Genomic DNA, 57,098 nt, shown 5'->3' with positions numbered 1-57,098 from the left:
GATACTTTTTATTTATTTAATAATACATTATGAAGATATTGTCTTATACCGTTTATTCCATAAAGTATAGAATTTAGAAGCATACTTGCAATCTTTTTACACCCAATTCTATAATCGGACTTGTTACATTGCCAAGCTTATTGACAATATTTCCGTAGCTAGTAATTAATTGCACCGCTTCAGCCAAATGCAATCTTTCTATAATACCTATCTGTGCACTTACTTCTACATCCCTATGAGCATCTACTCCCTTTCTAACACGAGTTAATTCGGCTGTGTTTTCCTCTCTAAACTTGGTAAGCTCTTTTCTTGCAGCAGTAAATGCTCCATAGTCATAACTTGGGAAACAATCCTTAATAAATTTAATAATATCACCAGTAGTATCAACTAACTTTTTTGAAGTTTCATATATAGCTGTATATGCCGACTTAATAACAGTTCGTTGCTCCCATTCGTCAACATCTTCAACAGACAAGCGCTTCAAATATTCCTTCATTTCAATACTTGTCATTTGAATATGTCCCATCGTATTCCATATAGTTAGATTGTCTTTGAATGCAAATTTCTTAGCTTCATAGATAGACAAAGACGCCATACTACATTTTTTAATTTGCTCTTCACAGACAGCAATATTATTTTTACAATGATTTATGCTTAGATGTATTTGCTCTAGACAATTTTGCTCCATTTGCAATGTTTCATTAAGAGTATTCTTTAGCTCTTTTGCATTGTCACTTATCCGTTGTTGTAAGAAATAGTCTAAAGGACTTTTTTTGTATTTCATATTTATCTTTCTTTTTTGTTATTTCGTTACTCTCTGCCTAATCACTGGTCGGTGCGCCTGTCTCTATACGAGCTACGGTCAACGGAGAACAGGTACAGGTAGCCCGTTCTGCCACCTGAGCCACACTCAGATTCCGATGCAAGCGAGCCAACTTAATCTGCTCACCTACAATTTGCATCTTCTGCTCCAATTTTCGGGGAAGTTTGGTTCCTATTGTATTCTTTGACATATTTTGTTATCTATTTTAAGGTGCAAAACGACTATGTCGATGACTTTGTCATAATCAACCTATTATATAATATGCAAAAGTAGTACTTTTTATTTATTTAATGATGTGTTGTACATAAAAAATGTACATCATTGAATAATTAACCATGCACATAACCCTTTTTTAGCAGAAACTCCAAAGACTAAATGTCATAATTTTGTTTGTAAGTGCTATATACCCCTATCTACAAACAATATATTATTCTCAATATAGATGCAAATTATTACTCATACACTCATCATATCAAAGAACTATTTTGCTTGCCAAAAGAAAAAGATATAACTCCACTCTCAACTTGACTTTAATGACCGTTATTATATACACGGGCAATAAAGTCAAGTCAAACAGAGGGGAAGAAAAGAAAAAGGCTTCAACTAAATTTTTCTCTTTTGGTCAGCAAACAATATCCATGAGAATATCTTGCATTTAGCTGACATTATCGGCGAAAACATCACGGAATTTTGTACCTTTGTAACCGGATAGAAGACAGGTGAACTTCATTGAGGATGCAATACTGCCTCATAGTTCTGATTCATTGGGAAAAGAGTGTAATACAGCCTCAAAAACAAGTTTCAGAGGTCTCAAAAACAACTTTTCTACCGATTAAATTGCAATAATCTATCATTCAGGCAGCTATGTATGCTGCATCGCAAAGATATTTCTCCCGATTTGGAATCCCAATGGCATAGACTACTAAATAGGCTTATCAACATAGAGTGCTCATTTGATGAGAACAATGAGATTCAGCCTTCAATCGTAACCTTCAGCGACGAGGCTCGCAAGCTCCTGTATAAATGGCAACACGAACATGCAGACCTGTGCGATAACCTTAGTAATGAAATACTTTTGGGAATATATTGCAAACTGGAAATCTATATCATCCGCTTTTGCTTGGTGATACAGATAACCCGTTGGCTTTGCGGAGAATGCGGCAAAGATCAGGTGGACACGGAGACCGTTCAACGAGCGATTCTGCTGACAGAATATTCCAAACAAACCGCTACCAGAGTGCAAAATCTAATGAATGAAACGGCTCTTACGGTTCAGCAACAATCCGTTCTATTTCAACTCCCCGAACTCTTCACCACTGCACAAGGCGTAGAGATAGCCGCCAGTCAAGGGATGAAAGAGCGGGCTTTCAAAGAGTTCCTGAGTAAACACACTGGAACACTTTTTCAGAAAGACCGACATGGAGAATACAGAAAAGTATAACCGCATTATCCACACTATCCACATTTTGAGAAACCAAAATGCAGAAAATGTCGAAAATGCACTAACAAAAAGAATCAATGACACACAGATTTATATTAGAACCCTACAAAAGCATTGCCTCTCGACACACCTGTCCGGAGTGTAAGCACAAAAGATGCTTTTCCCGATATATCGATACGGAGGGAGCCATATCCTTTTCCGAATACGTCGGGCGGTGCGACCGTGAACAAAAGTGCGGTTACCACCTCACACCCAAAACACACTTTGAACAGAATCCCGAAAAATATGAACAGACACAAGTGCGTGAGCGTCCGTTTCGCCCTGCTCTACCGCCATCGCCAACAAGCTACGTAGACGAAGCTTTGGTAAAACAGTCGATGAGTCATTACAAAGAAAATAAACTATTCCAGTTCTTATTATCTCAGTTTGGAGAGGATGAATCATTGCAACTGATGAAACTCTATCGGGTAGGAACAGCCAACCATTGGCAAGGTTCAACGGTATTTTGGCAAACGGATATACAGGGCAAAATCCGCACCGGCAAAATCATGCTTTATAATCCGGCAGACGGCAGACGCATCAAAGAGCCACACAATCACATTACATGGGTACACTCCCTTATTCATAAGTATAGCTTTACCCTCAAGCAATGCTTTTTTGGCGAATACCTATTGGCCAAAGAGAGCACAAAGTCCGTGGCCATTGTCGAAAGCGAAAAGAGTGCCCTGATCGCCAGCTCCTATCTGCCACAATATTTATGGATCGCTTCGGGTGGCAAGAACGGTTGTTTCCGAGAGGAGAATCTCAGCGTGCTCAAAGGTAGGAACATCGTACTCTTTCCTAACTTGGGAGCCACCAATGACTGGTCGGCCCGAATTACCACAATGCAGCGAATGGGAATTACCGTCAAACTCTTCGACTATCTGGAGAAAAATGCCACCCCGGAACAACGGGAAATGGATTCGACATTGCTGATTTCCTATTGGAGATGAAGCAGCCGCAAGCCATTTTACAAGGTATGATCGCTAAGAATCCATCCCTCAATCTACTGATAAAAGAACTGGGGTTAGTGCTTATAGAAAAGCCGGTTCACTCAGTTAGCACAGTAAAAAGAAGAGGCTTTAAGCTTTAAAAGAAAATCGTAGATTTTGAGGTAGCAAGTTTATGTTTTGGACGTCCCAAAACCTTGCTTTAATCCCGATGGTCTGCAAATTGAACTAAAAAAATAAACGCATGAAAGCATATAATAAAGGTGGAAGACCCACCAAATCGTTAGTCGAAAAACGAACTTATCGGGTGAATCTAAAGATGAACACCGAAGAGTATTACACCCTCAAGGCACGAGCTTCGGAAGCCGAAGTCTCACCCTGTGATTTTATCCGGGCCATTATTCTGAAAGCAGAAATCAGGCAACGCCTCTCACCCAAACGGATGGATTATATCCGCAAGCTATCCGGCATGGCAAACAACCTGAACCAGATTGCGCACAAGACAAATGCGGCAGGTTATCGGGATGCACGCATGGAGTATCTATTCTTAGCCGACAAGATTGACAACCTGTTAAACCTGATACAACAATGATGGCAAAAATAGTAAAAGGCACCTCGTTTAGTGGTGTGGTAAAATACATTCTCGATCCTGAAAAGCAAACCAATCTATTGGCAGCAGATGGTGTGCGACTAAAGAATTTGGACTCTATAGCCCAGAGTTTCGATGCACAACGAGAACTAAACTCACGGGTAAGTAAACCTGTCGGGCATATTTCTTTGGATTTTTCGGCACAAGACCGAGCCAAACTTTCTGATGAAGTAATGGCCCACATTGCACACGATTATATGAGCCTGATGGGAATAGTCAACACGCAGTTCATCATTGGCCGACACCATGACAAGGAGCATCCACATTTGCACATCGCATTCAATCGGGTGGATAACAACGGGCACACCATCTCAGATAAGAATGACCGCATCCACAGCGAAAAGATTTGCAAAGAGTTGACAGCCCACTACGACCTATACTTCGCAAGTGGCAAAGAACAAGTAAAGCAGCATCGATTGAAAGAGCCTGATAAAACCAAGTATGAAATTTACAATACTCTAAAGGCAGCTCTTCCGCAATGCAGTAGCTGGCGTGAGTTATTAGACCGATTGAATAGAGAAGGTATCACCGTTGATTTTAAAATGAAGTGTGGAACTGCAATATATGTTTTGATATGGTGTCTGAAAAGACTAAAATGAAAAGAAAAGCCAAACAAGTGCAAATATAACTGCTAATATACAGTGTTTTATGTGGTATCAGATTCGGGACAGAGTTTTTAATTTGTCTTAATCTGTTTCAAGTTTCTTCGGGATATATGGGAACATATACGGGAATTTATATACCTTTGCAATGTGAATCAAAAACGCATTGCCGATGAAAGTTTCCGTCTATCTGAAAAAGTGTTCCTCCACGACCTCGAACATCTGCTTTAGGGTACGTGAGAAGAACGTGGATATAAAGGTCGTTTCTCCCCTTACCGTATATGACAGGTATTGGGATGCCGATACCCTCAGTTACAAACGTACTGCGGCCGTATCTGCCGCCGAGCAGAAACGGCTGCCCGGACAGATTGCGGCCATCATCGAGCATGTTGAAAAGACTTTCTCGGACAAGGCGGACAGCAAATGGCTGAAACAGGTCATCGAAGATGTACTGTACCCTTCCCGTGCCTTCGAGCGTAACCACCCGAACCTGCTCCGCAGAATCCATGAGTATCTGGAGAAGTTTGACGGTGCGGACAGGACGAAGGAGCATATCATCCGCTTCGAGCGCAAGATGTCACGTTATCACGACTATCAAAGGGAGATATTGGGCAACAGTGATTTCATGCTCTTTGTGGAGACCGTGACATTAGAACAGATGAATGATTTCCGGGATTATGTCGTAAACGAACATCTGCTGCAACAGGAGCATCCCGATTTCTATGCTTCACGCCTGCTCATCAAGCGCAAGCCCAAGCCGCTTTCCGGCACCACCGTCATCAACATCATGAATCTCTTCTGCACGTTCCTGCACTGGTGCAAGAAGATGAAGTATTCCGACAACGAGGTCTATGCGCTCTACGGCTGCAAGGAGCCGACCTACGGCGATCCGTTCTACCTTACATCTGAAGAGAGGAATATCCTCTATGATGCAGATTTGGGCGACAAGCCCAAACTGGCCGTCATCCGTGATATTTTCGTGTTCCACTGCTATGTCGGCTGCCGTGTCGGAGACCTTTACCGGCTGACAAGGGACAACATCAAGGACGGTTTTCTGGAATATATGCCGCAGAAGACAAAGAAATGTCAGGCGAAGACCGTCCGAGTCCCCCTGCACGAGAAAGCATTGAAGATACTGGAACGCTATGATGCTAATGCAGACAGGTTGCTTCCGTTCAAAACGGTGCATACCTATAACTTGGGCATAAGGGAACTGATGAAGCATTGCGGTATAGACCGGATGGTGACTATCCTTGACACGCACGGCTACAACACCGTACAGAGACCTTTGTACGAGGTGGCCAGCAGCCACACGGCACGCAAGACCTTTGTAGGAAACCTGTACAAGCAGGTACCCGACCCGAACCTGATAGCCTCCCTGTCGGGACACGTAGAGGGCAGCCGTGCATTCAACCGCTATCGAACGATTGACGATGACATGAAGCGCAAGCTGGTAGAGATGATAAACTAAGGAGGACATATATATGAAAGTGACCGCATTCATCAGAAAGACATCGGCCAAGAACAACGTGACGGATCTGGCGCGTGTCTATTTCCGTGTCCGGGACATCGGAGGAGTTGACATCAAGGCTGCAAGCGAGCTTTCCATCAACCCCAACCACTGGAGCGCGGAGAAACAGGGCTACAAGCCCCGTGTGGCTTTGGTCTCGGAGGAGAAGCGGATGAACTTCGACAGGGACATCCAGCAGATAACCCACCTTATCACCAAGGAGTACCACCGTGGCGTGGACGGCAACTGGCTGAAAGGGTTGATAGAGGAATACCACCATCCCAACATCAATGCGAGGGGCGGCAACAAGGCAGACGAGTACCTGCTGTCGTACCAGATTCAGAAATACATGGACGAGACACCTCTTGCCGATGAAAGTTGGAAACACCACCGTGACAATCTGAAAAAGGTACTACGCTACGAGCGTTTCCGCCATGAAGTCATGCACCAGCGAGGATTCCACCTTTGCATTGACTCCATTACCGCCGACGACATCAGGGACTTCAAGTTCTGGATGCAGGAAGAGTATAAGTACGTGGAAATGTACCCTGTATTTTACAAAGAGGAATTGCCCCGTGATGTTGCCCAGCAGCGTTCCGAGAACAGCATGTCGGGAACACTCTACCGCATCCGTACCGTCATCAAGTGGTGTATCAAGCGCGGTCTGACGAGAAACAACCCATTCGACCAGTACCAGATTGCCCAGCCGATGTACGGCGACCCGTTCTACCTGACCCTCGAAGAGAGGGACAAAGTGTACTACGCCGATTTAAGCGGCATGGGAGCCACCTATCCGGTCTACCGTGACATCTTCATGTTCCAGTGCCTTATCGGTTGTCGTGTGAGCGACCTGAACAGGCTGACCAAGGCGAATATCGTGGACGGCTGTGTGGAGTACATTCCGCAGAAGACCAAACTGGAACACGCCAATACAGTCAGAGTTCCGCTTAACCAAAAGGCTTTGGACATATTAGAAAGGTACAAAGATTTGGAAGACGCATTACTTCCCCGGTTCTCGCACTTCGGCTACAACAAGAAGATAAAGGAAATCCTCAAATATGTGGGTATCGACCGCATGGTGAGAGTCCTCGATCCGAAGACACGAGAGGATGTGGCAAAACCTTTATATGAAGTGGCCACCACGCATACGGCACGAAAGACTTTTATCGGCAACCTCTACAAGCAGGTCAAGGATCCGAACCTGATAGCCTCCATGTCAGGGCATTCGGAGGGAAGCCGTGCTTTCGCTCGATACCGCAAGATTGATGACGAGATGAAGAAGGAGCTGGTTAATCTGTTGGATTGATTTTCTTTATATCCCTCTTTTTGTAATTATCATATTTTCTGATATACAACGAATATGGATGAGCAGAAATTGACATACGAACAGTTCAAGGCGGACATTCTCCAATGGAAGAATACACATAGGGAGGAATACATCCGTTTCGCGCGTCTGATGACCAACGGAGACGAGAGGCAGTACCTTGCCATCTGTCAGGCCATATTCAGGCAGTTGCCCGGAATAAAACGGGAGTGGGAACTGTCGTGGAACGATGACAGCATAGAGGGTTTCAATAACATAGATCTGCAGTTCAAGGAGAATGCCGTACCCAAGCAGATAGTGGAGTTGTACCGGGAACAGAGGGATGAGGATGACACTCCGCCCGAGATAGCTCCACCCACGACACTATGGGGCAGGATAAAATCCTTTTTTGGCGGCAAGCCCAAAGAACCGAATGTTGTCCTTTCCGCACCACTTGTACTGAGCTGGCTCTATTACGGCAAGAGTTTCGAAGCGATGGTGGGCATGGTCAGCAGGCAGGCACGGAATCCGAAGGCTGACGATGCGGACAGGCAGAGCTGTTCCTTTGTCGCCAGACAGATAATCAGTGTGTCTATAAAGAACGGTTTCCGTACCCAAGCGGATTGGGACAGATACTTTGCCATGAACAACGCCATTGAGAATGGTCATATAGGTGAGTGGGCGTTGCAGTCGGTGGCCAATGATATGGATTCCAAAGATGACACCAATACCGATGTTGTGAAGTCCGACATTGACACAGAACCAAAAGCACAACGCACAGCCGGAAAGAAAAAGATACAGGAGAGACCACTTATAGACTATCTCGATTGTGAGAACAAGGAGACAGTCATACAATGCATCCGCAATTTCATTTCCATTAACACAAGTGCCGTCCATCAGGCATTGCCGTTCTATGTATTGAAAGAACTGCGGCTGGTGGCCGGAATGCACACTGCCAAAGAATACAGCATAGGTCTGACCTTGCAGTTTCCGGATTTGCCGTCATTGAAAAGCGAGAGTGCCATACGGCAGGCGGTCGGATTCCTGAAAACGGCAAAGCATGTAATCAAGGACGGAAAAGACCAGTCGGCACTGCTTATCGAAAGTGACGAAAACCGGGAACTGTTCCGGAGATTGGCAGAGGAAATCAAAGGTATTACCGATACGAAAGAAGCCACAGTTATTACGGAATAAGGTCAAATATAGCCGATTTACATGGTCACACAGACTTATTTAGTCATGACAATTTAAGACAAATCATTATATATCAATCACTTTTAATTCGTATATACTTTTGCACCGTCAATCCTTTCCCGAGGGTCGGCGGTGCTTCTCTTTTATAAGCCATCGGAAGCGGAGCATCAGGGGACTTTTACAGATGGTCATCACAAACTTCAAAAATTGATATTTATGATTACCATAGAAAGTCTGGTCGAACAGGGAGCGAATGTAAAGTTGGAAGTCACTCCCACAGACCTCAAGATGTTTGCAGAGTCCATCGTGCAGCGTACCATCATGGCGCAGCAGGAAGAGCAAAGAGCCGCCATGCAGCGCGAAGCGGAGGAGACGTATCTCAATACCAAACAAGTCCGCGAAGTGTTGAACGTATGCGAGGGCACGCTCAACCTGTGGGCGAAGCGCGGCTACCTCGTACCCATCAAGGTCGGCAACAAGAACATGTATGCCAAGTCCGATATACGCCGTGTGCAGACAGGAAACAAGTCCGAGAGTGTAACAGCATTTGTAAAGAAGAAGGAGGCATAGATATGGAAAAGACAAATAGTATGGTTCCGAGCTTTGAGGAGTTGGATGCCTATATGAAAGAATCCACCATTAGCATAACAAACACTTATGGATATTCCTCGGAAGTATTGAAGATTGGCGATGCCGTCATAGGCACATTGGGGAATTTCAGCGCATCAATAGGCAAAGCCAAGAGCAAGAAGACCTTCAATGTATCTGCCATTGTAGCTTCCGTATTATCATCAGATACAGTTTTACGTTACAGTTCGGACTTTCCGGAAACCAAAAGAGCGATTCTTTATGTAGATACCGAACAAGGGCAGAATCATTGCCAGAAAGTCCTTGGCCGTATATTGCGATTGGCCAATCTTCCCGATAATATCGATCCGGAGAACTTGCGCGTACTGGCTTTGCGGAAATTTACTCCCGAAATGCGGTTGGCGATCGTTGAATATGCCATCAATACCATTCCGGGGCTGGGGCTGGTCATTATAGACGGGATTCGCGACTTTATTCACGACATAAACTCTCCGAGTGAGGCATCGGAAATAATATCCAAATTGATGCAATGGACGGATGACAAGCAAATCCATATACACACCGTCCTGCATCAGAACAAGAATGACGAACATGCACGGGGGCATATCGGAACCGAATTGAGCAACAAGGCAGAAACTGTGATGCAGGTCGAAGTCAGCAAAGAGGACAACTCCGTAAGTGTTGTGGAAGCTATCCATATCCGTGACAGGGAGTTCGAGCCGTTTGCATTCCGTATCAATGATGAGGTATTGCCGGAACTGATGGAAAGTTTCAATGTCAAGGCGAAAAAAGCCGGTAGGCCGCCAAAAGAGAAATTCGATCCCCACACGGATATAACCGAACAGCAGCATCGCACCGCATTGGAAGCCGCATTTGCTCTTAAACCGGAATATGGTTACGAGGAATTGCTGAAAAAGTTGATTGAGACTTACGGCTGTGTAGGTGTCAGCCTCAGTTACAACAAGGCTGTCAGCTTGATTACCATGTTGAGAAATAAGAGGATGGTGGTACAGGAACGTGGAAGAAAATACTCCTTTATGCCTGATTTCCACTATTGACCTTACATTTATGGAATCACTTCACTTTATTACCGTATTACATATCTACGAATAATAAAGTAAAGTTAAACAGAGGGAAACAAAGAAGGCTACGCCATAGATTTCTCTTTTCGCCAGCAAATAAATTTACCAGATTTGGAATAATGAAAAGCGGTTGGCACATAAAAGGACTTTGCTTTATTGACGGGGCATATATATATGGGAATAAAGTGAAATGATTCGTTCAATACCGAATTTATAAAAACATAGAACTGAATAAATATGAATCGGAATATACTACCAGAAGATTTCACAATGAACATTCTGCTGCCCGGTGCAGCGTGGCTGCTCGTTTCCGCCTTTATGGGCTATGCCGTTGTTGCCCGTATGGAGATGAATACAATTACCGTTATCCTCTTTATCATAGTGACGCTTGTCGCATTCATCATACCGATGACCATTTATATGGAGTATCGGAAGAAGATAGAAGAGTGTTTTTCACGGCACAAGCAGAAAGACACATCCACCGTAGAATCTCGGCGGATTGTAACGACCGAAACGGCGAATACCTTGCCACAGGACTTTCCCGATGCGCTGAAAGGCTGCAAAACCCTCACTCTGCTGGATGCTTTACGCCGGGAAGGATTCTTGAACGCGGAATACCGTCCCTGCAAGGAGTGCAACGCTACGCAGATGGCGTTCATCGCGAACAGCATCGGAACAATCTGCAACATATCCTATCAATGGAAGACCTTCGGCGGCTACTGGCAGCTTCCCAACCTGCGGCAGCTCTTGGCTACAAAAGACCGCCGAGGCTCCAAAATGGAGAAAGAGGACATCATCATAGACCTACTCAAAAGAGTTGCCGAAGCTGACGGGGAGATTTACAACACGAACGCCTACCGTTGTTGGCTGAAAAGCGTACAGAGTTAATCCTTATTGAAAGAACTTTCAGTACAGTCTGTGCATTCTGGGTTATAGCGCGTTTATTTTTTCCAGCAAGAAATCTTCAATGTTGATGTATTGCACGCCTCGTTCGTCTGTCCACGGCAGTATATTATCGCGCACCACAACGATTTTGGTATAGGAATCATCGACACGATTGAGCGAATTGACCTCCTGTTGCCGTTTATCTTCATCGGCCACGGTAAGAGCCGACTGGATGTAGTAGCGTTTGTCAGCCTGATTGACCACAAAATCTATTTCAAGTTGCGTGCGGATTTTCTTGCCTGCAACAGTCTGGTTGTACTCAACCACGCCAACATCAATGTTGAATCCTCGTGCTGTGAGTTCATTGTAAAGAATATTTTCCATGATATGGTTTTCTTCCTGCTGACGAAAATTGAGACGTGCATTGCGTAAACCAATGTCTGTGAAATAGTATTTGAGCGGTGTGTCAATATATGAGCGGCCTTTTATATCGTAACGATATGCCTTGTCCAATATATATGCATCAATAAAACAGTCAAGGTAGGTGGAAATGGTTTCGTTCTTTATCTTCAACCCTTTCACCGATTGGAATGTGTTGGTAAGCCGTGTCGGATTGGTAAGAGAACCCACGGCAGAGGCAACAACATTGAGTAACTCATCAAGGGTCTCCGCAGCGGCACGCAAGCGGTTGCGTTCTATGACATCTTTGATATATGTAAGTTTGAAAAGGTCTTGCAGGTACTTGGATTTCTCCTCGTGCGTACTTTTCTGCATGACAAGCGGCATCCCCCCGTATGCAACGAACTCACGCCATGCGAAACGTTTCTCGTTAGGATAGGCCGCGTAAAATTCATCGTAAGTAAGAGGAGTGATATGTATCTCTTCGCCCCTGTCCCGAAAAGCAGTGGCCACATCGGAAGACAACATTTTGGAATTGCTACCTGTTACATAGACATCAACATTGGGCATACTTTTTAATCCCAAAAGGACATCGACAAAGGAGATTTTAGAGTCCGAATCTTGAGGCAGATAAGGATTGTCTATTGTCTCTACCATCTGTATCTCATCAAGAAGAATATAGTATTCTTTTGTAGTATCACTGACCATTTGCCTGAGATATGCTCCCAGTTCCATAGGATTGCGGTAACGTGCATTGAGGTCGTTATCCAATTCGAGCGTAATGATCTGCTCCGGCGCAATGCCTTCCTGCAAGAGATAATCACGGTATAGGACTCCTAACAGATATGATTTGCCGCATCGTCTGATGCCCGTTATAATCTTTATCTGACCATTCTTACGGCTGTCTATCAATCTTTGAAGGTTTCTTTTACGTTCTATTTTCATGTTTATAAAGGGTATTTTTGCGGCTATCCGCATTTTTACCCTGCAAATATATGAATAAATACCGACTTATCATTTATAGTCACTCTATATTTTGACATTCCACCTCATTTTTATAGTGGGCATTTTTGCGGTTATCCGCATTTTTACCCTCTATTATAACAAAATAATCGCCTGTCATCCGGCTGTTAGACGTGTCAATTTCGCCGTATTTTCGCACCTTTTGCTTCCCATTACTGTTTTCTACTGCCTTCGACTGTATTACAGCACCGTTCCGTTCTGTTTGCTACCATATTTTCCCTCTGTTTTACACCGGGTTGAAAACCTTTTTCACCTCGATAATCGTGCCTTACTTTGCAACGTCTTCCAAACCGGAAGATGGCTGTTGCAGCCCAAACGATTCACATAAAAACGATGGAAATATGGACAAGACGAACCAACTGATTCCGACTGCCGAGGCTGCGGAATACCTCGGCATCAAGGTAAGCTATCTGCACAAACTGATGATGCGCCGTGTCATCCCTTACTACAAGCCCAACGGCAAACTGTGCTTCTTCGATAAGGCGGATCTGGAAGCATGGCTGAAGAATATCCGCGTCGCTTCACAGACGGAACTCGACCAACAGGCGCAGGCATATATCGTAAACCGTGCAAAAGGAGGCAAGCCATGACCGGCAGACATATCAACCTCATAGTGGCATCTACTCCTGCTATAATGTGTCCGTACTATCGGTGGCGTATCAGTAATGACGTGTGTTCGGGGAGCAAGTATAGGTTTTGTGTCCCACAAAACCGCCGGACGTGCCGGAGAGCCGCCGGACACGGCAGCAGAAAGGAGGTGGCATGACAACCCGAACACAACTCCAAACCAATGACCGTGAACGGAAGAAAGGCGGACGTCCCAGACTGCCCGACGGAGAGAAACGCGACTGCCCCGTGAAGGTTTATTTCGACCGGGCGAACTACACCAAACTGGCACGCCGCAGCAAACGAACGGGACAGCCGCTTTCCGAGATTGTCTATGAACTGGCAGTAAACGGCTATGTAAAGGAACCCATATCGCAAGGTGTGGCACACTGTCTTCGCGCATTGGCGGGAATGGCTAATAACCTAAACCAGTTGGCACATCTCGGACATATTCACGGCGCACAGCACATCGCTGACGGGAACAAGCAACTGTCCCAAGAGATAAGCGACCTGATTGTAAAACTTAATGAACTGTTATAACCATGATGGCAAAGATACGCAGCGGACAGGGATTCGCAGGTCTGGTGAATTACGCCAACGACATCAAGAACAAGAAGGCGAACATCATCGCTTCCGAAGGTGTGGACCTGACATCGAACAAATCCATCACAGCAAGTTTCAGCCTGCAAGCCAAGAGCCGCCCTTCGCTGAAGAACTTCGTCGGGCATATCTCTTTGAGCTTTGCACCGGAGGACACACCCAAACTATCGGACACGTTGATGGCCGACATAGCCAAAGAATACCTGCGGCGCATGGGTATCGTGAACACGCAGTTCGTCATGTCCCGTCATCACGACAAGCCGCATCCCCACGTGCATATCGTTTACAACCGGGTGGATAACGACGGCAACGCCATTACCGGCGACCAAGGCTTCCGCAAGTCGGCACGTATCACCCAAGCCCTGACGAGAGAGTACGGCCTTACTTTCGGTAAGGGCAAGAGGAAGGTGAATCGCGACCGTCTGAAAGGCAAGGCGGCCACCAAATACCGCATATATGATGCAATCCATGCATCATTGGCAGGATGTCGCAATATAGAGACATTGAAAGCCACCTTGTCTGCACGAGGCATCGGAATGAACATCGTATGCAATGCAGAGGGCAAAGCCAAAGGCATTGTGTTCACCTGCGATAATATATCCTTTGCCGGCTATCAGATAGACCGTTCCATGACATACGCCAAGCTCTGCCAAAGGATGGGTATAGTGCCGGATGTTGCAGACAACCCGATAAACATATCCGCATCGAATAATCAGACGGAACGGAGAGATTTCTCTTTTGGCCAGCAACAATCGGATTCCCATTCGGAGATAAGCAGAACTCCGGACGGCATAACCGCCGCAGATACGGCAACCGATGGAGATGCCTCTGTCGGATGTAATATCGGCGAAGCAATGGTCGAACTCATCATACAGCCCCATATCGTACAGACAAGCGGCGGAGGTGGTGGTAGTAGCGACAACCGGGGCTGGAACGACGAGGACAAGGAGAAGAAAAAGAACCTATATAAACGGAGGAGATAACCATGACAGGAAAAAGACCTATCCCCTTGAAAGACGAGCCGGTTGCATCGCTCGATGAACTGCAAGACTTGTTGACGGAGAACATAACAGCGATAAATGCGCTGAACAAGACCTTATGCAACCGTGCCGATACTCAAGTCGTCAATCCGGAGGATATTGCCTCGGCAGCGAAAAATGCTGTCAGGGAACTGTTGGAGCAGCGGCAGCGCAAGTTCGAGCAGGAGGACGAGGAGGCCAAAGCGCGTGGCGCACTCACGCCGCAGGAGTGCTACGCGAAACTTTCGGAGGACTATGCCGACGTGCTGCGAAAGTGCATGATAGTATGTGATACCTACCGGCATATCGAGGAAATCGCCAAACGGCAGGAAATCCGCAATAACAGAATCGAAGCCAAACTGGATGCTCTTATCGCCAGACAAAACATACAGACGACAAGTACAATCAAAAAAAATCTGGCTTACCCCAAGCGACTGAAAGATGTGCCGGCATTCATATTCAAAGACGTGCCGTTATACAGTCTGCATTGGGTGTACCATTCCCGTTACATCCGTCGGTTCATATGGATATGCCTATTGTGTATATGGCTGATTACCATTGCAGCCACTTGCTTTATAGTGCATGACAACTCTATACTGCGGAAAAAGATACAGCAGGGTTTATTACAACGTGAGCATATCGAATACACTCCCACTTATGCAGAGTAGCATACCATTAGCTGTATTTTCACACAGAAGCAACAACATCCAACAAAACCGGATGCTGTTGCTTCGCTTGAAATGCGTTGTGCTATTTTTTCAGTTGGCTTATAGACTTCCTTATGAAATAAGAAATCGAATCCATATTACTCCTTGCTATGGATAGAGCCGATGAAAGGCTTGATGCGGAAATGAACCGCTTACCGTCTTTGGATAACAGGAACTTGCCTTTATCGAGAACGGATTGCCAATATGGTTGGATAAGGGAATTTTCAAGAAGCGCATCAAACAGAACCGCAATCCGACGAATATTATTTACCTGTATACAAAAACCATTCTGACAGGCGAATAGTGCCTCCATATCCTCGATGCGGAGCATAGAAACACAAAACAGATGATAAGTATCGGCACAAGCCACGATACCTGCCATCTGCTCATGGGTAAAATTACAGCCGAAAGAAAGAGGTGGCTCATCAGCGCAATATTTGCCAACCATAGGCAACGATTCGGAACTGTCATACATCCGTTTCAGTTTCATGCACTCCTCAAACGAAAATGAGGTTGCCGTAAAAAGTTCCTTGATATACATGGAGCAATCGAGGAGCAACCCCTTGAGAATATGGATATTCATTTCGTGGCAGTTCCGGCAAACTGTATTATCGCAGTTGATGTACCAATGACTGTTTATGAAGTCATCCACATAACGGCCATACCGCTTGCCATCCGCAATCACATCCTGAAGATAAAGTTCTCTCGCTTCGGAGAGTAATTCAAACAATTCTTTTGCTACATCATGTTCATTTGCAAAATGAGTTAGGTGTTGCCTCCCTTCAAAAAAAGAGAAGACTTTTTGATTTGTTCTTTCATGTCAAATTACTTTTTTGTTTACAAAGATTGATTTACCTATGATTTTAATCGTTTTTCTGAATTGCTTACTATCAAGATACTTACTTCATACAACACCCATATCGGTAAAGCAACAAGCGACAGAGTAAAGACATCCGAAGTCGGAGTAATAATAGCCGCTATGACAAGAATAACTACCATAGCGTGTTTTCTGTATTTACGCATAAAGTCGGCGGTGAGCAATCCCAGTTTGGCAAAAAGCCAAGAAAGAATCGGGATTTCAAATACAATTCCCATAACCAGACACATCAGCATCATTGTGGATATGTAGGACTGCAATGTTATCATGTTCACCACGTCGCCACTGACTTGATAAGTGCCCAAGAAACGGAATGTCAAAGGAAATATCAGGAAGTAGCTGACCGAAACTCCCAACATAAACATCAGATAACCGCCTCCAACCATGCGCACGACATATTTTCGTTCATCTGCATACAGGGCAGGAGATACAAAGCGGAATAGTTGGTAAAGAATATAAGGAGAAGCGCACAGCACTCCGACACATAGTGCCGCTTTCATGTGGATGATGAACTGTTCGGCAAGTCCGGTGTTTATCAGTTGCACGAAGAAATCCGGGGATTCGGTTCGAGTGACCAGTCCGCTTAACCGATACAGCATACGATAGGTAATGAAGCCAGCCTCTTTGGGGGCAAGAATGACAGTAAAGAGTTCTTCTTTGAAGATGAACGCGAAAATACCGAAGACGATGGCAACGGCGACGATTTTCACAATCGCCGCCCGAAGCACGTCCAAGTGTTCCCAAAAACTCAGACCGTCCGCTTTGCCTTCTTTCGCCATCATGCTCATTCCTTTTTCGCAGGTTCTTCCTCAATCTCTTTCTCGATATTGTTCATTCCATCCTTGAACGACCGTACACCTTTACCAATGCCTTTCATCAGTTCGGGGATTTTCTTACCGCCGAAGAAAAGCAGAACGACCAATGCTATCAGCAATATTTCTTGCATACCGATGCCTCCAATAAATAAGGGTATCATAGTGTGTTTTTAGATTATTCGATTAAACCAATGGTGCGCAACCACGTTTCTATACTGCTTCGTGCATTTTTCGCTTGGCTGCTTGATATAGCCAATGATTGCAGGATTTCGGAATCGGGACAGACAGAACGAATATTATTTACGCTTTGTGCCGTTCCGCTACCCCCATGAGTGCAGAACGGGGCAATTTTCTTTCCCGTAAGGTCATACATAGCCAAAAAACTTTTTACAGGTGGTGCAAGCCGACTGCTCCAAATCGGTGTTCCGACAATCAGTGTATCGTATTCATCTATATTTTCGACTTGTGTAACCAATGCCGGACGAATATCATTATCCAGTTCTTGCCGGGCACGTGCTGTAACTTCATTATATACCGAAGAATAAGGTTCTTCGACTTCTATTTCTACAATATCGCAGCCCGTCAGTTCTTGGATAGTGTTTGCTACGGCACGGGTATTTCCACTCCACGAGAAATAGACAATAAGCGTTTTGTCTGCTTCTTTTGTTGGGTGGTCAGGTGTCGGTATTTCTTCTGCCGATGTTCCGTTACTGCATGATACCATGCTGAATAATAGTGCTGTAAATAAAAGTTTTATTGTTTTCATCTTATTCTATTATGTTATGGATGTTCCTACTTCTGTATTTTTGATTCCTGCAAGGCATCGTAACGGCTACCGACAACAGGAATTGCAGTTACCGCCTTTTCCAATTCTGCCATTTCTTCTGCCGAGAACACAATGTCGCAAGCCCGCAGGTTTTCTTCCAAATGCGAGAGTTTGGTTGTGCCGGGAATGGGGACTATAAACGGTTTCTTGTTCATCAGCCAAGCCAATGCCACCTGCGCAGGGGTGATTCCTCTTGTCCGTCCGAAAGCGTTCAATACTTCCACAATGCGATAGTTGGCACGAATGGCTTCGGGCTGGAAGCGTGGCAGAGTTTGTCGGTTATCATTCGTGGTGTCGAATTTTGTGTATTCGTTAATCATACCACCGAGAAAACCTCTGTTCAGCGGACTGTAAGGCACGAAACCGATGCCTAGTTCCTCGCAAAGAGCCAGTACGCCGTTTTCCTCGACCGTGCGGTGCATAAAATGATATTCGCTTTGGATAGCAGTAACGGGGCAGACCTTGTGCGCCCGGCGGATTGTTTCCACATTGACCTCGCACATTCCCCAATGCAGGATTTTACCCTCTTTGATAAGCTCACCGCACGTTTCCGCCACTATCTCGATAGGTGTGTTCGGGTCTATGCGGTGTTGGTAGAACATTCCGAGCGTTTCCACTCCGAGATTACGCAGGGAGTTCTCGCATACACGGCGAATGTTTGCAGGGGTACTGTCTTCTTCGGTCTTTACTTGTACGCCGTTCACGAACTTATGTCCGAATTTTGATGATACAAATACCCGGTCTGTATAACCTTTCAGGGCTTCACCTACCAGCTTCTCATTGACGTGATAGCCATAGCTCTCTGCTGTATCGAAAAGGGTAACACCACGTTCCACGGCTTCACGCACCAACGCTATTTCCTTTTCCTTACTTGGATATTGGCTTCGGTTGTGGTTCAAGCCCATGCAGCCATAACCCATAGAAGATACAGTAAATGCCGCATTGCCACTACCTAATGTACGTTGTGTGCGGACAGCCGCCATACTTGCCGGAATAGTTGCGCCGGATACTATGGATTTACCCGTAATGGCTTTTTCGGCTGCCGTTACTTTTTCCAATGTCGGTGCGATGCAGATTGCAGCACTTGCCAATACCGTCCGTTTCAAGAAACCACGGCGGCTCATTTCATTTTTCTGCTCTGTTTTCATATCTATTGCCTTATTTATTATTAGTTCCTATCAAGTGTTTACCAAAAAAAACGGTCAATTTATCGAAAGGTATTTTATCCATTTGGTCGTATAAATCCACATGGTTAGCATCGGGAACGATATATAACTCTTTCGGTTCGTTAGCTTGTTTGTAAGCATCTTCACTGAAATAGCGTGAATGGGCGTTTTCTCCGGCAATGAATAATACCGGACGTGGTGAAATCTCCTTGATTTGAGCGAACGGATAAAAATTCGTCAGTGCAGCCATGCTTGTATATCGTGTGCCGAGATAGCGAGGATGCAGCCCACGTTCGGGATTGCGGTAATAACCGTAAAACTCTTTTTGTACCTCGTTGGCATTTTCCGGAAGTTGTTCAGGAGTACCGAAACGGATGCGTGGTTCTTCTCCCTCCGCTTCACGCCAACGCTGCCGGGCAACTTCGGAAAACATCGCCTTACGTTGCTCATCGGTCATTGCATCGCCCAACCCGTTACGTGTGGCACGTCCCATATCGTACATACTTACCGTAGCCAATGCACGGATGCGAGGGTCTATGGATGCGGCACATACGGAAAAACCACCGCTTCCGCAAATTCCTATTACACCAATCCGTTTTTTATCGACAAATGGCTGTATGCCGAGCCAATCCACAGAAGCACTGAAATCTTCCACCAAGGCATCGGGCGATACCGCATGACGGGGTGTACCACCGCTTTCGCCTTGATAGGACGCATCGAAAGCCAGTGTGACAAAACCACGTTTAGCCATTTCTTGTGCGTACAATCCGGCACACTGTTCTTTGACGGCTCCAAACGGATGCCCGATGATAAGGGCTGCATACTTTCGTGTGACATCAAAACCCTTAGGAAGGTAAATATCGGCGCAGAGCATAATGTCATATCTGTTCTTATAGAACACTTTTCGGACGGTGATTGAAGGGTCGACCTTGAAAGTCTTCACAGGCTCTTCGGCTTCGGTAAGTACCAATCCGTTGCGACAACGTGCCGCCATTGTAAGCACTTCGTCTATCTGTTCCTGCGTCACACCATTGTATTTGGCATGGCTGATGTGGATGTTCAGCTCGTTCTTAACTCCATCCATGACAGAGAGAGCGGCAACAGTAGACAGTTCACGAGTGCGCCAGTCAAGGTTGTCACGACTGAATATATCACCGAAGAGATGTGATTTCAGATATTTATCCAGTGCAGGGGCGAATGTCAGAACCTCGCCACGTGCTGGGCGGCCAAAGAGCTTCAATTGATTCTGTGCGCCGAGAGCAAATATATTCGTATCTTTCACCGGAGACGGCTCACGTCCGGCTTCATCTTTTATGCCTTGAGACACGCGCTCTTTTGTCAGGTTCATCAGCGTTGCGAGTGCTCCCATACTGCGCGGAAAGCCGCAGTAGGCATAAATCTGAGTTAGAACTTCCTTCTCCTCACCCACAGTAAGCCCATAGTCCAACCCCTTGGCAAGAGCCGTTTTAAGGCTGTCCTGATTACCACGGGCAGCATACATACTAATGGCGGCGATGCTTCGTTCTTTCTTGCTTAACATATTGTCCTTGTTTTGTGCCTGCATGGTGACGATGCAAAGCATCAGGCAGGCGATGGTTGTGATTAACTTGTTCATATTATTCAGTTTATTTAGTGATGTCTTACCTTATAGGAACTTGACGAAAGCCGGTTTGTCTAACTTGATGTTCCTTCCTGTATCCCTTAGCAAACCAGTCTCTTTGTTCCGTTCAAATATCTGTATATAGTTGCTGTCGCGACAAACTACCGCTACATAACGGTTGTCAGGGCTGAGAGCGAAACTACGTGGGTAGACTCCTGTGGGCTGATAGCCGACTTGGGCCAGTGTGCCTTTCTTCTGATGTATGGAGTAGATGACGATGCCGTCTTCCTTCAGTCGCTTGGAAGCGTAGAGGTATTTGCCATCAGATGAGATGTGTATGTCCGCACTGCCGTCCACGGTAAATGGGTCGCATACGATGGTTTGCAACCGCTTCAGCCTACCTTTATTATATGAGAACGTGGTGATGTTGCCTGACAGCTCACTGACAAGGTAGGCAAACTTGCCGTTCGGGTGGAAGCAAATGTGGCGAGGCCCCGAACCAGCCTCCATCCTTATGCTGTTCATCTCCTGCTCATCCAGCAAGGATTCGGCCTTGCTTGCTTCCACCCGCTTGCCGACTTGGTACTGATAGATACGGTCTGTGCCCAAGTCTGTGGCAAGCAGGTATTTGCCATCCGGTGTGAACGTCACGCAGTGCAGGTGCGGTTGCTCTTGCCGTTTAGTGTTTGGGCCGCTTCCCTTGAAAGTAATCAGATGCTTGTCAGGAAGCAGATTGCCTGCTTTATCCAAGGCGAAGGCAGTAATACTGCCACCCATGTAATTTGCCGTCAGCACAAAGTCTGATTTCGGACTGAGAGTGATATAAATAGGAAGTCCACCATCCGTTGATTGAGAACCTAACAAAGATAGTTTACCTATCTTCCTGTCGAAATGCAAGGCGTTGGCAGTAGAGAGTTTCCAATCCTCATCGCCTATGGCATATATCCTCCCTCCATCCTGTGAAGAGGTGAGAAATGCGGGATTTGGGATGCCTTTTGCACCGCAGACATACTCTGCATGGGCGGTCTGTCCGTCAAATCTATATACCTTGACAGCTTCCTCGTCAGACTTCGCATAACATCCCACCAACAGGTATGTCGCCTGAACCCCGTTATCGGAAGTGCTTTTATCCGATTGCGCCTGAGCCGTAGTGAATCCCAGCGATATGGACAGTGCTATAAATAATGTTCTTGGTTTCATCTTGTTCTTCTACTTATTTGTTTCGCTTGCAAAGTTACAGTGTTTCCATAGGGGAGCTTAGACCTCAATCACAGATAGAATTACCACTTTCATCGCCCCTGCATCATATAAGTAAAAAAGGTAAGGCAAACTGTGATTATGGTCATGGCGTTCTGCCTGAAAGTGACTACCTTTGCAATCAAATAATAAAGAACAAGCGTATGGAAGGAATAACAAGAATAGACACTGTGCAGCAATACTGCGATCTTTTCGGCATTGAAGCGTTGCACCCATTGGTAAGTGTGGTGAACTGTGATAAGATGCCACCGATAAAGCATGGCAAGCGACTTTATAATGTGTACGCCGTGTTGCTGAAAGACACCGACTGCGGCAAGATGTGTTACGGGCGGAGCATTTACGACTATGAGAAAGGGACAGTACTGTTCGCCTCGCCCGGACAAGTAATGGGAGCTGACGATGACGGCAAACTGCACCAACCGGCAGGATGGGCATTGGTATTTCATCCCGAACTGCTGCGTGGTACATCTCTTACAAGGTTGATAAAGGATTACTCCTATTTCTCGTATAATGCCAATGAAGCCCTCCACCTGTCTGAACACGAACGGAAGGCTTTCACTGATAGCATCGTCCGCTTGCAAGAAGAACTCAGTTACCCTATTGACAAGCACAGCCGCTCGCTCATCATCGACAATGTGAAGTTGCTGCTTGACCAGTGCATCCGCTTCTACGACCGCCAGTTCATCACGCGCGAGAACATGAACAGCGACCTGCTGGCACGCTTCGAATCTCTGCTTACCAATTATTACAAATCCGCCTCACCCCTCACAGAAGGTATCCCCACCGTGCAATATTGCGCTGACAAGCTCTGCCTCTCCACCAACTATTTCAGTGATTTGGTGAAGAAGGAAACGGGTATGTCCGCAATCAAGCATATCCAGCAAAAAGTCATGGATATAGCTAAAGAACGGATTTTAGGTACAGACAAGAGCATCAGTCAGATTTCAGACGAGATGGGCTTCGCTTATCCGCAGCACTTCACCCGTTGGTTCAAGAAGATGGAGGGATGCACACCTAATGAATACCGCAACGGAGTCGTCAGACAGACGGCAAACTGACGGTCTGTATGTCATTTGTTTCGTGAGTGACTGACGAACAATACTCCAGATATGACAAGTAAGGCAGATACAGGCTCATCCCAAGTGAAGATGTCTTGTCCTATCAATATAGCCACAACGGACGCTATGATTGGTTGCAGATTGATATAAATGCTGGCAATGGTGGGTTGTATTCGCTTCAATGCTATAGGGAACATCAAGTTGTTGAAAACTGTTGCCATCAGTAATACGAAGCCTAATTGTAGAATCGGCTGTAAGGTGCAAGCGGAAGAATAAATCTGTTGTAATGGAAACTCACCAAGACTAAATGGAAGAACGAATAGGGCAGCGAACAGAAACATCCATTTTTGTAGGGTAATCGGAGAGTATTTGGCTGCTACTTTTCGAATGATAATCAAATAAAAGCCAAGCATAACTGTATTGGCTATGGCGAAGAGGATTCCTAACAGGTTGTTCTTACCGGATGTGGTAACGTCTGTTTGTGAAATCAACACCCATGCGCCGGCAATACCTAATATGACACCTGTCATCTTCTGTATATTGACTGATTCTTTAAGAAACAACACAGAGAGCAGCATGGCAACAATGGGATTGAGTGCCACTATAAGGGAAAAATGAACGGGAGTCGTATAGTTCAGCCCCCATGCAAAGGACAAATATGTAGCTGCTATGCCGAAGATGCCTCCCAATGCGATAACAATTAAATCTTTTGGATCAACCTTTTCGGTCTTATAAAACATACTGATGAGCCAGAATATTAAGGTAGCGAACAGGATACGGGAAGAAGAAAGTCCTATTGGTGTCATCCATTCTGCAAGGAGTGATTTGCCAAAAGGAACATTCAACCCACAAATGATTTGGGTTGAGAGTATGGCAATATGTCCTTTGTATTCTTTTTTGTCCACTTATAATTTCACAATAGGAATTTAGTTGCAAAGATAAGCCTTATTCGATAAATAAAATCTTATCCCATAACTATTTATTCTATATTTATACCTTTATAGGATGACGGATTGGTTCAAAGGCAATCATTCTGCCCGATGTAACGGTTGGAGAAAACGCAGTGCTGCCGGAGCAGTTATCTCCAAAGAAGTAGAGGACAATACAGTGGTAGGCTGTAATCCTACAAAATTATTAAGCGGTTATAGCATCAAAACGATGGCTTATTTAGGTAATTTGTAGATATTACTTTTGCCATCTATACTATAGAATAGCCTGCAACACCTCTAAAAACAATCTTAACAGTAGCACGTAATGGGAACTTTGCGGTATCAAATCAGAAAGTAAACGACATTCAGTAATTGCAAATCAGATAATTACAAATTACATTTCGGTTCAAGAGTGGAACCAATGAACCGCAAGGTATCAAGTTCAGCAAAAACGGCTATCACTTCAACGGCTCAAAAGTAGACCAGCAGTTCAGTTTCTCAAAGATTGATTTTGCATTGCAGCGGAATGCCCATGCTGATCAGAAGCAAGAAGTAATCATCCAGCCACCGCCCCAGAAAATTCAACAGGAATTCACCTCTCCTGATACCAATAGTTTGTCAAGCAGCATCGGTGGATTATTTGATGGATTACTCACTCCCTGCCCAGCCTACGATCCGGAAGAAGAGGCTTTCCGTCGCCAGATGCAACGAAAGAAAAAGAGAAAAGGAATAAAAAGATAACAACTTAAAACAAAAAATTATGGATATAAAAATTATCATCTCCATGTTCGAGGACTTGAAGAAGTTAATCTCAGAACAGTTTAGCAACCTTTCGAAATTGGTTGAATCTCTGGCTAATGCCAAATCTGACCAACCTATGCTACCAATTATACCACAACAAGTGAATCTGTCAGAGTTAGAGAACCATGTATCTCATACAAAAGAGCTTATCAAAAAGGGGTTCAAAAAGCACCAAGAGCAATTGGATGAACTTGGACAGAAGCTCCAGAAACAGCAGGATAAACCCCAACCTGTTCAAAAGCATCTGCACACCATAGAGCTTAAATCCTCAAAGGTGGTCATTACACTGGTCTCGCTCGCTGGGGCACTGCTCAGCTCAGCATGCTACAACATCTATCAGTTCTCAGCAAATAGCCGTTTGAGCAATAATGACATTAAGTTTCGCTACATCAAAGCATTTGGAGAAATCACCTCTGAAAATCTGCTGAAACTTGAAACCATCTTCGAGTATGAGCCCGACAAACAGAAACAACGTTCCATCCGCCAGATGGTCGAAGAGCACGAACAACGTGTTGAGCAGCGAGCCCGTGACCTCGAACAAGCCCGCCTCAAAGAGGCACAAGCCGAACAACTCCGCAAAGAAGCCGAAAGTATAAAGCAGAAGAAATAGAGTATCAATCAGTTGAAAAGATGGAGATTTTTGTCATTCTCCATCTTTTCGCTTTTATATAGCGTGAATTTTCATATCTTTGTGAAATGACAGACGTAAATAACAAAACGTATTTATTATGAACCGAATAAAAGAAGTCCTTGAAGAGAAAGGAATCAAGCAAACGTGGCTAGCGGAGAAGATCGGCAAAAGTTTCAGTCAAACCAATGCCTATGTCTGCAATCGCCGCCAACCCAGCTTGGAGCAACTTTTCGAAATTGCCAAAATACTTGGTGTGGACGTAAAGGAATTAATTGATAATACAGAGAAAAAATAGATATGAACAATCAAGATTTATTCAGCATAAAAGAAGCTAGTGAATGGGCAACTCAATATTTGGGCAAGAATGTAACTACTGCAAATATTAGCTATCTTATTAACTATGGCAAGATAGGCAAGGTCGGAGAAAATGGAGCCACTATGATTTCCAAACAAGAACTTACAGATTACTACAACTCATTCAATAGTAAGAGAGAAATAGACTGGAAAGAAAAACTTGGAGATGATCTAAATTGGGCTCTATCTTTTGATAATCTAAAAGAAGCTGAGACAACTAAGCACGTTCACCGTTTACATCCCTACAAAGGAAAGTTTATACCTCAATTGGTAGAGTATTTTTTGGATTCACATACTGATAATTTTAAAACTGAAACCTATTTCCGCAAAGGAGATGTTGTCTTAGATCCTTTTTGTGGAAGTGGGACTACTTTGGTTCAGGCAAATGAACTAGGACTAAATGCTATTGGCGTGGATGTATCTGCTTTTAATGCTCTCATTTCAAATGTCAAAGTTTCAGAATGTGACATAGTTATGCTTAAGCAAGAAGTAAAGCGTATATCTTCATTGCTTAATGAATACATTAGAACTAGTCATACTGTGGAATTTGAACAAGAGCTTTTAGCCGAGCTTAATGTATTCAATAACACATGGTTCCCTGTGCCTGATTTTAAAAGAAGAGTTCAGCTTAAAGAGTTAAATGGTGAAAAGTATGGTCAGGAGAAAGCGATAGAATTTTTGCCGATATATGGACGCCTCGTACAAAAATATAACATTAAGTTACTTCAACCTACCTCAAATAGTTTTTTAGAAAAGTGGTATACCGAACATATTCGAGAAGAGATTGATTTTGTTTTTGACGAAATAAAGAAAGTTGAGAACAAAGGTGTAAAGAGAGCCTTATGCGTAATTTTAAGTAGAACAATGCGATCTTGCCGAGCAACAACACATGCTGATTTGGCAACACTGAAAGACCCGGTAACGACTACATATTATTGTGGAAAGCATGGTAAAATCTGCAAACCGCTATTTTCAATACTAAAATGGTGGAACACATATAGCAAAGATACCGTTGAACGACTTGTCTATTTTTCAACAATTAAAACACAAACAAATCAATATTGTATTACCGGAGACAGCCGTAATGTTAACATATTAAATGCTCTTAAGGAGAATAAACCGTCGTTATTTGAAACTGTTAGCAAGAATAAAATAAGAGGAATATTTTCAAGTCCCCCATACGTTGGATTAATTGATTATCATGAACAGCATGCATATTCGTATGATTTGTTTGGATTTAAGCGTAATGATGACAAAGAGATTGGCCCGTTGTATAAAGGACAGGGAAAGGCTGCCAAAGACAGTTATGTCATAGGCATTTCAGAAGTCTTAACTAATAGCAAAAAGTATCTTGTTGATGATTACGATATTTTCCTTGTATCGAATGATAAATATGGCTTATATCCTGCCATTGCAGAAAGAGCAGGAATGCAAATAGTGAATCAATACAAACGTCCTGTTCTAAATCGAACAGAGAAAGACAAAGGAGCATATGCAGAAATAATATTCCACCTAAAACGAAAATAACATGCCACAACCCAAAAAACTGTTAATCGAAAGAAATATAGATAGATTTATTGCAAATACATTTGACAAAAGAGATCGAAAAAAAGATATTTCTACTCATTTTGAATGGTTCGTTAATTCTATGCACATTTGGTACGAGAATAGCCAATCTTATAATTCCAACACAAAAATTGGGAAAGACGTAAATGTGGGTTCTTCATTAGGTATTGATGCTTTCTTCATAATAAATAATAATGAAAAATTATTTACGCTCAATGATGATCTTGTAGACGTAATTGAATACATTAAAGTACATGCAAAAAGCATTACATTTAATTTCATTCAATCAAAGCTGACTAACAGCATAACATGGGCTCAGTTTCTGAATTTAATAGATGTTCCTCTGCGTATATGGAAAGGGCAAAGCTTTGATACATCACAGGGGATATTAATTAAAATACAAGATTTTATTGATGAAATAACTAACTCTGAAGATGAAACATTAGGCTCTTTGGAACATAAGGTTTCGGTATTTTTTTATACAAATAAAAATACTACAGATATTGAGTCATTAGAAAAAGATTGGAAGACAGATATTGATCAAAAAAAGAAAGAGTTGTATGAATATTTTAAATTATCTAATGTAAGAATAATATTTAGAGGATCCGATTTTCTAAATGAGATTTATGAAAAAATTACATCCAATGAATATAAATTATTGATCAATAAATATGAAGTTATTCAAGCCGAAAAATCAAGATATTTAATAGGTTATATCACAGCTAAAGAACTTTTAGATGCTGTAGCACCCAAAACCACTGAAGGAATGAGAAGTCTATACCCTGATGTTTTTAAGAATAATATCAGATTATATCTTGGTCAAAACGAAATTAATAAAAAAATAGAATCGACTTTAATTGAAGAACCTGAGCGTTTTCATTACTATAATAATGGATTGACTATTACAACTAAAGAGATTAAGGATGAAAATTCAAAAAACTACCTTGTTTCTCCTGTAAATATTGTTAATGGATGCCAAACAACAAACAGCATTTACAATGTTCATAACAGAGATAATTTCGATGAACTAAAGATTAAAATACCTGTAAGAATTATAGTTGTACAAGATGAAGAGTATGAAAATATTACAGTGAGAACAAATACTCAAAATGGGATAGAAGCAAAAGATCTTGTGTCAATCAGCACTATGCAGAAAGAACTACAAGAGTTATTTGATTCTGTGAATTTTGACAATAAAAAGTTTACTTATAAGCGTCAAAAGGGAGAACTTATTGCGGGTGATGCGGATTACATTATTCAAATAGATGATTTATTGAGGGCGGTCTTTGCTACCATAATGTTGATCCCGGACAGGGTGTCGGGATATTTCGACAAAACAACATTAAGGTATATAGATCGTGTATTCGACGAGAGATTTATTAGATTATACATGCTTATCACTGCCTTCTATAAATTAACAGAAGATTATATTGATGACAAGTACCCACAATATAATAGATTAAAATACCACTTTAATTATTTGTCATACAGACTAATATCTAAAAATGTGAATTATCGACTTTTAGAAGATTATCTGAAGTATGATGTTGAGAATGAAGAACAAGAAGATATAGAATTAAGAGAAAAAGCGATACAAGATATTATTTCTAACATATATGCTATATTCAAAGCAAATAACGGATATAAATTACTGATCGACTACATTATTTCCGTAGTTGAATCAGACTACTCGGCTCTTACAAATATAAGGACAAAAGTTGAAGAAAAAATACTATATAAAGCTGTTGAAAGATTAAAAAGAATAAGAACATCTCCGGTTTTTGAAAATTTTGATCAAACGTTTACGTAAACAATTAACGAAATAATATAAGATGGGACTAACAATTAATCAAATACAAAACATCGAAGTAGTCCTAAGGAATAGCCTTAGACATAAGTTTCAGAACTACAACCCAGAACCGGCATCAATGCCTTTTCATACAAGACTGTTGGGCAGTGACAGATTAGCTCTATATGCTTTTATACATTCGTTAAACACGAATTTTGGAACAAGTATCTTCGAGCCTGTTGCTGTGGCATTAGCATCAGGACGTTTTGCATCAGCATCATCTCAACAAACAGCTGGACTCGAAATATCTTCAGATGCACAGCTTATTATTCAAGATATCATGGATAATTTAATAACAGCATCAACTTCTCCATGCAAACCAGAAGAGATAGAGGCTATTCGTGCGGTGTGTCAATCAGGGGAAATGAAACGAGTGAAACCAACCAAAGTTGACGTTAAACTTGTTGGTGATGATGGCACTATATATCTAATAGATATCAAGACCGCAAAACCGAATGCCGGAAGTTTTAAAGAGTTTAAAAGGACACTACTTGAATGGGGGGCAGTAACTCTTGCTGGAAATCCACAAGCAAATGTTTGTACAATGATAGCGATTCCTTACAACCCATATGAACCTGGACCATATAATAGATGGACAATGAGAGGAATGATAGATTTAGACAATGAACTCAAAGTTGCCGCAGAATTTTGGGATTTTCTTGGTGGAGAAGGTGCATACAACGAGCTATTAGGCTGCTTTGAACGAGTTGGAATAGAATTAAGATCAGAAATAGATGAATATTTTAATCGATTTAATATAAATAGACAATGATATCTGAACGAAAAATAGAACGAATATCTCACATCGTAATTAACGTATTATATTCAAGATTTGAGAATTTCCCAGAGGATGCAACAGGAAACAGAAACGCACCCTTTCACATGGCATTTCTAAATGCTTTCACTGATAAATTTCAAGATAAAGTACCTGATATCCCTTATTTTATAACTATGAGTAGTTGGCTGCATGGTCTTAGTACAACTTTAGGTCAAACTTTTTTTGAGAAAACAGCTCATATATTGTCTGATGGAGACAAGAGAGAGTATACTTCAAAAAAATTAGGCCTGCTCAAAATAACAGAAAGCCAGTCTGCTGAAGTCGCGAATATAATATCAGAACTCTATAATAATGTTCGTGAACCTAACATTGAAGAGGAAGAACAAAAAATATACGCTTTAAGTATAGGAAAAGAGGTAGAAGCTACAGGTTTCTCTGCAGATGTTTATTATGAAACAGAAAACGAGATAATCGCAATAGAGTTAAAATCCGTCAAGCCTAATTCAGGTGAAATGAGGGGTGAAAAGAGAAAAATATTAGAAGGAAAAGCTGCTTTAAAACGCTTAAATCCAGATAAAAGCATAATATTTTACATAGGATTTCCTTTTGACCCAACAGGTAGTGGTATCAAGTATGATAAGGAGCATTTTTCTGACACGGTGATTAATTTACGTAAGAGCTTTGCATTAGATGAAATGTTGATCGCAGGGGAGCTATGGGATAAACTCTCAGGAGTGGAAGGAACTATGCAAATGTTACTTGATATTATTAATAATATAGCAACTACTGACTTTATAGAGAAGTTCAACTACATAAATGAGATTAATAATAGAAATACTACAAGATATTTAGAGATTTTACGTGACTGGAATCTGTTTGATGAAATGTCTATCGTATCTAATATTGATGCCTTGGTTTTAAAATCAAAAACTGATATTTCACTTCAAAAATTACTTAATAGTAATCTTTTTGATGCAACAGGCAAATATAAGATTGATAGGGTGATTGATTTGCTTTCTCACATCTAATAGTTAAGATATAGATAGTTTTCATGTACTTAAATTTATGACCAGAGAACAGAAAATATTATCCTTATTGGCTCAGTTTAAGTATCTGGGTATTGACAAACAGATAGATTACGATAAATTCTATCTGTACTCACTTATTACCCATTCCACAGCTATTGAAGGTTCTACTGTTACTGAGATTGAAAACCAACTTCTGTTTGACGAAGGTATCAGTGCAAAAGGTCGTTCAATGACTGAGCAACTGATGAACTTAGACCTGACAGCGGTATACGAGCAATCTATTGCTTTTGCAAAGAGCCATAGTGATATTACCGTTGAGATGCTTAAGAAGCTATCCTCAGTGGTTTTGAAGAATACAGGAACAATCTATCAAACTGCTTTAGGAGAATTTTCGTCAACAAATGGATATCTACGTTTACTAAATGTTACGGCAGGCACCGGAGGACGTTCTTATATGAATTACTCAAAAGTACCTACTAAGTTAGCAGAACTTTGCGAAAGTATAAACCTGAAACGAAAAACTCTTTCAAAGGCAGATATTATTGAATGCTACAAACTGAGAGCTTCGATGCACATTTTCATTTGGTAACTATTCACCCTTGGGCTGACGGCAACGGTAGAATGTCTCGTTTGCTGATGAATCTGTTGCAATTTGAATTTGGGATAATCCCGACAAATGTCAACAAAGACCGTAAGGCTGAATACATTGAAGCTCTTATTGCGACTCGTGCGAATGATGATATTGAGTTGTTTCGCAACTTTATGTTTGATGAGCATATCCGTAACTTGGAGCAGACAATTCTTAATTATCAGGCTTCAATAGAGGATGATGGTTTAGAGCCGAGAGGTGATGTCGGTATAAATGTCGGTATAAACGAACAGCGCACATTAGAACTTACTCGAATTAATAATCGGATAACAGCAAAAGAGGTTGCCGAATCGCTTTCTGTATCCTTGCGACAGGGTGAGCGCATCATGGCAACATTAAAAGAGAAAGGGCTAATTAAACGTATCGGCTCTAATAAGTCGGGGTATTGGGATGTAATAGAGTAACCGTGACGCAACAAAAAAACAAATAACAAAAATCTGTAAGCAGTTGAAATAATTAAAAGATAAATTATGGCACATAATTGCGACAACTGCCCTATGAGGGCAAAATACGATAAGTCACCTAATTCTTTCTTCGGTCGTTTCTGGCGTTGGCATATTAACTTTTGTCCGGGCTGGAAGGGATATATCAAGTCTCTTTCACCTGACAAGCTGGACGAGGTGAGAAAGAAGTACAATTTCCATAAATATCAACAACATAAGAAATAATGAAAAAAGATATTCTGCTAGTGTTATTAAAAGACTTTGCTGATTGGGAAGGTGCTTATATTGCCCCAAGTCTTAATATCGGTGTTGAACCCGGCAGTGAAAGCAAATATGTCGTTAAAACTGTATCTATCACCAAAGATCCAGTTGTGTCTATGGGTGGATTCAACGTATTGCCAAATTATGGAATCAATGACATTCCTGCTGATTATGCAGAAATCGTGTTAATCGGCGGTATGAGTTGGTTCACTCCCGAAGCAGCACTTATTGTTCCATTAGTGAAAGATGCCATCAAAAACAACAAACTGGTTGCAGGAATCTGCAATGCTTCGGTTTTTCTTGGGATGCACGAATTCCTCAATGAGGTAAACCATACAAGCAATGGCGTAGATTACCTCAAGCAATTTGCAGGGACAAACTATACAGGCGAAAGCCTCTATATGAATGAGCCGGTCGTTAGAAGTGGCAACATTGTTACCGCCAATGGATTTTCGGCTCTTGAATTTAGTCGTGAGATACTCTACGCTTTGGAGGCAGATTCTCCCAATAAAATAGAGAGAAGTTATCGTATGAACAAAACAGGAGTTTGGGAAGATCCTGCATAATAAGATGAAACTATTTGAAGACATATCACTTAGAGTGTTGCAGGCTGATGATGCGAAAGATATATACGATACGATAGATGCTCAGCGTGCGTATTTGGGACGTTGGGTGCCATTTGTTGAGAGCACAACATCCGTTGCTGTAACACAGGCGTTTGTAAACTCTGCTTTAAATGCCAAGGATAAAACGTTTACAATCCGTAAAGGAGAGCAGTTTATCGGGCTTATTGGATTTAAAGCTACCGATAAAGCAAATTGTAAAACAGAGATCGGTTATTGGATTTCCGAGGAGTATCACGGGCGAGGCATTATGACTCGTGCAGTAGAATACTTGTGCAGACAGGCTTTCGAAGCCCTTGGAATGAACCATGTGCAAATAAAATGTGCGATTGGAAATACTCCCAACAGCAATATTCCCAAACGGCTTGAATTTCAATTTGAGGGAGTGGAGCGAGCCGGAGAGCTGTTTGCGGATGGTAATTTTGTGGATATTGAGATTTATAGTCTTTTAAAAAATGAATATTATTCGGCTAACAGATAATAAGAAGCAGCATTTAGACCTGCTGCTACTTGCCGACGAACAGGAGTCTATGATTGACCGTTACTTGGAGCGTGGCGAACGGTTTGTGCTTGATGATAATGGAGTTAAGGCTATTTGTGTTGTCACGGATGAAGGCGACGGTGTTTGCGAACTCAAAAATATTGCAGTGACTCCCAAATCACAACGACAAGGATACGGCAAAAGGCTTATAAAACACTTGCTCACCCATTATTCAGGCAAGTACAATCAGATGATGGTCGGAACAGGGGATGTGCCAAGTTCGATTGGCTTTTACAAAAGTTGCGGTTTTGAACACTCGCATCGCATCGAAAACTTCTTCACCGACAATTACGACCATCAGATGTTTGAAGATGGTGTATTGTTGAAAGATATGGTATATTTAAAACGAGAAATATGAAACCAATTCTTAACGACCCCAAAATTGTACCTGTGGAAGCGGTTCTGTAAAACGCAATGGGAGATAATTTTATCAACTACACATCTCTTTTAGAGATAGTTTCGAAGCATGGACTAACTCCTGAATGGCACTATTACAATGACGGCAAAAGTTGGCTCTGCAAAATGATGTATAAGAAAAAGAACGCCTTTTGGGTTCTCTGTTTGGGCAGATTGTTTCAAAACGTCATTCTACTTTACCGAAAAGGATATCGAAGAGATTGTCGCACTACCAATATCCGAAACAATCAAAAGCGAGTTCATTATGCAAAAAACTATCGGCAAACTTATTCCTATGATTATTTCTATCAAGGATAGCGAGCCGTTGAAGGATATTGATGTTATGATTAGATATAAAATTAGTAAAAAATAACAGATATGGATATCAAAGAAAAAGCAGCACAAATGGTTGCAGCAGCACAAGTTATCACAGTAGCGTCTATTGACGAAAATGGTTATCCTCGTCCAGTTGCAATGGTGAAAATCAAAGACGAAGATGGGGCGTTCGTACAAGATTGCACCATGGATGAGATGATTGACCATTGCATAAAGTACCTCGATGAGTTTAACGGAGCTTCCAATACCAAACTCTCAAAAGAAGAGGCGATTGCTCAAATGCGTAAGCACTTCCCGACGTTAAAACGTTGGGTAAAATAACTGAAATGGAAAACATAGTAAACGGACGCTGTGGTTGGTGTGGAACCGACGAACTATATGTGAAATACCACGACGAAGAGTGGGGAAGAGTGGGGACGATTGGTAACGGACAACAAAACGCTCTTTGAGTTTCTTGTCTTAGAAAGTGCCTAAGCAGGACTGAGTTGGATCACTATCCTAAGAAAAAGAGAGGGTTACCGCAAAGCGTATTGTGATTTTGATGTGGAGCGTGTGGCGCAAATGGGTGATGAAGATGTTGAACGATTGATGCAGTTCGACGGTATTGTGAAAAACCGTTTGAAAATCAAATCGGCAATCACCAAAGCAAGACTGTTTCTCACCCTGCAAAAGGAGTTCGGCAGTTTTTACGACTACACGCTCTCGTTCTTTCCAGACAAAAAGCCTATTATTAATACGGTTAAGTCACTGAGTGAAATTCCGGCAACCTCTGCCGAATCGGATGCGATGAGTAAGGATATGAAAAAGCGTGGCTTCAAATTCTTCGGCTCGACTATTTGTTACGCCCATTTGCAGGCGGCAGGATTTATTAATGACCACTTAGTGGATTGTATTTGTAATAAAAACAAGTAAATGAATACAGATTATAAGGTTGGCGAACTGATATACGACGCAAATATTTACGATGGATTGAATACCTTTCTCTCAGATTTACAATTCTATAAAAAGTGGTTCCCAACCAACAAAGAGGCTCGAATACTTGAACTCTGCTGTGGTACGGGTAGGCTCACTATTCCAATTGCACAGGAGGGATATAATATTTGTGGCGTAGATTACACTCCGTCAATGCTTGAGCAGGCGAAGTCGAAAACTACCGAAGCAGGATTAGAGATTAATTTCATTGAAGCGGATATTAGAGCACTGGACTTGCAAGAGAAGTTCGACTTTATCTTTATTCCGTTTAACTCAATCCACCATTTATACCGTAACGAAGATTTGTTTAAGGTGTTAGTATGTGTTAGGAACCATCTCAAAGAAGGAGGTCTATTTCTGTTGGATTGCTTTAATCCCAACATTCAGTATATTGTCGAGAACGAAAAAGGCCAAGCCGTGATTGCCGAATATACAACGGACGATGGTCGAGAAGTTTTGATAAAACAAACCATGCGTTACGAGAGTGCAACCCAAATCAATCGTATTGAGTGGCACTATTTTATAAACGGAGAGTTTCATTCAACCCAAAAGCTGGATATGCGATTGTTTTTCCCTCAAGAATTGGATTCTTATCTGGAGCAAGCCGGGTTTAATATTGTTCACAAGTTTGGAGGTTTTGAAGAAGAACCGTTCGATGATAAATCGGAAAAACAGATATACGTTTTGTCATTAAACTGTTTGGGAGATAATGACAAGTGATGCAATAGCAGAGGAATACAATTCAGATTTTAAATAAGTAAAATGGAGTAAACTCTTTAACGGAATTCACTTTGCGGTTCTTTCATTACTGTACAAAAGCACTACAAATAATCAAATATGCAGTATGCTTGTACAAAAGTTCTGCACTTTCTTTGAACCATTCGCTTCATTTTTCATATCTTTGCCTCTGTAAACCATTTGTAACCCCAATGCGGTAATCCCCACCAAATCAACCATCTAAAATTGATTGGCAATTTCCGCAAACGGGCTGAAAAGACGTGGTACAACACGTATATTGAAACAATTGAAAACCAGCACATTGCATTTGTGCCTACTTTCAATGTAATTGTAAAAATGAGGTTTGTACCGTTTAAAAGAGCAAAACGCTAACACTCAATAGTGTAAATATGCTTGCATCAATGAGATTTCACCGAATTGAGAAATAACGATCTTTGATCTCACAAACCATTTGCATACGAATAATAACAACAGCCTTCCAATCAAGCTATTATAATATATTAAAATGAAAATAATCCAGCTAACAGAAAATAAAAAACGATACTTAGACTTGCTGTTGCTTGCTGATGAACAGGAATCTATGATTGACCGTTACTTAGAATGTGGAGACATGTTTGTGCTTGATGATAATGGTGTAAAGGCTGTTTGTGTTGTCACGGATGAAGGCGGTGGTGTTTGTGAACTCAAAAACATTGCCGTAACTCCCGAATCACAACGACAGGGATATGGCAAAAGGTTTATTAAACATTTACTCTCCTACTATTCAGACAAGTACAGGCGAATGATAGTTGGTACAGGTGATGTGCCAAGTACAGTTGGTTTCTACAAAAGTTGCGGTTTTGAATACTCGCACCGCATCAAGAACTTTTTCACCGACAATTACGACCATCAGATGATTGAAGATGGTATATTACTGAAAGATATGATATATTTGAAACAAGAACTATGATTATCATAAATCCTGATAGAACAGATGCACTTATCGACGCATTGACTACTTTTTGGGAAGCATAGGTACGTGCTACACATCATTTTCTTTCCGATTATGAAACAATTTTGGCGAAGTCACCCTACTTCTCTGCCAATTGGCTTCTAACAATATCCAACCGTTATATTCCTTTAGTTCGCCTTTCGGTAAGATTCCGGCAAAAAGCAATAAAAACGACAATTTCCTCCATTCCCATTGCCCGTTGTACAACACCTCGCCGACAGAAAGTCTATCCGCTTAGTTATATTCACTTTGTACGTTATCTGAGAAAGTTAATAACCGGCACCCATTTGTTTTCCCTGCACAAAACAAAAGTTTTGTCCTAGGAAAACTTTTGTTTCTTCCTTTCGAAACTTTTATCCTCCCCTATCCCTTTACCCATTGATAGCCTGTCTGCCAAGAATCGAATACAGGTTCTTCCTCTACTCCATAACTAAGAAAAACCTGACGGATATAGTGTTGATCTTCGGGTGAAAAGGCTCTTTCTTTACGCTTAAACTGATAAAACTTATTCTTCCCATACATAGTCAACAAGCTTTGCTTGATACACTTCGCCTCATAACAAGGAATCCGGTCGAACAGGTGATCCATGCCAACAGCATTTTTCAAAGGAGTATCCACCATGAAAGCTTCACATTCGCCATCAAAACTGGTACGTGCAGGATTCACAACTGACACCGACCAAAGCTCATCGGGTATAAAACGGACGATCTGATGCCTCAAACAGTGATCCGCATTCTTGCAATCTCCGTTAAAACAATGTGCAAAACCATTCGGAATCATAGCATAATCCATTTTTTCTATCATATCTGTATTTGTTTTCAATATTACCCCAATATAACACATATCCTCTCCCAAAACAAATAAAAACAAAAAACAAGGCTAAAATGGCAGATATATGATATAAATATAATATATTTTTAACCATGTAAACTATTTGTAACGCAATCAACATATAAAACTATACCTTTATTAAATCAATTTGTGAACAGTTTTAAAGGTTATTCTATACTAGCTGTTACAGAAAACACACCGAAATCAGAATCAGAAGGTATACATTTTTTCATATTTATACTTGTATTATCCATAACCATTTCTACTACAGGAGGGTGCATTAAATAATGGTTTATATTTTTATTAAACTCTTCATTAGTCATATATAACGGTTGTGCTCCCTCAACCTGATTTACATGTTTATCTCCTTCTTGGAAAGCACTTCTACAAAGAATAGAGCCTCCGGTAAAGTAAGATTCAAATGAATGAGCATCTACAATAGGGATACCCAAACGCAGAAAACCAGAGAATAGAGGATAATTGGTAATAACAACTCCCAATATGGTTTTATCCTTATAATCTCCAATTAGATTGCAGAAATGTTCATGATTATTTTTAATATATTCCTTTTTCCTTTGAGCCTGGGAACATCCTTCTTTCAACCGTTTAAGTGCATTATGGTAATCTCTGACTTCCATCGGATATCGTATGCATTTCACTTCTGCTACAATCAGGGTCGAATCCATACTAATTAATAAGTCGATCTCTTCGGATTCCCCCCCGTCAATACGAAATTTCTTCTGTTCTATTACTATATAAGGAAACGTCTGTTTGGGTCTTCCGCTTATCAGTTTTTTTATAATATACTGCTCCAAATGTTTACCGCGGTCTTTCAATGATATCCCTCCTTTTTCCAGCCAATAGTCAATCAGGTTATAAGTCATTGGAAAAGTCAACGGCAATAAAGTAAACAGATAATCCGCTCCCTGACAAAGAAACGGAGTATTCCATAAATTAAGATACCCTGTCCCGTCATATTCTAAAAGAGATAAAAAAGAATGTATTTCTCCAGAACTAAAACCTGCACGTATTTTCAGATATTCTATTAAATCTCTTTTCGCAATTCTAAACGGATAAGAATAAAATCTTTCTTTTTCCATTATTGCAGTTTCCGGTATCTGAAGCTTAGAAGCAACGGTAAACAAATATGATACCAGGTTAAACATAAAAAACACTTTATCTATATCCAGGTTACCGTATGCCGAAAACGGGACTTTTTTAAGAAATTCGTAGTATGCGTTCAGGGATGCCTGCATATTCATGCCATGAGATATTTCTTCTTTATCCTGTCCATCAGAAAGTTTATATTTTAAATAACCATTCTCTACATAACAATTCTTTATCCGCTTTTTTGCCTGATACGGATATTTGAAAGAAGAAGACATAAGGATCGAATACTGGCTAAAAACCCTCTGATACATTATCCGAAGGCCTGCTGCTTTTAATTTAAGTTCATGATGAGAGAAAAAATCAATTTTCAGCACCTTTTCATTTAATACAAAAAAGCCTTCATTCCAAACTGCATTTTCATAATTATATTTCATCATATTTATAATATTGCAGCTTTGGCATAAGTCCATGATAGTATCAACGCTATCCAGGTTCCCTTCAATCGGATCAACTATAAAATCATTTACATCTTTATACAGCAAATATTTCACAAGTGTATTCAAAGAGTCGACACCTGCTTCGACAAGTCCTGAGGCACTTATTTCTCCAATTGATTGATCCGGAGACTTTATTTTAAAATCGGCCTCATTTATAAATGAAAATACCTTTCCACCTTTATCCCTTTCCTTGTCAGGTTTGGCTCTATCCGAAAGCTCTTTCTGCACAAGTTGATAATCGCGGTTCAAAGCCGCAAACGAAAAATAAAGCAATTCTTTTTGTGAAAAATTACTTTTGGCTATAAGACTATCTAAATGTGCATATCCCTTTTTACTGAAATCACTCATAAGGAATGTTGTATCACATAAATGAAGTATCTGAATTATTCCAGACTTCTTTTCTTCATTCATATTAGTTTCCGAATTTGCAACAAATACAATATCTTCACGTATCTTCTTTATATTCTCTTTAGAAAAAGAAGGACTAAAAGGATTAAAGCCTTTTTGCTCCCTAATATTTTTCAAAGTATTATCAAATAGCAAATTAAGTTTTTCCATTTCCTTACGATTATGTATATCCGATAAACAGCAAATAAACAATACCTTATTACTTCCTCTTAAAAAGCAGTTATCCTTCTTCTCCCCTATGCTTCTGTTTGCGGGAATAAAGTTTCTTGGACTGGTGCACACGGTCGGATGAATGAAAACCCGGGCCAAGCAGTTCTTGTTCGGCCATGCGATTTCCTTTTTTGGAGGCTTTGATGTAATCTTCTATTGAGATACTTTTCCTGACCTTGTTCCTCTGTATTTTCATAAATTCAATATTTACCATATTCACATACGAAGTTATACATAATATTTATATTTATTATCTTTACACGTAATTATACGACTTATATAAACTTAATACAGATATAACTACATTTGCTACTTAAATAAACAGAATATGGCAGACAACTACCTCGAAAAAAAACTAGAAGCTTATCAGACACGGAAAACATCCGGTACGAAAAGAGTAAACATTTTCCATAAAACCAGAAGGGTTTTTATTACCGGAGGAGCCGAAGGTATAGGTAAAGCCATAGTAAAAATGTTTCGCAGCGCAGGCCATCGGGTTGCTTTTTGCGACCAGAACGAGATAACAGGAAAAGAGACTGCTCTTCAAACAGGAACGGATTTTTATCACGTAGATATAAACGACAAAGATGTTTTAGAAAAGTGTATGCAACACCTATTTGCTGACTGGGGAGATATCGATATCATTATTAACAACGCAGGTATCAGCCAGTTTTCTCCTATTACGGAAACCAGTGTAGAGGATTTTGACCGGATTCTATCCGTCAATCTCCGCCCGGCATTTATCACCTCCCGGCAGCTTGCCCTGCACAGGCAATCGCAAGAAATCCCGAATCGGTTTGGACGGATTATCAATATAAGCTCCACCCGTTACCTGATGAGTGAACCGGGCTGCGAAGGATATGCGGCCTCCAAAGGCGGTATCTATTCGCTTACTCACGCATTAGCTATGTCACTGGCAGATCTGCACATCACTGTCAATTCCATTGCCCCGGGTTGGATACAAACACGTGACTACGATCAGCTTCTACCTGCCGATCATGCCCAACATCCTTCCAAACGGGTCGGAAAACCAGAAGATATTGCACGTATGTGCCTATTCCTAAGTCAGGAGGAAAACGATTTCATCAATGGAGAAAATATCACCATTGACGGAGGAATGACGAAAAAGATGATTTACACCGAATAGCATGGTACGCATATTAACTGAATTACACACGTCATTAGAATAACATTATAAACCAGGCTAACAGAATATGATAGAATTACCCGAAGCATACAGCAAATTACTTGCAGGCAAACGCATTGATTCGACAGAAGGGAAAGGGATATTTGTAGACATCAAGTTCGACAATAAGATATTCCTAAGTATTTTCGACGGTATAAATATGCGCTATAACGAGAGCAAAACAACTATTCCAAAGAAATACCAGATGCTGGGCGGCTACAAGTCGATATTGTCGAAAAACACATACGATTTGCCTTGTCCGCTCTGTGGCTACGGCATTGTGAAAGAAGCCTATATGGGAGGATCGGTTTACTATTGTCCCGAATGCCAAAAACTATAAAACCGCGCGGCATGTTTCATTTACTTCATATACAGGATTCGTCCCCTGCCCTGCCTCAACGGTTTACCTATCCTTTCCATTATATACCTCATCCGTTATGTGTACAGGCCGCCCAAGAAGTGCAAGCTTATCTGGAAAAACAAGAAGAATGGAGAGAGGAACTGGAACAAGGGAAGATGTTTGGTGTATTGATCACAAAGAACCATATGGGAAAACTGGGCTTTCTGGCAGCTTTCTCGGGTACGTTGGCCGGAAAGAACCTACATCCCTACTTCGTTCCTCCTATTTATGATTTGTTGGAACCGGAGGGATTCTTCAAACCGGAAGAAGACCGGATATCATCTATAAACAAGCAAATCGAAGCAATTGCAGGAAGTAAAGAATACCAGGCATGCAAACAACATCTGAGGCAACAAACAAAGGAAGCTGAATTGTCTTTAAAAGTTGCAAAAGCACAGTTAACCAATGCCAAAAAAAAGCGGGATGCATGCCGTATGAATCATCCGGATGCGGTAGAGCAAGCTGCTATGATACGTGAAAGCCAATATGAAAAGGCGGAGTTTAAACGGTTGAAAAATCACTGGAAAGAGCGGATCAGTTCTTTGCAAGCAAATGTAGAAACATTTGAACAAGAGATAAACCGGCTAAAGGCTGAACGGAAGGAACGCTCCGCCGCTTTGCAACAAAAACTTTTCGAACAATTCAGGATGCTAAACGCACGTGGTGAAAGCAAGAACCTGTTAGCAATCTTTGAGCAGGCTAAACATCAACTGCCTCCTGCCGGTGCTGGTGAATGTGCCGCTCCCCGTCTTTTGCAATATGCTTATCTGAAGAAACTGCATCCCATAGCGATGGCCGAATTCTGGTGGGGACAATCGCCCAAAGCGGAAATACGGCGGCATGGCTATTATTATCCGGCCTGCAAAGGGAAATGCGAGCCAATTCTCAACCACATGCTTCAGGGATTAGAGGTAGATCCGAATCCATTGGCAGAAGAGCTCCCAAAGGAAACAGAACTCCGTATCTTGTGGGAAGACGAATGGTTGGCGGTAGTGGATAAGCCAGCCGGAATGCCTTCTGTTCCGGGTAAGCTGCATCTGAACTCGGTCTACAGTGAGATGCAGAAACGATATCCGGAAGCAACCGGCCCTTTGGTGGCACACCGGCTCGACATGGCTACTTCCGGGCTATTGATAGTAGCCAAAACAATGGAAGTATATCAGAATCTGCAAATCCAGTTTAGTAACCGGACAATCAGGAAACGCTACATCGCTTTATTAGAGGGAAAGGTTTCTTTATTTCAGGGCATAATTGACCTACCTCTTTGCCTTGATCCGGAGGACAGACCCAGACAAATGGTGAGCGATAAATACGGAAAACGGTCTGTTACGGAATATCAGGTTCTAGGATATAAGGATGGCATAACCCGAATTGCATTCTATCCGTACACCGGACGAACGCACCAATTACGCGTTCATGCAGCTCATACATCAGGGCTGAATGCACCTATAATCGGAGATGAATTATATGGAAAAAAAGCTGAACGGCTTTATCTGGACGCCGTTGCCATAACATTCCGCCATCCTGTTACAGGAGAAACGATCTGCGTGGAGAAAGAAGAAACCTTTTAAAAAGAATCAGCGTTTAAACTTCAGGAAAGGAAGAACCAGGAAAGCCGGAATACAGCAAATCATTACCCAGACGAAGAAATACTGGTAGCCAATCTGCTCCTGAATCCAACCGGAAGCCATACCTGGCAACATCATGCCTAGAGCCATAAATCCGGTACTGATGGCATAATGTGAAGTTTTATATTCGCCTTCGGCAAACAACATCAGATACATGGTATAAGCAGTAAAACCGAAACCATAGCCAAACTGCTCGACAGCGACACAGGCGTTGATAATGAATATATTATCCGGCATAGCATACGCCATGTATAAATAAACCAGATTTGGCAATGAAATAGCCAAAGCCATAGGCCAAAGCCACTGCTTCAATCCTTTCCGTGCAATAGCCAGTCCGCCCAAAATGCCTCCCAGCAACAAAGACACTACACCAACCGTGCCATAAGCAAAACCTACCTGTGCCGTAGACAGCGCCAATCCGCCAGTCTCGCGACTATCCAGCAAAAAGGGAGAAGCCAGTTTCACCAGTTGCGATTCACCCAAACGATAAGTAAGCATAAAGAGTATTGCCGGAATAATACCTTTCTTACGAAAAAAACTGGCAAATGTCTTCATAAACTCAACCATGATGACAGACGGCGTAACCTGAGGACGCGGAGCATCTTCGGCCGGGCGAGGCAATACAGATCGATGCCATAAAGACAGTCCAACAAACAGACCTGCTATAATAAAGAAGATAATGCTCCAGGAGAAAGGAATACGTCCGGTAGACTTTTCCAGAAAACCGGCTAGCATAACCAGCAGACCTTGCCCGGTAATCATGGCCACCCGATAGAAGGTATTACGTATGCCGATGAAGAATGCTTGTTGATCCTGCGTCAGTCCCAGCATATAAAAGCCGTCGGCGGCAATGTCGTGTGTAGCCGAACTGAAAGCCATCAACCAGAAGAATGCCAACGTAGCCCGGAAGAAGAAATCGCCGGGAAGGACAAATGCAACGCCTGCCATGCCGGCTCCGATAAACAGTTGCATGGCGTAAATCCACCAACGCTTCGTCTTGATCAAATCCACAAACGGACTCCACAACGGTTTGATAACCCACGGAAAGTAAAGCCAACTAGTGAATAAAGCTATATCCGTATTAGATATATCGAGCCGCTTGTACATAATGACAGAGAGCGTCATTACGGCCACATAAGGTAAACCTTCCGCAAAGTACAATGAGGGAATCCAACTCCAGGGATTTTTCATAACTGAAAGATGTCTGCATCCTTCCATGCCGGAAATTTAGCACGAAAGTCATTTAGTTCGTTTTTCAGGAGCGTACATGTACGCATTATCTCTTCCCGCTTACCGGCATCGGCCATCTTTTTACCCCTGGGATCAAACACCATCGAATCTCCACGGTAAGAGAATCCTTTTCCATCTACACCCACACGATTCACGCCACATACATAACACATATTCTCTATGGCACGTGCCTGAAGCAGCACTTTCCATACTTTCTTGCGCGGCTCAGGCCAGTTCGCCACATAAATAAGGAGATCATATTCATTATTTACGTTCCGGCTCCAAACCGGAAAACGGAGGTCATAGCATACCAGCAAACGAATATTCCAATCTTTGTAACGAACAATTACACGCTCATCACCGGCAGAAAAATGTTTATCTTCACCGGCCATGCGGAATAAATGACGCTTGTCATAGTAATATTCTTCGCCATCAGGCGTAATAAAGAATGCACGATTATAATATTTACCGTTTTCCTTTACTATAAAACTGCCGACAATAGCTATACCATACTTATGAGACCATTTTTTTACAGAACGTATTGTTTCGCCATCCATTGTATCTGCCAGCTTCTCTACTTCCATAGAAAAGCCGGTAGTAAATGTTTCCGGCAGAACGGCTATATCCGTTTTACCGCTTACACGGCGGAGCAACTCTCCATAATATTCCAAATTTTCATTCCGGTCTTCCCATATTATATGAGACTGAACCATACTGATACGCAAATTGTCGGCCATATTATTACACATTAAATTTCAACAAAATTCTCCGGATGACAAGCCGTAATTCCACGATAATGCATACGTATTTCGTGTATATCCTTATCAACATCTCCCGTAGGATAAAATACACCTTTTGTTCCGACTTCTTTCTTTCCATAATCAAAGTAAGCCATCACTATCGGCACATTTGCTTTGAAAGCAATATAATAGAAACCCTTTTTCCATTCTTTTGCCCGCTTGCGCGTACCTTCGGGAGTAATTGCCAACTGGAATTTATCACGCGTATTAAATATTTCCACCATCTGTTCTGTAACAGATGTTCGTTTTCCGCGATCAACCGGAACTCCACCCAACCAATTAAACAACAGGTTAAAAGGAAAAAAGAACCATTCCTTCTTTATAAGGAAGCCTGCATTACACCCAATTGATGTATAAAATAACTTTCCTACGATAAAATCCCAGTTGCTGGTATGAGGCGCAACACATATTATGCATTTCGGCAATTCAACACCATCAACCGGGCCAAGTTTCCATCCTGCTAACCGGAGTATTGCTTTACAAATTTCTTTCTTCATGCTTACTTTTCTTTGCTCAGAGAGCCAATTTCGGTAGCAATGGCATTTACCTCCGACTGCAAGTCAGCTCTGAGCTTGCGATAATATTCTTTTACTAATGCCTTATTTTCCTTCGCATCAGGACGATTGGCACGACGTACATATTCATCTTGCATATCCAAGATTCGAGCCATCACAACATCGGCTTTTTCTTGATTTACGCCGGGAATATACAACTTGCATACTAGTGCTTCTGTAAATAAATCACCAGCCACATAGCTGATGTCTTTCTTTAAAATTCTTCTTTTAGCCATACTTCATTTGTATTTAAACTTCCACAAAGTTAGGAATATTGTTATTAAATACCTTTGAATAGTGAAGAAAAAACATAAAATAGACTATCTTTGCAAGCGTGAAATTACTGATTATAAACAATATCATATATGAGCAATAACATAACGACGCCAGAGTACCTGTTTGAAAGTAGCTGGGAAGTTTGTAATAAAGTAGGAGGAATTTACACTGTCCTTTCAACGAAAGCGCATACATTACAACAAATCTTTAATGACAAAATAGTTTTCATTGGCCCGGATGTATGGACAGACACAAAAACTCCTGACTTTATCGAAGATACAGTCTTGTTTGCCGATTGGAAACAACATGCATTATCCCAAGAGAAACTAAATATCAAGGTCGGCCGATGGAATGTTCCTGGAACGCCTCCTGTAGTCTTAGTCGACTTCAAACCTTTTTTCAAAGAGCGTGATGCTTTCTATTTTTCTATGTGGGAACATTTCAAGGTTGATTCGATGCATGCTTACGGAGACTACGACGAATCTTGCATTTTCGCTCTTGCTGTTGGCAAAGTAATAGAAAGCTTTTATCACTTTTATAAGTTGGAAAACAAGAAAGTAGCCGCCTTATTCAATGAATGGATGTTGGGAATGGGGGCACTTTATATCCAAAAACAACTTCCGGCCATTGCCACATTATTCACAACACATGCCACATCTATCGGTCGTTCCATTGCAGGCAATAACAAAGCTTTGTATGCCTATATGGATGGTTATAACGGAGATCAGATGGCCAGAGAGTTGAATATGGAAGCCAAACATTCACTGGAAAAACAAGCGGCTCACTATGTAGATTGTTTTACTACGGTTAGTGATATTACTGCCCATGAATGTAAGCAATTATTAGACAAGGCACCGAATATTGTTACTTCCAACGGCTTTGAACGCAACTTTGTTCCGGAAGGAAAAGTATACACAGAAAAACGAGCTATCGCACGTCGCACATTAATTAATGTAGCAGAGAAACTTTTGGGCAGCCCTATATCTTCGGATGCTTTATTAATTTCTACCAGCGGACGTTATGAATATCGAAACAAAGGTATCGATGTATTTATCGAAGCGATGAACCGCGTACGTACATCCGGTCGTTTGCAACGCGAAGCAATAGCATTCATTATGGTTCCGGCATGGGTTCGTGATGCCCGTGCAGATTTGAAAGAAGTTATAGAAAAAGATATTAAAACGACTTCACCTCTACAAGTACCTTTTATTACACACTGGCTACACCAAATGCGGGAAGATAAGGTATTAAACTATATTACACATGCAGGCTTTACGAATAAGGCATCCGACAAGATGAAAATTATCTTCGTACCTTGTTATCAGGACGGATCCGACGGTATATTCAATAAAGCTTATTACGATTTGCTCATTGGCATGGATGTCACCGTTTACCCTTCATATTACGAACCTTGGGGCTACACCCCATTGGAAAGTATAGCGTTTGGCATTCCTACAATTACAACAAACCTGGCAGGTTTCGGATTATGGGCTGCAAAAACAGTATCGGGAAATGATATTAACGAAGGCGTTGCCGTTGTTAATCGTACAGACTTCAATTATTTCGAAGTTGCCGATACTATTGCAAATTATATATTGTCTTACGCACAGAAAGACAAAAAAGAAACTGAAACCATCAAACAACATTGTTTTGACATTGCCAGCAAAGCCGAATGGAGCAAATTTATTACTTATTATAAAACAGCTTTCGGCATAGCATTAGAGCAAGCCCAGAAAAGAAACAACTAAACATAACTCATAATTAAGAAGATAATCCTATCTTTGCACAGTTTTACAAAAAGAAGAAAGATTATCATTTATTCATAAAAAGAAACTTATTAAACTTCACGATAATGAAAATCAAGGCGAATAACGCAAACAGTCCGATCTGGAAAGAGGTTTACTCACATTCAAAGCTTCCTCAGCAGTTGGAACCGCTTTACGAAATGGCTACTAACCTTTGGTGGGTATGGAATCATGAAGGTGCCAAACTATTCCGCAAATTAGATGAAAAGCTTTGGCAAACAACAGAAGGCAATCCTGTACTATTGCTACAAAAACTTCCATATAAACGTATAGAAGAAATTTTGGTAGACAAAGCTATTATAGCGGAAATGGAAAAGGTGTATGCCGATTTCAAAGCTTACGTAAATGTAAAGCCTGATACAACAAAACCGTCGGTTGCTTATTTCAGTATGGAATATGGTTTAACGAATGTGTTAAAAATATATTCAGGAGGTCTCGGTGTACTAGCCGGCGATTATCTGAAAGAAGCCAGCGATTGTAATATAGATTTATGTGCCGTAGGCTTCTTATACCGTTACGGATATTTTACACAATCTTTGTCTATGGACGGACAACAGATTGCAAATTATGAAGCTCAAAACTTCAATACATTACCACTTACACAGGTAATGCAATCCAACGGAGAACCCATGTTATTGGAGGTTCCTTACCCGGGAAGAACAGTTTATGCACATATCTGGAAAGTAAGCGTAGGACGTATTCCTTTGTATTTGATGGATACAGATATTCCTCAGAACAGTGAATGGGATCGCTCTATCACCCATCAGTTATATGGTGGCGACTGGGAAAACCGTATGAAGCAAGAATATTTGCTGGGTATCGGCGGTATCATGATGCTAAACAAACTTGGTATCAAAAAACAAATCTATCACTGCAATGAAGGCCATGCAGCACTTATCAATGCTCAACGCCTTGTAGATTATATTCAAAAGGATGGATTGACCTTCAATCAAGCCCTTGAAGTAGTCCGTGCATCTGCTCTTTACACAGTTCATACTCCGGTTCCTGCTGGTCATGATTATTTTGATGAAGGCCTATTCGGTCGGTATATGGGCGAATTCCCAGGCAAACTTGGTATCAGTTGGCAAGAATTTATTGATATGGGACGTGAAAACCCCGGATCAAATGAAAAATTCTCAATGAGTGTATTTGCTTTGAATACATGCCAGGAAGCCAATGGTGTAAGCTGGTTGCATGGTAAAGTATCTCAAAAAATGTTCGCTCCGGTTTGGAAAGGATATTTCCCGGATGAACTACATGTAGGATATGTTACAAATGGCGTTCACATGCCAACTTGGGCTGCTACAGAAATGAAGAAATTCTATGCAGAAAAATTCGATAAAAAGTTCTTTAGCGACCAATCTAACAAGAAATACTGGGAAGCAATTCAAAACGTTCCTGATGAAGAAATCTGGGAAATACGCAAGACTTTAAAGAACAAACTGATTGATTATATCAAAGAACAATACAAAGGTAACTGGTTGAAAAACCAAGGTGATCCTTCAAAAGTAATGTCAATCCTTGAAAAAATCAATCCGAATGCACTAATGATCGGTTTCGGTCGCCGTTTTGCTACATACAAACGCGCTCACTTGTTATTTACTGATTTAGACCGTTTGGCAAAAATTGTAAATAACGAACAATACCCAATCCAGTTTGTATTCACAGGAAAAGCTCACCCGGCTGATGGTGGCGGACAAGGCCTGATTAAACATATTGTAGAAATTTCACGTCGTCCGGAATTCTTAGGAAAGATTATTTTCCTGGAAAACTACGATATGCGTTTAGCCCGTCGTTTAATCTCAGGCGTTGACGTATGGCTGAATACACCGACCCGTCCATTGGAAGCTTCCGGTACGTCTGGAGAAAAAGCGGAAATGAATGGTGTTCTTAACTTTTCCGTACTTGACGGATGGTGGTATGAAGGCTATCGCGAAGGCGCTGGTTGGGCATTAACCGACAAGCGTACTTACGAAAACCAACAGTATCAAGATCAATTAGATGCCGCAACAATCTACCATATTCTGGAAACCGAAATAATCCCGACTTATTATGCTAAGAACAGCAAGGGATATTCTCCAGACTGGATTCAGTATATCAAAAATTCAATCTCAAAGATTGCTCCCGACTATACAATGAAACGCATGTTAGATGATTATGAAAACCGTTTCTATAGTAAACTGGCTACACGTTCGGCTCATCTTCAGGAAAACAATTACGCAATGGCAAAAGAGATTGCAGCATGGAAAGAAGAAGTGGCAGAGCACTGGGATAGTTTCCAGGTAGAATCATTCACTTGCGACCAAGACTTATTGTTAAACGGTCCGGTTATTGGGCAGAATTACACATTTAATTTAGTTATCGACCGTCACGAATTACGAGGTATGCTCGGAGTTGATATGGTAATAACTAAAGAAGATCCGGAAAAACATACACTGGAACTTGTTTCTGTTGAATCTTTCAAACTGATGAAAGAAGAAGGTTCTAAATTATTCTTCTCTCTTACAAGTACTCCGACAGAGGCAGGCAACCTAAACTTAGGCTTCCGGGTTTATCCGGTAAATAAAGAATTACCTCATCGTCAGGATTTCGCTTATGTTCGTTGGTTACAACAATAATAATTCTGATAAACTATAAATATCAAAATGAAATGAACCCCGAAAGTTTTTTATCTAACTTTCGGGGTTCACTTCATTTTGCCACAACCTCTTACTGAATATTTTAGTTTTGTCCAATAACTGTAACGGTTTAGAGTGACTAATCACAAATCAAAAAACTCCTTAGAACGCATACGAAACACCTATAGAAGGCATTAAAGCATATACATTGTAATCTCCACCGAATGTACGAGGTTTTCCTAACAGATCGAGATCCGTATAAGAACCGTCGCGTCCGAAACCGGTCACATAAGAAAATGCGAAATCAACAGACAAAGATTCCAGCGGACGGAAACTCAAACCGGCCGTGATACCCAACTTATTCATACTCGGAGTCTCCGGATTCAGGTAATTATCCTCTACCGGAGTTTCATCGAAATAAGCACCTAAACGAAGATCGAGACGATTTGTTGCTGCAAACTGAGTTCCCAGACGATAAATACGTGAGTTTTTGTATTTCTTCGGAGCATCGATATCATATTGGCTCAATTCTGAAGCCGGATAGAAATTCACAACCAATGAGTTGTAAGCACCCCAACCGACGAACTGAACTTCTCCCGATACGATCCAACGATCCGTAGGCTTGTAAGTCAAACCGACATTCCAGTTATCCGGTAGCGGCAATTCAGCTGAGAAAGTAGCCTGGTCTAACGGGGGAATCTGAATACCATCTTTAGGAATACCCGGTATAGAACCCAGTTGGCTAATCAAACCATTCACCTGTTCCAACAATCCTTTGAAGCCTAATTCATTGGCATAGCTCAAACGAACATCACCTTCTTTTACACGGGCTTTTACTTTTGAACGGTAAGATACACCGACAGTAAATTTATCGTTAATATCGTACATGGCTCCGACATTGAACCCCAGACGAATACCGGCATCCCCCTTCAAAGAAGCAGAAACTGCAGATGTTTCGTCATATTTGGACATTTCTGACACGAGTTGATCGACAATCGGCTTATATTGAGGCATAGCTTCCAATATCGGACCGAGTTGCCCCATCATACTTTCAGCCAAACCTGTCATTGCACGCGGCGCTATCAAGGCACGGTTCAGTTCGATATTACCAAATTCCATCATCAGACCGGCACCAATACTCAGGTTATCCATAATCTTCCAGGAAACAGTAGGTTGAATATTGAACGCTTTTAAAGAGATATCCTGTACCAGGTGAGCGCCTTTCCAGTCGCGCCCCCAGTTAATGGCACTACCATAAGGGGTATTTACACTGATACCGGCAGCAAGGAAATCATAAATCTTAAAACCGGCATATACAAACAAAGGCGTACTTGCCTTATTATCCGTTTTTTGAACGTATCCATTATCTCCCGCAAACTTACCGTTGGCAAACACACCAGTTATACCGGCCGATAAGTCTACACTCTTATCCATAAAAACCATACCGGCCGGATTAAAATGCATACTTTCGGCCCCCAGTTTCATAGCAGTACCCACATGGCCCATACCAGACTGCTTTGTGCTTTGTGCATTTACCTGATAACCTTCTGCCGCAGCATAAGACATTGGAAGCATGGAAAGACATGCTAAAGCGATAATTTTCTTCATAAATTATTAATTAGTTAATACCTCATTCTATTGCCATCCCTGGCACAAACGGGGACAAAGATAAAATACTTTTCCTTACCATTGCACATTTTTAGTCAAATTGTGCGGCACAAAGAAGTGCTTTTTGTGCAAAACAGTTTATCAAACAAATGCATAGTTAACTTTACTGATTATACTGACCCATTATTTACGTGAATAAGCATGCACTCTTATTAAAAAAGATCCCGATGATTTAAAAAAAAGACCCTGATGTTTTTGAAAAAAGATCCCGATGATTTGACAAAAACGATTTCATTGTTGCAAAGGGCAATATTTCAATGTATAAATTAAACAAAACAAAAAAATCTCTTTTTGTTTTGTTTTTATGATTTATTATTTTTAACATTGTAAATATTCTTTCAGCCATAATACTTAAAGACATGATATCACACCTAAAGCTAAACACAGATAATCAATGGATTATCCAATCTAACGAGAAACACAGTAATAATGTTAGCATATTGGCTCAACGTTTTTCTGAAGACTTTAAAAGCGGTATATGGGGTAAATTCATTGGACTTTTACATGATCTGGGTAAAGAGAATCCCGAATTTCAACGATATATTAGTGGAGTTAGTGGTTATAAACCAGAATTTGCCGGAAACAGACACGTGAATCATGCCTATGTGGGAGCCCTTGCAGCAAGGAAGATCTTCCCAAAAGAGTTTTTTATTTTGAGTTATTGTATCATGGGGCATCATGCGGGGCTACCGGATTGTGGAAACTTTGACAATACAATGAAATCTCCTTTTCCTAAAGATGTGACTGTCCCATTTTATAAAGAGAATACGCTTCCTTTGCCATTTCAACTTCAATTATCTGAAATTCACATCTGGATCAGGATGCTGTTTTCGTGCTTGGTAGATGCTGATTATCTGGACACTGAAGAATTTATGAACGAAGAGCAATCTAAGTTACGCAAAAATAAAGCAAAACTACATGAGCTACTTCCCCCCTTAAAAAATCATTTATATCAATTAAAAAAGCACGCCTCAGATACTCCGCTAAATAAAATACGAGAAGAAATTCAGAAAAAATGCTTTGATGCTGCTTCAATTCAACCCGGATTCTTTAGTCTTACTGTCCCTACCGGAGGTGGAAAAACGCTTTCATCACTGGTATGGGCAATCAACCATGCTCTGAAATATGGAAAGAAACGTATTATCATTGCTATTCCTTATACCAGTATTATTGTTCAGACTGCCCAGATATTACGGGATATTTTCGGACCGGAGAACGTATTGGAGCATCATTCAAATACAATAAAAGAAACTTATGCAAACCCAAAGTTACAGGAGCAAATGAAACTGGCCACAGAAAACTGGGATGCACCCATTATTGTGACAACGAATGTTCAGTTATTCGAATCGCTTTTCTCCAACCGTCCCTCTAAATGCAGGAAACTACATAATATATGCAATAGCATTATCATTCTGGATGAAGTTCAGACATTACCACTGAACTATCTGCGACCGATTATCGATTGCTTAAAGGCATTACAAAACTTATTCGGCACATCGATACTTTTTACAACAGCAAGCCAGTCGGTCATCGACGGCGATATCCGTTGCGGCAAATCGAACAAAGACCACTTTGATGGCATTCAAAACATACACGAAATTATATCTGATCCGGAACAGCTTTCAGCACAACTCCGAAGGGTACAAATACACATGGATACCGGTATATCGAACTATAATGAGATAGCCGAACGAATAGTCAGGCACAAACGGGTCTTGTGCATTGTCAATACCCGTGCAGATGCAAAGGAAATTTATACCCGTTTGCCGGAAGATGAATTCACATTTCATTTATCGCGCATGATGTGCCCTGTCCACATCCGCGAAACAATTAAAACGCTAAAAAAAGCACTTTTATCAGAAGACATTCCTATTATCAGAGTAGTAGCGACACAACTAATTGAAGCAGGAGTAGACATAGACTTCCCAGTTGTATTCCGGCAAGAAGCGGGATTAGATTCAATTATCCAGGCTGCAGGACGATGTAACCGGGAAGGTAAGCTTAAAAGTGGAAATACCTACGTGTTTAAACTCGAAAAGACATACAGAGGGAGCATTTCTCTGGCATTGAGCGCATTGAAACGATTAAACAAAGAAAGTGACTGGCTTTCCCCTGATACGATAAAGAGCTACTTTAAACACTTATACTATAATATAAACTCATTTGATGAAGCTAGAATCTGTGATGCTCTCTATACCACTAACGATTTCTATTTTAAAACGGCCGCCGATAACTTTCGGTTGATCGATAATAAAGGTATAGGCGTCATTGTCAACTATCAAAACAGTATAGCACTGATTGAAAGGCTAAAATCCGAAGGCCCTTCTTATCAGTTACTGAAAGAATTAAATCAATATACGGTTCACGTGTACGAGGAAGACTTAAAAAAGTTCTGCAAATATGGTTTGATAGAGGAAATATTAGAAGGCATCTTCTTCCTTTCGGAAAGAAAGCAATATGATCCTAAAATTGGTTTGGCTTTAGAAAACCATTGGTTGGAGGAAATTTTGACAATATAAAACGGATTGTTAACGATAAAATAAAAACATATGGAATACATTGACAAAGAATTCTGTTTGGATGTACAGGGAGAAATGGCTTGTTTTACGCGGCCTGAGCTAAAAGTGGAACGAGTCAGTTATGACGTAATTCCTCCTTCAGCAGCCCGGGCCATTTTCGATGCCATCTTCTGGAAACCAGCTATCCGGTGGGAGGTTACACGCATCGAAGTTTTAGCTCCTGTAAAGTGGGCTTCCATACGCAGAAATGAAGTGGGTGCTATAGCCAGTCCGCGTACAAAATGCATTTTCATTGAAGAGAAGCGGCAACAACGTTCCAGCCTTCTTCTTCGTGATGTGCATTACCGGATACATGCCAAACAGGTTTTCATCCCTTCAAAGAACAGAAAAGATGAAAAACACGAAGGCGGCGAAGACGAAAACCCCGGAAAGTATAACGCAATGTTCGAACGCCGGGCCCGTAAAGGGCAGTGTTTCAATCAACCTTATCTGGGCACGCGCGAGTTTTCTGCATCGTTTCGGCTTATAGAAAAGGATGAAACGAACTTATACCCTCCTATTCCGGAAACCCGGGATTTGGGACTAATGCATTATGACATGGACTTTAACCACTCTAAAGGTGCGTTACCTCTATATTTTCGTGCCCAAATGAACCAAGGTGTTATTGAAATTCCACCATTTAACAGCCCCGACATACTAAGATGATACTAAAAGCACTTTATGACTATTACCAAAGGAGCAAAGATCTAGCTCCGGAAGGTTTCGAACTGAAGGAAATACCTTTTCTGATTCGTATCGATAAAGATGGAAATTTTCAGGAACTGGAGGATATGCGTATGGATAAGAAACAATGCAAATCCTTTCAGGTCGTAAAGAACAATGGACGTACCAGTGCTCCCATGCCTAATATTTTATGGGATAACGTAGAGTATGTATTAAACTTTACAGAGAACCACCTTCTCCCTCAACAACAATTAACAGATAAAGAGGAAGCAAAGCGTTTGAAAGCCATCGGGAAGTCAAATGTAAAAAACCAATTATTCATAGACAAGGTTTTGGAACTCGCATCACATTATCCGCAAAACGAAGCTTTCCGGGCAGTAGCATTATTCTATAAAAAAGAGCAATTAGATATGATCCGGGCAGACCGTTTATGGAAGGAGATCGAGAAGAAACCGACAGTCAACCTATCCTTCAGACTGGAAAGTGAAGATGAAATCGTTGCGGAAGATGATGATTTGGCAGATTACATAACCTCTTCCAGTAAGAATGATACAGGGCCTTCAGAAAACTATCCGGTCTGCCTGATTACCGGCGAAAAAGCAGAACCGGTGGCAACAACCACCGCCACCATGATCCCAGGGAGCCAGGCTACTGCTAAGTTGGTGGCTTTTCAGGTAAAATCCGGTTATGACTCATTTGGAAATCTGCAGGGATTAAACGCCCCCATCTCCAGAAAAGCAGAAGCAGCCTATACCACTGCCCTCAACCGATTACTAGCCAAAGACTCTCCAAATAAATTCATGATTGGAAACCGCACCTTTGTTTTCTGGGCTTCCAACTCAGATGAAGCCTCCAAAGCGGTTGAAGCAGGCATGACCAGTCTGTTCAGTCATATCAAAGAAGAAGACAACCCCAATAAGCGTATAGAAGAAGTAAAGGAGGTGTTCAAAGCCATCTATTCAGGAGTGTTCCGCACCAATCTGGACGATCGGTTTTATATTCTGGGACTTGCTCCCAACTCTGCCCGTATTGCCGTTGTCTATTGGAATGAAACTACACTAAAGGATTTCTCTAAAAACATCTGGCAACACTTTGAAGACATAGACATAGCCGATACCCGAAAAGAACAACGCTCCTATTACGGACTACATCAAATGCTTCGAAGTGTAGCATTTCAAAGCAAAAATGAGAACATACCTCTTAATCTGCCCGAGGCCACTGTCAAAAGCATCTTTCAAGGCACACCTTACCCAGACACTCTTTTCCATGCATGCCTACAACGTATTCGTGCAACACAAGAAATAGGTATTACCAGGGCTGCCATCCTTAAAGCATATAATAACAGAAAATATAAGAATCTAAAACTTAAAGTTATGTTAGACAAAGAAAACACCAGTCCCGGTTATTTATGCGGGAGATTATTCGCTACGTTAGAATATCTGCAAGAGAAAAGTAGCGGGATCAACACAATTCTCGAGAAGTATATGAATGCAGCATCCGGCACTCCTGCAACTGTCTTCCCCACATTACTGAACCTTTCTATACATCATGTGGAAAAGCTGAAAAGAGAAGGACAATATTCTAAAGATTATTTTGAACGTAAGAAAAGAGAAATTATCGACAAAATTCCGGCAGATGGCTTCCCCACACATCTCGATTTACGCGAACAGGGACGTTTTATGGTAGGTTATTATCATCAAAGACAATACTACTATACTTCAAGAAAAATA

At 41.6% G+C, this 57,098-nt stretch carries 58 protein-coding genes and 4 pseudogenes (1 of these 62 only partly in view); 43 read left to right on the top strand and 19 right to left on the bottom strand.

Annotated features, from left to right (window positions below; translation table 11 throughout):
- Positions 1 to 73: 73 nt before the first annotated feature.
- Together ACYIB7_RS03750 and ACYIB7_RS03745 are read right to left on the bottom strand one after the other, a co-directional pair.
- Entirely contained in the window at positions 74 to 784 is a 711-nt protein-coding gene (locus ACYIB7_RS03750; protein ID WP_480338142.1) for a hypothetical protein, read from the bottom strand.
- A 46-nt stretch (positions 785 to 830) separates the two neighbouring features.
- Positions 831 to 1,013: pseudogene (locus tag ACYIB7_RS03745) on the bottom strand (transcriptional regulator); the annotation flags it as partial.
- A gap of 678 nt (positions 1,014 to 1,691) precedes the next feature.
- On the opposite strand from ACYIB7_RS03745, the gene ACYIB7_RS03740 reads away from it, so the two are divergent.
- The 10 genes and pseudogenes from ACYIB7_RS03740 to ACYIB7_RS03695 all read left to right on the top strand — a co-directional run bounded on the left by ACYIB7_RS03740 (position 1,692) and on the right by ACYIB7_RS03695 (position 11,069).
- Positions 1,692 to 2,264, top strand: coding sequence for a DUF3987 domain-containing protein (locus ACYIB7_RS03740; RefSeq protein WP_480338141.1), 573 nt, complete (start codon positions 1,692 to 1,694; stop codon positions 2,262 to 2,264).
- Between the two features lie 77 nt (positions 2,265 to 2,341).
- Positions 2,342 to 3,396, top strand: a pseudogene (locus tag ACYIB7_RS03735) (DUF6371 domain-containing protein).
- Between the two features lie 101 nt (positions 3,397 to 3,497).
- Positions 3,498 to 3,845: a plasmid mobilization protein gene (locus ACYIB7_RS03730; RefSeq protein ID WP_480338140.1), complete on the top strand. Its 348-nt coding sequence runs from the start codon at positions 3,498 to 3,500 to the stop codon at positions 3,843 to 3,845.
- Positions 3,842 to 4,450, top strand: a pseudogene (locus ACYIB7_RS03725) (relaxase/mobilization nuclease domain-containing protein); the annotation flags it as partial. The gene ACYIB7_RS03730 and the pseudogene ACYIB7_RS03725, both read left to right, overlap by 4 nt.
- A 226-nt stretch (positions 4,451 to 4,676) precedes the next feature.
- Positions 4,677 to 5,975 (top strand): site-specific integrase, encoded by a 1,299-nt coding sequence (locus ACYIB7_RS03720; protein WP_480338139.1) that lies wholly within the window; start codon positions 4,677 to 4,679, stop codon positions 5,973 to 5,975.
- 13 nt (positions 5,976 to 5,988) lie between these two features.
- Entirely contained in the window at positions 5,989 to 7,320 is a 1,332-nt protein-coding gene (locus ACYIB7_RS03715) for a site-specific integrase (protein WP_480338138.1), read from the top strand.
- A gap of 54 nt (positions 7,321 to 7,374) precedes the next feature.
- On the top strand, positions 7,375 to 8,511 hold the full coding sequence (locus ACYIB7_RS03710) for a DUF6043 family protein (RefSeq protein WP_480338137.1): 1,137 nt from the start codon (positions 7,375 to 7,377) through the stop codon (positions 8,509 to 8,511).
- A 216-nt stretch (positions 8,512 to 8,727) separates the two neighbouring features.
- Positions 8,728 to 9,081, top strand: a complete 354-nt coding sequence (locus ACYIB7_RS03705; RefSeq protein ID WP_480338136.1) for a helix-turn-helix domain-containing protein — start codon at positions 8,728 to 8,730, stop codon at positions 9,079 to 9,081.
- 2 nt (positions 9,082 to 9,083) lie between these two features.
- Positions 9,084 to 10,157 (top strand): AAA family ATPase, encoded by a 1,074-nt coding sequence (locus tag ACYIB7_RS03700; protein ID WP_480338135.1) that lies wholly within the window; start codon positions 9,084 to 9,086, stop codon positions 10,155 to 10,157.
- A gap of 261 nt (positions 10,158 to 10,418) precedes the next feature.
- On the top strand, positions 10,419 to 11,069 hold the full coding sequence (locus ACYIB7_RS03695) for a hypothetical protein (RefSeq protein WP_480338134.1): 651 nt from the start codon (positions 10,419 to 10,421) through the stop codon (positions 11,067 to 11,069).
- Between the two features lie 42 nt (positions 11,070 to 11,111).
- On the opposite strand, the gene ACYIB7_RS03690 is transcribed toward ACYIB7_RS03695, so the two are convergent.
- On the bottom strand, positions 11,112 to 12,410 hold the full coding sequence (locus ACYIB7_RS03690; RefSeq protein ID WP_480338133.1) for an ATP-binding protein: 1,299 nt from the start codon (positions 12,408 to 12,410) through the stop codon (positions 11,112 to 11,114).
- A gap of 419 nt (positions 12,411 to 12,829) precedes the next feature.
- Between ACYIB7_RS03690 and ACYIB7_RS03685 the strand changes: the two genes are divergently transcribed.
- The 4 genes from ACYIB7_RS03685 (at position 12,830) to ACYIB7_RS03670 (ending at position 15,381) form a co-directional block, all read left to right on the top strand.
- Entirely contained in the window at positions 12,830 to 13,078 is a 249-nt protein-coding gene (locus ACYIB7_RS03685) for a helix-turn-helix domain-containing protein (RefSeq protein WP_480338445.1), read from the top strand.
- Between the two features lie 172 nt (positions 13,079 to 13,250).
- Positions 13,251 to 13,634: a MobC family plasmid mobilization relaxosome protein gene (locus ACYIB7_RS03680; protein WP_480338132.1), complete on the top strand. Its 384-nt coding sequence runs from the start codon at positions 13,251 to 13,253 to the stop codon at positions 13,632 to 13,634.
- Between the two features lie 101 nt (positions 13,635 to 13,735).
- Positions 13,736 to 14,677: a relaxase/mobilization nuclease domain-containing protein gene (locus ACYIB7_RS03675; protein ID WP_480338131.1), complete on the top strand. Its 942-nt coding sequence runs from the start codon at positions 13,736 to 13,738 to the stop codon at positions 14,675 to 14,677.
- Between the two features lie 26 nt (positions 14,678 to 14,703).
- Complete coding sequence (locus ACYIB7_RS03670) at positions 14,704 to 15,381, top strand: hypothetical protein (RefSeq protein WP_480338130.1); 678 nt, start codon at positions 14,704 to 14,706, stop codon at positions 15,379 to 15,381.
- 82 nt (positions 15,382 to 15,463) lie between these two features.
- On the opposite strand, the gene ACYIB7_RS03665 is transcribed toward ACYIB7_RS03670, so the two are convergent.
- The 7 genes from ACYIB7_RS03665 to ACYIB7_RS03635 form a co-directional block, all read right to left on the bottom strand.
- On the bottom strand, positions 15,464 to 16,150 hold the full coding sequence (locus ACYIB7_RS03665; protein ID WP_480338129.1) for a hypothetical protein: 687 nt from the start codon (positions 16,148 to 16,150) through the stop codon (positions 15,464 to 15,466).
- Between the two features lie 125 nt (positions 16,151 to 16,275).
- Complete coding sequence (gene tatC, locus ACYIB7_RS03660; protein ID WP_480338444.1) at positions 16,276 to 17,076, bottom strand: twin-arginine translocase subunit TatC; 801 nt, start codon at positions 17,074 to 17,076, stop codon at positions 16,276 to 16,278.
- 5 nt (positions 17,077 to 17,081) lie between these two features.
- Positions 17,082 to 17,273 (bottom strand): Sec-independent protein translocase subunit TatA/TatB, encoded by a 192-nt coding sequence (locus ACYIB7_RS03655; RefSeq protein WP_480338128.1) that lies wholly within the window; start codon positions 17,271 to 17,273, stop codon positions 17,082 to 17,084.
- A gap of 14 nt (positions 17,274 to 17,287) precedes the next feature.
- Positions 17,288 to 17,878, bottom strand: a complete 591-nt coding sequence (locus tag ACYIB7_RS03650) for a flavodoxin (protein WP_480338127.1) — start codon at positions 17,876 to 17,878, stop codon at positions 17,288 to 17,290.
- A 26-nt stretch (positions 17,879 to 17,904) separates the two neighbouring features.
- Complete coding sequence (locus ACYIB7_RS03645; protein WP_480338126.1) at positions 17,905 to 19,086, bottom strand: aldo/keto reductase; 1,182 nt, start codon at positions 19,084 to 19,086, stop codon at positions 17,905 to 17,907.
- Positions 19,087 to 19,096: 10 nt separating this feature from the next.
- Positions 19,097 to 20,719 (bottom strand): alpha/beta fold hydrolase, encoded by a 1,623-nt coding sequence (locus tag ACYIB7_RS03640; protein WP_480338125.1) that lies wholly within the window; start codon positions 20,717 to 20,719, stop codon positions 19,097 to 19,099.
- Between the two features lie 30 nt (positions 20,720 to 20,749).
- On the bottom strand, positions 20,750 to 21,904 hold the full coding sequence (locus ACYIB7_RS03635; RefSeq protein WP_480338124.1) for a lactonase family protein: 1,155 nt from the start codon (positions 21,902 to 21,904) through the stop codon (positions 20,750 to 20,752).
- Positions 21,905 to 22,104: 200 nt separating this feature from the next.
- Between ACYIB7_RS03635 and ACYIB7_RS03630 the strand changes: the two genes are divergently transcribed.
- Positions 22,105 to 23,019, top strand: a complete 915-nt coding sequence (locus ACYIB7_RS03630) for a helix-turn-helix domain-containing protein (RefSeq protein WP_480338123.1) — start codon at positions 22,105 to 22,107, stop codon at positions 23,017 to 23,019.
- An 11-nt stretch (positions 23,020 to 23,030) separates the two neighbouring features.
- Here the strand turns inward: ACYIB7_RS03630 and ACYIB7_RS03625 are convergent, their stop codons facing one another.
- Positions 23,031 to 23,924, bottom strand: coding sequence for a DMT family transporter (locus ACYIB7_RS03625; protein WP_480338122.1), 894 nt, complete (start codon positions 23,922 to 23,924; stop codon positions 23,031 to 23,033).
- 100 nt (positions 23,925 to 24,024) lie between these two features.
- Here ACYIB7_RS03625 and ACYIB7_RS03620 point away from each other — a divergent pair, with 100 nt between their 5' ends.
- From ACYIB7_RS03620 to ACYIB7_RS03525, 20 genes and pseudogenes are all read left to right on the top strand, one after another.
- Positions 24,025 to 24,201: a hypothetical protein gene (locus tag ACYIB7_RS03620; RefSeq protein ID WP_480338121.1), complete on the top strand. Its 177-nt coding sequence runs from the start codon at positions 24,025 to 24,027 to the stop codon at positions 24,199 to 24,201.
- Between the two features lie 263 nt (positions 24,202 to 24,464).
- Positions 24,465 to 24,689, top strand: coding sequence for a hypothetical protein (locus ACYIB7_RS03615; protein WP_480338120.1), 225 nt, complete (start codon positions 24,465 to 24,467; stop codon positions 24,687 to 24,689).
- 19 nt (positions 24,690 to 24,708) lie between these two features.
- A complete protein-coding gene (locus tag ACYIB7_RS03610) occupies positions 24,709 to 25,359 on the top strand; it encodes a hypothetical protein (RefSeq protein WP_480338119.1) in 651 nt (216 codons plus the stop codon).
- Positions 25,360 to 25,477: 118 nt separating this feature from the next.
- Positions 25,478 to 25,675: a helix-turn-helix domain-containing protein gene (locus ACYIB7_RS03605; protein ID WP_480338118.1), complete on the top strand. Its 198-nt coding sequence runs from the start codon at positions 25,478 to 25,480 to the stop codon at positions 25,673 to 25,675.
- Between the two features lie 2 nt (positions 25,676 to 25,677).
- A complete protein-coding gene (locus tag ACYIB7_RS03600; RefSeq protein WP_480338117.1) occupies positions 25,678 to 27,261 on the top strand; it encodes a DNA methyltransferase in 1,584 nt (527 codons plus the stop codon).
- A 1-nt stretch (position 27,262) separates the two neighbouring features.
- A complete protein-coding gene (locus ACYIB7_RS03595; RefSeq protein WP_480338116.1) occupies positions 27,263 to 29,110 on the top strand; it encodes an AIPR family protein in 1,848 nt (615 codons plus the stop codon).
- Positions 29,111 to 29,132: 22 nt separating this feature from the next.
- Positions 29,133 to 29,921 carry a TdeIII family type II restriction endonuclease gene (locus ACYIB7_RS03590; protein ID WP_480338115.1) on the top strand — a complete coding sequence of 263 codons (789 nt, stop codon included), beginning with the start codon at positions 29,133 to 29,135 and terminating at the stop codon, positions 29,919 to 29,921.
- Positions 29,918 to 30,955 carry a TdeIII family type II restriction endonuclease gene (locus ACYIB7_RS03585; protein WP_480338114.1) on the top strand — a complete coding sequence of 346 codons (1,038 nt, stop codon included), beginning with the start codon at positions 29,918 to 29,920 and terminating at the stop codon, positions 30,953 to 30,955. The genes ACYIB7_RS03590 and ACYIB7_RS03585 overlap by 4 nt, the downstream gene beginning before the upstream one ends.
- A gap of 37 nt (positions 30,956 to 30,992) precedes the next feature.
- Positions 30,993 to 31,544: a hypothetical protein gene (locus ACYIB7_RS03580; RefSeq protein ID WP_480338113.1), complete on the top strand. Its 552-nt coding sequence runs from the start codon at positions 30,993 to 30,995 to the stop codon at positions 31,542 to 31,544.
- Positions 31,502 to 32,008 (top strand): Fic family protein, encoded by a 507-nt coding sequence (locus tag ACYIB7_RS03575; RefSeq protein WP_480338112.1) that lies wholly within the window; start codon positions 31,502 to 31,504, stop codon positions 32,006 to 32,008. Before ACYIB7_RS03580 ends, ACYIB7_RS03575 begins: the two co-directional genes overlap by 43 nt.
- A gap of 66 nt (positions 32,009 to 32,074) precedes the next feature.
- Entirely contained in the window at positions 32,075 to 32,272 is a 198-nt protein-coding gene (locus ACYIB7_RS03570) for a hypothetical protein (RefSeq protein ID WP_480338111.1), read from the top strand.
- Positions 32,272 to 32,874, top strand: a complete 603-nt coding sequence (locus ACYIB7_RS03565; protein ID WP_480338110.1) for a type 1 glutamine amidotransferase family protein — start codon at positions 32,272 to 32,274, stop codon at positions 32,872 to 32,874. The genes ACYIB7_RS03570 and ACYIB7_RS03565 overlap by 1 nt, the downstream gene beginning before the upstream one ends.
- Positions 32,875 to 32,878: 4 nt before the next feature.
- Entirely contained in the window at positions 32,879 to 33,412 is a 534-nt protein-coding gene (locus ACYIB7_RS03560) for a GNAT family N-acetyltransferase (RefSeq protein ID WP_480338109.1), read from the top strand.
- Positions 33,387 to 33,830: a GNAT family N-acetyltransferase gene (locus ACYIB7_RS03555; RefSeq protein WP_480338108.1), complete on the top strand. Its 444-nt coding sequence runs from the start codon at positions 33,387 to 33,389 to the stop codon at positions 33,828 to 33,830. The genes ACYIB7_RS03560 and ACYIB7_RS03555 overlap by 26 nt, the downstream gene beginning before the upstream one ends.
- Positions 33,831 to 33,886: 56 nt before the next feature.
- Positions 33,887 to 34,186 carry a DUF3788 family protein gene (locus tag ACYIB7_RS03550; RefSeq protein ID WP_480338107.1) on the top strand — a complete coding sequence of 100 codons (300 nt, stop codon included), beginning with the start codon at positions 33,887 to 33,889 and terminating at the stop codon, positions 34,184 to 34,186.
- On the top strand, positions 34,164 to 34,241 hold the full coding sequence (locus ACYIB7_RS03545; protein WP_480338443.1) for a hypothetical protein: 78 nt from the start codon (positions 34,164 to 34,166) through the stop codon (positions 34,239 to 34,241). Before ACYIB7_RS03550 ends, ACYIB7_RS03545 begins: the two co-directional genes overlap by 23 nt.
- 5 nt (positions 34,242 to 34,246) lie before the next feature.
- Positions 34,247 to 34,525 (top strand): zinc ribbon domain-containing protein, encoded by a 279-nt coding sequence (locus ACYIB7_RS03540; protein WP_480338106.1) that lies wholly within the window; start codon positions 34,247 to 34,249, stop codon positions 34,523 to 34,525.
- Between the two features lie 5 nt (positions 34,526 to 34,530).
- Positions 34,531 to 35,116: pseudogene (locus ACYIB7_RS03535) on the top strand (DNA-3-methyladenine glycosylase I).
- Positions 35,117 to 35,896 carry a class I SAM-dependent methyltransferase gene (locus tag ACYIB7_RS03530; RefSeq protein ID WP_480338105.1) on the top strand — a complete coding sequence of 260 codons (780 nt, stop codon included), beginning with the start codon at positions 35,117 to 35,119 and terminating at the stop codon, positions 35,894 to 35,896. It abuts the pseudogene before it with no gap.
- 523 nt (positions 35,897 to 36,419) lie between these two features.
- Positions 36,420 to 36,863 (top strand): GNAT family N-acetyltransferase, encoded by a 444-nt coding sequence (locus ACYIB7_RS03525; protein WP_103984352.1) that lies wholly within the window; start codon positions 36,420 to 36,422, stop codon positions 36,861 to 36,863.
- Between the two features lie 405 nt (positions 36,864 to 37,268).
- On the opposite strand, the gene ACYIB7_RS03520 is transcribed toward ACYIB7_RS03525, so the two are convergent.
- The 3 genes from ACYIB7_RS03520 to ACYIB7_RS03510 form a co-directional block, all read right to left on the bottom strand.
- The gene (locus ACYIB7_RS03520) at positions 37,269 to 37,709 is read right to left on the bottom strand and encodes a DUF6078 family protein (RefSeq protein ID WP_103984351.1); all 441 of its coding nucleotides are present in this window, start codon (positions 37,707 to 37,709) and stop codon (positions 37,269 to 37,271) included.
- A 194-nt stretch (positions 37,710 to 37,903) separates the two neighbouring features.
- Positions 37,904 to 39,901 (bottom strand): hypothetical protein, encoded by a 1,998-nt coding sequence (locus tag ACYIB7_RS03515; RefSeq protein WP_480338104.1) that lies wholly within the window; start codon positions 39,899 to 39,901, stop codon positions 37,904 to 37,906.
- Positions 39,902 to 39,971: 70 nt separating this feature from the next.
- Positions 39,972 to 40,157 carry a hypothetical protein gene (locus tag ACYIB7_RS03510; RefSeq protein ID WP_146059489.1) on the bottom strand — a complete coding sequence of 62 codons (186 nt, stop codon included), beginning with the start codon at positions 40,155 to 40,157 and terminating at the stop codon, positions 39,972 to 39,974.
- A gap of 132 nt (positions 40,158 to 40,289) precedes the next feature.
- Here ACYIB7_RS03510 and ACYIB7_RS03505 point away from each other — a divergent pair, with 132 nt between their 5' ends.
- The 3 genes from ACYIB7_RS03505 to ACYIB7_RS03495 all read left to right on the top strand — a co-directional run bounded on the left by ACYIB7_RS03505 (position 40,290) and on the right by ACYIB7_RS03495 (position 43,118).
- Positions 40,290 to 41,108 (top strand): SDR family NAD(P)-dependent oxidoreductase, encoded by an 819-nt coding sequence (locus tag ACYIB7_RS03505; protein WP_480338103.1) that lies wholly within the window; start codon positions 40,290 to 40,292, stop codon positions 41,106 to 41,108.
- Between the two features lie 67 nt (positions 41,109 to 41,175).
- Positions 41,176 to 41,487, top strand: a complete 312-nt coding sequence (locus ACYIB7_RS03500) for a hypothetical protein (protein WP_480338102.1) — start codon at positions 41,176 to 41,178, stop codon at positions 41,485 to 41,487.
- Between the two features lie 11 nt (positions 41,488 to 41,498).
- Positions 41,499 to 43,118: an RluA family pseudouridine synthase gene (locus ACYIB7_RS03495; RefSeq protein ID WP_103984073.1), complete on the top strand. Its 1,620-nt coding sequence runs from the start codon at positions 41,499 to 41,501 to the stop codon at positions 43,116 to 43,118.
- Between the two features lie 6 nt (positions 43,119 to 43,124).
- Here ACYIB7_RS03495 and ACYIB7_RS03490 read toward each other — a convergent pair whose 3' ends face one another.
- From ACYIB7_RS03490 to ACYIB7_RS03475, 4 genes are read right to left on the bottom strand one after another with little or no spacing between them, the layout of a single operon-like run.
- Positions 43,125 to 44,366 carry an MFS transporter gene (locus ACYIB7_RS03490; protein WP_103984078.1) on the bottom strand — a complete coding sequence of 414 codons (1,242 nt, stop codon included), beginning with the start codon at positions 44,364 to 44,366 and terminating at the stop codon, positions 43,125 to 43,127.
- Positions 44,363 to 45,142: an amidohydrolase gene (locus tag ACYIB7_RS03485; RefSeq protein ID WP_480338101.1), complete on the bottom strand. Its 780-nt coding sequence runs from the start codon at positions 45,140 to 45,142 to the stop codon at positions 44,363 to 44,365. The genes ACYIB7_RS03490 and ACYIB7_RS03485 overlap by 4 nt, the downstream gene beginning before the upstream one ends.
- An 11-nt stretch (positions 45,143 to 45,153) precedes the next feature.
- A complete protein-coding gene (locus ACYIB7_RS03480; RefSeq protein WP_480338100.1) occupies positions 45,154 to 45,702 on the bottom strand; it encodes a 1-acyl-sn-glycerol-3-phosphate acyltransferase in 549 nt (182 codons plus the stop codon).
- A gap of 2 nt (positions 45,703 to 45,704) precedes the next feature.
- On the bottom strand, positions 45,705 to 45,995 hold the full coding sequence (locus ACYIB7_RS03475; RefSeq protein WP_103984070.1) for a hypothetical protein: 291 nt from the start codon (positions 45,993 to 45,995) through the stop codon (positions 45,705 to 45,707).
- 129 nt (positions 45,996 to 46,124) lie between these two features.
- Here ACYIB7_RS03475 and ACYIB7_RS03470 point away from each other — a divergent pair, with 129 nt between their 5' ends.
- Together ACYIB7_RS03470 and glgP are read left to right on the top strand one after the other, a co-directional pair.
- Positions 46,125 to 47,783, top strand: coding sequence for a glycosyltransferase (locus ACYIB7_RS03470; protein ID WP_103984069.1), 1,659 nt, complete (start codon positions 46,125 to 46,127; stop codon positions 47,781 to 47,783).
- A gap of 104 nt (positions 47,784 to 47,887) precedes the next feature.
- Complete coding sequence (glgP, locus tag ACYIB7_RS03465) at positions 47,888 to 50,458, top strand: alpha-glucan family phosphorylase (RefSeq protein WP_480338099.1); 2,571 nt, start codon at positions 47,888 to 47,890, stop codon at positions 50,456 to 50,458.
- A 162-nt stretch (positions 50,459 to 50,620) separates the two neighbouring features.
- Here the strand turns inward: glgP and ACYIB7_RS03460 are convergent, their stop codons facing one another.
- Positions 50,621 to 52,066, bottom strand: a complete 1,446-nt coding sequence (locus ACYIB7_RS03460) for an OmpP1/FadL family transporter (protein WP_480338098.1) — start codon at positions 52,064 to 52,066, stop codon at positions 50,621 to 50,623.
- Between the two features lie 419 nt (positions 52,067 to 52,485).
- On the opposite strand from ACYIB7_RS03460, the gene cas3 reads away from it, so the two are divergent.
- The 3 genes in view from cas3 to cas8c are tightly spaced (at most 30 nt apart) and all read left to right on the top strand, a layout consistent with a single transcriptional unit that may run on beyond the window.
- Entirely contained in the window at positions 52,486 to 54,645 is a 2,160-nt protein-coding gene (gene cas3 / locus ACYIB7_RS03455) for a CRISPR-associated helicase Cas3' (RefSeq protein ID WP_480338097.1), read from the top strand.
- Between the two features lie 30 nt (positions 54,646 to 54,675).
- Positions 54,676 to 55,350 (top strand): type I-C CRISPR-associated protein Cas5c, encoded by a 675-nt coding sequence (gene cas5c / locus ACYIB7_RS03450; RefSeq protein ID WP_480338096.1) that lies wholly within the window; start codon positions 54,676 to 54,678, stop codon positions 55,348 to 55,350.
- Positions 55,347 to 57,098, top strand: partial view of a type I-C CRISPR-associated protein Cas8c/Csd1 gene (gene cas8c / locus ACYIB7_RS03445; protein WP_480338095.1) — the 5' portion only. The gene runs 18 nt beyond the window's last position; the window shows 1,752 of its 1,770 coding nt (coding positions 1-1,752); its start codon is at positions 55,347 to 55,349; its stop codon lies beyond the right edge, outside the window. Before cas5c ends, cas8c begins: the two co-directional genes overlap by 4 nt.

The organism is Parabacteroides sp. KHUB-03, from assembly GCF_056640975.1.
The sequence above is the reverse complement of the archived record's forward strand: the minus strand, read 5'-3'. Positions and strand labels throughout refer to the sequence as shown.

What these genes read in the sequence shown, in the direction of transcription:
- ACYIB7_RS03750 (WP_480338142.1), bottom strand. Translation starts at nt 784, where the DNA reads ATGAAATACAAAAAAAGTCCTTTAGACTATTTCTTACAACAACGGATA.
- ACYIB7_RS03740 (WP_480338141.1), top strand. Translation starts at nt 1,692, where the DNA reads ATGCTGCATCGCAAAGATATTTCTCCCGATTTGGAATCCCAATGGCAT.
- ACYIB7_RS03730 (WP_480338140.1), top strand. Translation starts at nt 3,498, where the DNA reads ATGAAAGCATATAATAAAGGTGGAAGACCCACCAAATCGTTAGTCGAA.
- ACYIB7_RS03720 (WP_480338139.1), top strand. Translation starts at nt 4,677, where the DNA reads ATGAAAGTTTCCGTCTATCTGAAAAAGTGTTCCTCCACGACCTCGAAC.
- ACYIB7_RS03715 (WP_480338138.1), top strand. Translation starts at nt 5,989, where the DNA reads ATGAAAGTGACCGCATTCATCAGAAAGACATCGGCCAAGAACAACGTG.
- ACYIB7_RS03710 (WP_480338137.1), top strand. Translation starts at nt 7,375, where the DNA reads ATGGATGAGCAGAAATTGACATACGAACAGTTCAAGGCGGACATTCTC.
- ACYIB7_RS03705 (WP_480338136.1), top strand. Translation starts at nt 8,728, where the DNA reads ATGATTACCATAGAAAGTCTGGTCGAACAGGGAGCGAATGTAAAGTTG.
- ACYIB7_RS03700 (WP_480338135.1), top strand. Translation starts at nt 9,084, where the DNA reads ATGGAAAAGACAAATAGTATGGTTCCGAGCTTTGAGGAGTTGGATGCC.
- ACYIB7_RS03695 (WP_480338134.1), top strand. Translation starts at nt 10,419, where the DNA reads ATGAATCGGAATATACTACCAGAAGATTTCACAATGAACATTCTGCTG.
- ACYIB7_RS03690 (WP_480338133.1), bottom strand. Translation starts at nt 12,410, where the DNA reads ATGAAAATAGAACGTAAAAGAAACCTTCAAAGATTGATAGACAGCCGT.
- ACYIB7_RS03685 (WP_480338445.1), top strand. Translation starts at nt 12,830, where the DNA reads ATGGACAAGACGAACCAACTGATTCCGACTGCCGAGGCTGCGGAATAC.
- ACYIB7_RS03680 (WP_480338132.1), top strand. Translation starts at nt 13,251, where the DNA reads ATGACAACCCGAACACAACTCCAAACCAATGACCGTGAACGGAAGAAA.
- tatC (WP_480338444.1), bottom strand. Translation starts at nt 17,076, where the DNA reads ATGGCGAAAGAAGGCAAAGCGGACGGTCTGAGTTTTTGGGAACACTTG.
- ACYIB7_RS03655 (WP_480338128.1), bottom strand. Translation starts at nt 17,273, where the DNA reads ATGATACCCTTATTTATTGGAGGCATCGGTATGCAAGAAATATTGCTG.
- ACYIB7_RS03650 (WP_480338127.1), bottom strand. Translation starts at nt 17,878, where the DNA reads ATGAAAACAATAAAACTTTTATTTACAGCACTATTATTCAGCATGGTA.
- ACYIB7_RS03645 (WP_480338126.1), bottom strand. Translation starts at nt 19,086, where the DNA reads ATGAAAACAGAGCAGAAAAATGAAATGAGCCGCCGTGGTTTCTTGAAA.
- ACYIB7_RS03640 (WP_480338125.1), bottom strand. Translation starts at nt 20,719, where the DNA reads ATGAACAAGTTAATCACAACCATCGCCTGCCTGATGCTTTGCATCGTC.
- ACYIB7_RS03635 (WP_480338124.1), bottom strand. Translation starts at nt 21,904, where the DNA reads ATGAAACCAAGAACATTATTTATAGCACTGTCCATATCGCTGGGATTC.
- ACYIB7_RS03630 (WP_480338123.1), top strand. Translation starts at nt 22,105, where the DNA reads ATGGAAGGAATAACAAGAATAGACACTGTGCAGCAATACTGCGATCTT.
- ACYIB7_RS03620 (WP_480338121.1), top strand. Translation starts at nt 24,025, where the DNA reads ATGACGGATTGGTTCAAAGGCAATCATTCTGCCCGATGTAACGGTTGG.
- ACYIB7_RS03610 (WP_480338119.1), top strand. Translation starts at nt 24,709, where the DNA reads ATGGATATAAAAATTATCATCTCCATGTTCGAGGACTTGAAGAAGTTA.
- ACYIB7_RS03605 (WP_480338118.1), top strand. Translation starts at nt 25,478, where the DNA reads ATGAACCGAATAAAAGAAGTCCTTGAAGAGAAAGGAATCAAGCAAACG.
- ACYIB7_RS03600 (WP_480338117.1), top strand. Translation starts at nt 25,678, where the DNA reads ATGAACAATCAAGATTTATTCAGCATAAAAGAAGCTAGTGAATGGGCA.
- ACYIB7_RS03595 (WP_480338116.1), top strand. Translation starts at nt 27,263, where the DNA reads ATGCCACAACCCAAAAAACTGTTAATCGAAAGAAATATAGATAGATTT.
- ACYIB7_RS03590 (WP_480338115.1), top strand. Translation starts at nt 29,133, where the DNA reads ATGGGACTAACAATTAATCAAATACAAAACATCGAAGTAGTCCTAAGG.
- ACYIB7_RS03585 (WP_480338114.1), top strand. Translation starts at nt 29,918, where the DNA reads ATGATATCTGAACGAAAAATAGAACGAATATCTCACATCGTAATTAAC.
- ACYIB7_RS03580 (WP_480338113.1), top strand. Translation starts at nt 30,993, where the DNA reads ATGACCAGAGAACAGAAAATATTATCCTTATTGGCTCAGTTTAAGTAT.
- ACYIB7_RS03575 (WP_480338112.1), top strand. Translation starts at nt 31,502, where the DNA reads ATGCTACAAACTGAGAGCTTCGATGCACATTTTCATTTGGTAACTATT.
- ACYIB7_RS03570 (WP_480338111.1), top strand. Translation starts at nt 32,075, where the DNA reads ATGGCACATAATTGCGACAACTGCCCTATGAGGGCAAAATACGATAAG.
- ACYIB7_RS03565 (WP_480338110.1), top strand. Translation starts at nt 32,272, where the DNA reads ATGAAAAAAGATATTCTGCTAGTGTTATTAAAAGACTTTGCTGATTGG.
- ACYIB7_RS03560 (WP_480338109.1), top strand. Translation starts at nt 32,879, where the DNA reads ATGAAACTATTTGAAGACATATCACTTAGAGTGTTGCAGGCTGATGAT.
- ACYIB7_RS03555 (WP_480338108.1), top strand. Translation starts at nt 33,387, where the DNA reads ATGAATATTATTCGGCTAACAGATAATAAGAAGCAGCATTTAGACCTG.
- ACYIB7_RS03550 (WP_480338107.1), top strand. Translation starts at nt 33,887, where the DNA reads ATGGGAGATAATTTTATCAACTACACATCTCTTTTAGAGATAGTTTCG.
- ACYIB7_RS03545 (WP_480338443.1), top strand. Translation starts at nt 34,164, where the DNA reads ATGATTATTTCTATCAAGGATAGCGAGCCGTTGAAGGATATTGATGTT.
- ACYIB7_RS03540 (WP_480338106.1), top strand. Translation starts at nt 34,247, where the DNA reads ATGGATATCAAAGAAAAAGCAGCACAAATGGTTGCAGCAGCACAAGTT.
- ACYIB7_RS03530 (WP_480338105.1), top strand. Translation starts at nt 35,117, where the DNA reads ATGAATACAGATTATAAGGTTGGCGAACTGATATACGACGCAAATATT.
- ACYIB7_RS03525 (WP_103984352.1), top strand. Translation starts at nt 36,420, where the DNA reads ATGAAAATAATCCAGCTAACAGAAAATAAAAAACGATACTTAGACTTG.
- ACYIB7_RS03520 (WP_103984351.1), bottom strand. Translation starts at nt 37,709, where the DNA reads ATGATAGAAAAAATGGATTATGCTATGATTCCGAATGGTTTTGCACAT.
- ACYIB7_RS03515 (WP_480338104.1), bottom strand. Translation starts at nt 39,901, where the DNA reads ATGGAAAAACTTAATTTGCTATTTGATAATACTTTGAAAAATATTAGG.
- ACYIB7_RS03510 (WP_146059489.1), bottom strand. Translation starts at nt 40,157, where the DNA reads ATGAAAATACAGAGGAACAAGGTCAGGAAAAGTATCTCAATAGAAGAT.
- ACYIB7_RS03505 (WP_480338103.1), top strand. Translation starts at nt 40,290, where the DNA reads ATGGCAGACAACTACCTCGAAAAAAAACTAGAAGCTTATCAGACACGG.
- ACYIB7_RS03500 (WP_480338102.1), top strand. Translation starts at nt 41,176, where the DNA reads ATGATAGAATTACCCGAAGCATACAGCAAATTACTTGCAGGCAAACGC.
- ACYIB7_RS03495 (WP_103984073.1), top strand. Translation starts at nt 41,499, where the DNA reads ATGTTTCATTTACTTCATATACAGGATTCGTCCCCTGCCCTGCCTCAA.
- ACYIB7_RS03490 (WP_103984078.1), bottom strand. Translation starts at nt 44,366, where the DNA reads ATGAAAAATCCCTGGAGTTGGATTCCCTCATTGTACTTTGCGGAAGGT.
- ACYIB7_RS03485 (WP_480338101.1), bottom strand. Translation starts at nt 45,142, where the DNA reads ATGGCCGACAATTTGCGTATCAGTATGGTTCAGTCTCATATAATATGG.
- ACYIB7_RS03480 (WP_480338100.1), bottom strand. Translation starts at nt 45,702, where the DNA reads ATGAAGAAAGAAATTTGTAAAGCAATACTCCGGTTAGCAGGATGGAAA.
- ACYIB7_RS03475 (WP_103984070.1), bottom strand. Translation starts at nt 45,995, where the DNA reads ATGGCTAAAAGAAGAATTTTAAAGAAAGACATCAGCTATGTGGCTGGT.
- ACYIB7_RS03470 (WP_103984069.1), top strand. Translation starts at nt 46,125, where the DNA reads ATGAGCAATAACATAACGACGCCAGAGTACCTGTTTGAAAGTAGCTGG.
- glgP (WP_480338099.1), top strand. Translation starts at nt 47,888, where the DNA reads ATGAAAATCAAGGCGAATAACGCAAACAGTCCGATCTGGAAAGAGGTT.
- ACYIB7_RS03460 (WP_480338098.1), bottom strand. Translation starts at nt 52,066, where the DNA reads ATGAAGAAAATTATCGCTTTAGCATGTCTTTCCATGCTTCCAATGTCT.
- cas3 (WP_480338097.1), top strand. Translation starts at nt 52,486, where the DNA reads ATGATATCACACCTAAAGCTAAACACAGATAATCAATGGATTATCCAA.
- cas5c (WP_480338096.1), top strand. Translation starts at nt 54,676, where the DNA reads ATGGAATACATTGACAAAGAATTCTGTTTGGATGTACAGGGAGAAATG.